Raw genomic sequence first — 57,671 nt, 5'->3', positions numbered from 1 at the left:
AACGCGTACTGCGGACGCCGACCCGCGTCGATGCGACGCTGGTTGTCCTCCAACAGCGCCGTGAGCACCGCCTCCACCGTGAGGTCCTCGGCGCACAGCTCCTTGCTCCGAGCGCGCTCGATGATGACCTCCGTGCGCAGCCCGGCTTCGGCGTCGCTGAGGATTTCGAACACCACCTCGGGCAGCGGCGGGAAGCGCTTGCGCTTTCCACCCCGCTCCTCGTCCTCGTCCCTCCGGCGCTTGCGCTCGCTGCCTCTGCCCGCCGCACGCACATTGTCCGTGCGCGGCTCCGGATGCCGCTCCGCTGGACGCAGCGGCGGCAAGTCCTCTTCCGGATTCGGCTCGATTACGCCAGTCTGCGCCAGGGCCTCCACATCCTCGGGAATCGACCAATCCACCAGCGCGAAGGTGTCCTTCGCGGTCACAATCACCTTGCGGTCCCTCGTGCGACGCGCCATGGCGGCGAGACGCGAGAGCATCGTCACCTCAGGCGTCTTGCCGACGTGGGAGAGCAGGCTTTGTTGGATGGACTTCTCGGTGATTTCAAGGAAGTGGAGGGGACGACCTTCGCTCTCCAGGATTCGGAGCGCGGCCTCGTAAAATGTCATCGAGTATTCCCCAAGAATTCCGAACGGTTACAAAAATGTAGGTCCGTATGGGCGGCGGATGCTAGCCATCGGTAAACTGGCTTGTCAACGAACCGAAGATGACCCGCATACGCATCGGACAGCGTTGGAAACGCGAACCCTCGGCCTCCCCGCTGGATTCCATCGCACTGGAACTGGATGGAGTGGACCTGCTGTCCGGCGCGGTGGAGGAGTCCTTAGCAGAAGTCGTTCCCGCTTTGGTGCGCGCCGTGGCCTCCTTGCATACAGGGGGGCGTGGGCTGGCCCAGGTTTCCCTGGCGGAGGCCCACCTGGAGCTGGTGCTCCGGAGGGTCGGCGCGGAGGTGGAGCTCCTCGTGGCGAGCCTCGCCCGCCCCGCCCGGCTGATGCGCCCCCCCGTGCGGGTGGACGCCGAGGAGCTGACGGAGGCGGTCCGGGGCACCGGCGCGCGATTCCTGTCGGACGTCACCCGGGTGGCGCCCCGAGCAGTGTCCGGGCCCCTGGCCCAGGCCCTGGCGGAGCCCCTGAAACAGCTCGGTCGCCCGGCGAGGCCCCCGGAGGAAGAGCCCGCCCGCCCGTCGGTGAAGCGGGTGGAGCCGCCTGAAACACCCGGTTTCGGCTTCGAGCTGAAGGACGCCGGCGCGCGAGCCAGTCGCGAGGGCGGCAAGCGGGGCGCATCCGGAACCCTGGCCTCCCTGTTGGGCGCTGGTGAGGTGTGGCTGGCGCTGCCCGGCCGGCCGGACGCGTGGAAGGTGCAGGCCCCGCCGTTCCTCACCGTGCTGGAGCTGTCGCGGCAGGCGGTGGAGCTGACCCGGGCGGTGGAGCTGGGGGAGGCGCGCTTCGAATTGGAGCCCGCGGGCGCCCGGACTCCACTGTTTCTGGACCTTCAAACGGGCAAGGCCCGGACGGGGCGCACCGGAGCGCCCTTCGCGCTCACCGGCGGCACCCTGGCCACCGCCCTCTTCCACCTGGGTGAGGCGCTCGCCGCCGCGTTCGCGGAGGAAGACCGCGCACAGGTGAGCAACCCCTATCTGGTGGAGCTGGCGGACCGGTGCCGGGAGGGCCTGTCCCACCTGCGCGGCGCGGTGGAGCCCCCGGAGCAGACCGGCGCGGCCCGCGAGAAGCGGACGAGGACGGCGGAGAGCGTGTCGAAGCCACTCAAGGTGCCCGGTCGACTGCGGCGGCTGCGGTTCGACCGCTTGTGGGAACAGCGCGGGCTGGAGGACGCGGAGGAGTCCCGCCTGTTGCTGGGGCGTCATGGGCCCGTGTGCTGCGCGCCCCAGGCGGCGGTGGCCTTCTCGCGCAAGGACGGCTCGCGACTGTGGAAGCGGGCGGCGGCGCTGGGCGTGGCCGCGTCGGCGGATGGGCACGCGGTGGCGGCGGACCTGTCGCGCGTGTACGGCTTCACGGGCCGGGGCACGGGTGCGCGCTGGCTACATGACCACGACGGCATCCCCCTGGGGCCGTTGCTGCTGCGCAAGGATGGGCTGCTGCTCACCCTCTCCGAGGACCGCACCGTGGTGGCCTTCGCGGAGGCGACCGGACGCGAGGTGTGGCGGCTGGCGCCTCCCCGCACGCAGCGAAGCTGGCTGACGACACAGGGACACCGGGCCCTGGTGACGACGGACTCCGGCTACGTCTACGGGTTGGATTTGGAGGACGGCCAGGTGCGCTACCGCATGCGCGCGCCCATGCCCTTCCATGGCGCCCCCGTGCCGTGGGGACGGCGCTTCCTGGCGCTGCTGGGACGCGGCTCGCACTGGGCCCTGCTGCTGGCGGACGCGCACACGGGCGAGGCGGCGTGGACGCACGAGCCCAACCTCACCCACCCCTCCGCGCCGCTGCCCGTGGGCTCGCGGGTGTTCATCGCGGGAGAGCGCGAGCGCGAGGGCATGTTGCTGTGCCTGGACGCCAAGGGACAGCGGGTGTGGGAACGGCCGCTGAACCTGGGGCCGGGCCCCTATGCGCTGTCACCCCTGCCGCGCGCGGTGGTGGTGACGAGCGCCTCTGGCGCGGCGGCACGGGTGGCCGCGTCGGGCACGGTGGACTGGCGCGTGGGGGCCGCGGGAGAGCCCCTCATCGGCGCGCTGCCGGCACGCACCGCGCGAGGCGTCACGCTCTTGGCCGGCGAGAAGGTGCGCGCGGTGGACCCTCGCGGGGGCCAGGTGCTGGCGGAGGTCCGCGCCGGGCTGGGGCTCGTCGCGCTCCAGGCGGACGTGCGCCTCAACCTCTACTTCCTGGACGACACCGGCACGCTGTCCGCGTACCGGCTCGGCTCCCACTTCACCGTCGTGGAGTGAGGGCGCGAAGTCCCACCGCGCCCCCTCCTCCCCAAGGCCGCTAGTTCGCGGCGGCCTTCTTGCTCGGGTCGATCTCGTCCTCGGGGCGCTCTTCCTGCGTGGCGCCTTCCCACGTCTCGCCCGCACCCAGCTTCCACTCGGAGGGCACGTCCAGCTTCCACACGTAGGAGGCCGTGGCGTCACCGCCCGAGGCCGCGCGCGAGGAGATGTTGATGGTCATGTCCATCTTCGCCACCTCGATGGGCATCAGGTCCAGGTCGTAGTGGCCCAGCACCATCTGCGGAGGGAACTCCGCGATGAAGCGCTCCGGGTGGTCGACCTTCATCGACGGGTCGCTCCCGCGCATCTCGCCCAGGAGCTTCCCCTTCGCGTCGGTCAGCTTCCACACCGTGTCGAACGAGGCGCTGGTGATCATCTTCCGCACCTTGCCCTCGTCCTTCAGCGTCCGCTGCGCGCCCCACAGCGCGAGCTGCAAGCGCACCTGGGGCTTGCCCATCACCATGATGACGTCCGAGGACACGACATCCAGCCGCATGCCCTTGTCCGTGGCCGTCCACACCGGGCGGTAGCGCCCCTCGCGCAGACTGTCGAAGACCTTGCGCGTGTAGTCGTAGAACGCCTTGCGATCTCCGGCGCGCTCGTCCTTGCCGCTGTCGGCGCGCTTCTCCAGCTCCTGCAGGTAGTTGTCGAAGTTCTTGTTGCCGTTGAACGCCTTCAGGTGGTCGTCCACCTGCTCAAAGTAGCTCTTGAAGAAGGGCTTCAACTCCTCGCGATACGCGTTGTCGTCAGGGTTGACCCGTATCCAGGAGACGCGCTCCAGATAGTCGGCGTGGATGCGCTGGATGTCCGCCTCACGCTGCGCCTCCTTGGTGCGGGCACTGGCGCTGCGGTAGCTCATGATGGCGCCCAGCAGCACACCAGCGACGAGGACAATGACTCCGAAATAGCGCTTCAAGCGGCAGTCTCCTGTGCGGTGGAGCAGGCAGTGATATGAAAATTCCCCAACGTGATCCAGGCCACCGGCACCCACCTGTTCAACTCGCTGCTTCCTCTGGAGGAGGGAGAGCTGTTGCGCAACCCCCAGGTGGCTTGGGAGGCCTACGGGGAACCGTGCGACGGCAAAGCGGTGGTGCTGCTGCACGACTTATCTCACTCGCACCGGGCGCTCGGGCCCGTGGAGGACTCCGCGTACCAGTCGTCGGGATGGGCGCGGGAGGTGGTGGGGCCGGGGCGGCCGTTGGACCCGGGCATCATGCCCATCGTCGTCCCGGGGCTCCTGGGCAGTCCCTTCGGGAGCACGTCACCGGCGACGGTGGACGTGGAGACGGGCGAGCGGCTGGGGCTCAACCTGCCGCCGCTCACCGTGCTCGACATGGCGCGCGGGGTGTCCGCGCTCTTGAGGGCCCGCGGGCTGAACCGCGTCCGGGGCCTGGTGGGCGTGGGGCTGGGAGGCCAGGTAGCGCTGCGACTGGCGGCCCTGTTCCCGGAGCTGTCGGACTCGGTGGTCGTCATCGGCGCGGCGCGGGCGCTGCCCGAGGGCGTGCGCGAGAAGCTGGGGCTGGCGTGGCAGTTGCTCCGCGCGGACCCGGACTTCCGCGAGGGCCTGTACGAGCCGGACGCCCAGCCTCGCAAGACGATGCGGCGGCTGCGGCTGGACTTCCAGAAGCTGCTGTACGGACGGGAGTACCTGTCCCGCACCTTCCCTGACGTCGACACGGCGAAAGCCGCCCTGGACGCGGAGGCGGAGGACTTCGCCGACCGCTTCGATGCCACGTCGTGGGCGACGCTGTGCTCGGCCTACGCGGGCTGCGACGTGGCGGACTGCTTCTCGCAGATTCGCGCGCGGGTGCTGCTGCTGGCGGGGAGCTCGGACGTGCTGGCGCCGGTGAACCGGGTGCGGGACACGTACCATCTGCTGAGCGCCGCGGGCGTGAGCGCGCGGATGGTGGAGCTGCCCGGCCCCGGAGACCATGGGGCCCTGCTGACGGAGCCGGAGCGACTGCACGCGCCGCTGGGGGATTTCCTCCGGCGCGTGGGCTGAAGACGGCCCTCCGCTACTCGCGGGGCTGCGGCGCGGAGAGCTTCCCGCGCAACGCGCCCACCAGCATGCTGATGGCGATCTCGTTGTTGCCGCCGTGCGGAATGATGATGTCCGCGAAGTGCTTGGACGGCTCCACGAAGCCCATGTGCATGGGGCGCACGTGGCGCAGGTACTGGCTGACGACGTGGTCGAAGTCGCGGCCCCGGTCCTTGATGTCGCGGGTGAGGCGCCGGAGGATGCGCAGGTCATCGTCCGCGTCGACGTAGATCTTCACGTCCATCTCGTCGCGCACTTCCTTCATGTGCAGGACGAGGATGCCCTCGATGAGGATGATGTCCCCCGGGTCCACGCCCATGGTGCGGGGCTGACGCGACGAGGTGACGAAGTCATAGACGGGCTTCTGGATGGGGCGTCCGGCCTTCAGCTCCCGGAGGTGCTTGACCAGCAGGTCCGTGTCGAACGCGTCCGGGTGGTCGAAGTTCACCTCCCGGCGGTCCGCGATGGGGAGGTCCTTCAGGTCCCGGTAGTACGAGTCCTGATCGATGAAGGCCACGCGGCAGTCGGCAAGCGCCTCACGGACCTTTCGGGCGACGGTGGTCTTGCCGGACGCGGTGCCACCCGCGATGCCGATAACCAGGGGTGACGACGTCATTGCGGCGCGACCTACCCTACCGGACGGGCAGGTGCAAGGGTTCGGTCCACTCCGGGGGTGTCACCCAGGCGGATCAGCCGGTGATGGAGCCCCTCCGCCAGCAGGGCCGGGGGCACCGACTCCACCGCCCGGGGCCGGGCGGACAGCTCCCGGAGCAGCTCCGCCAGCCCCCGCGACACGCTCAACAGCTCATGTCCCGGGGACTTGCGTCGCACCGCGAAGGTCCACGGCGAGGCTCCCGGGCGCCGCGCCACCTGCGCCAGGGCCTCCAGCCCGGACAGCTCCAGCTCCCCACATGCCCACGCACGGGAGGTGAGGTGCCGGCGCACGGCCCGAGCCGCGAAGAGCAGCTCGGACAGGTCCGCCGGAAAGCTCCCGGGCCGGACCTCGTCCACCATGCCCACCTGCCCCGCCCCCGGTGCGGGCACCGCCTTCATGAACGCGGTGGGCGCCATCATCTCCAGGCTCAGCGCGGCGGAAGCCCCGTCATCGGGCCGCTCGCGCAGCCGCCGCATCGCCCAGGTGGAGAAGGATTGCGCCAGCGAGCGCCCTCCCCCCTCGAAGAGGTTCCGGTACTCGCGCGAGCTGGTGAAGGCGACCAGGTCCTCGCGTGTTCCCGCCAGCAGCAGGCGCGACAGCGGCCAGTCCTTGTCCAGCAGCTCCGCCACCACGGCCAGCCGGAAGTCCTGGTCCGCCAGCGTGCCCTCGGGGTCCTCCGTCGCGCCCGTGGGGACCAGGCCGTGGCCCGCCTCGAACAGCTCCCAGGGGCGGCTGTCACCCGTCAGCGGGGTTGGCGTGCGAGCCTCGGGAGCGCGCAGGCGCAGCGGAGGCCGCTCTCCCGAAGGAATCATCGCGCGCAGGCGACGCAGTGACACCTGCGCCACCTCGGCGGGGTGACCATCGCCCTCGAAGGTGACGGCGCGCAGGGAAGGACAACGCGGTAGCAAGGACTCCAACAGTTTGAACAGCTCCTCGCGCACCGGCTGCGTGTGGTCATCGACGTAGAAGCCGCGAGCCCCGCGGCGCGTCACCACACCGCCCGCGATGTGGATTTCGACGACCTGCTCCAGGGGGAACCCATCCAATCCGGCTTCCAGCGGGAGACCGGACGCAAGCTGATGACTGAAGAGGTGCCCCAGGTCGAGCAGCAGCGGCAGGCCCGTACGCGCGTGCAGCTTCGCGAGGAAGTCGAGCACGTGCCACTCGCCCCGCCGCGCCAGCACCGCGGGGTTCTCCAGCACCAGGGGCATGGAGAGGTGGGCCTGGACATGGAGCGCATGCGCCACGCAGTCGCTGAGCCCCGCCTCGTTGAAGGGAGGCGTGATGTAGAGGTATCCCGGAAACGGCTGGCCCCCCACGTGCCACCAGCCCACGTCGTTGCCCACCCACGGGCTGCCCACGGCGCGCGCGTGCGCGTCCAGGTCCTTCAGCACGGAGACAGGCTCCAGCTCCGGCCCCCAGAGATTCAGGTGCACGGGGTGAAAGAGCACGGGCACGTCCGAGCGGCGGCTCCACATCTCGGGGAACAGCGACGCCTGGGCGCGCGCTTCGTCCAGGGACAGGGGCGCGCTGTACTCGACGAAGTCGAAGAGGCCCGGTGACGCGTCGAGCAGCCGGTAGGGCTGCGGGATGTCCGCCGCGCTCAGGTTGCTGCTCAGCCCCAGGCCCCGCCAGGGCAACGTCCATGCGTCCGAAACAGCCTGCGTCATGCGGCGGACCCTAGACCACCGCTCATCCTTTGTGTTCGGGGTTCATGGGCTGCCGAGCAAGCCACGCCAACCATCCGAGCGGCGCACCGCCGGGGTTCTCTCGCGCATAGGCGTAGAACCGCTCCAGGAAGGCCCGGCGCTCGGCGATGTACGGGGCCTTGCGACTGGTGGGGTCCGCCTCCTTGCGAAGGTCATAGCCACCGAGCCGCGTCTGGCGCGTGAGCAGCGCGTCCAGCGAGAGCCTCTCGGCATTGCGCAGCATGTCCAGCAGGCACATGAACGTGGCGGTGCGCCCCTTGCCTCCCCGACAGTGCAGGTGCACGTGCGCCCCCTCGTCCAGCGAACGCACCTTCTGGATGAAGCGCTCCACCGTCTCGTCGCGAGGCCGCGTGTGGTCGGTGACGGGCAGTCGCACGTAGCGCTCCGGCGGAAGCTCGAAGGCCCGCGCCTCGTCGCGGACGTCGCGGCACTCCCACTCCGTGGAGACCAGGGGCTCACGGCGCTTCACCGTGCCGGCATCCCCCACCCTCGCCGTCCGCGACCGCGCGAGCAGCCACAGCCGGCCGGCCTCCAGCGCCAGCGCCTCCTCGTCGGAAAGGCCCGCCGCGCCCCAGTTGGACTCGGCGTACCAGCTCACCGCGACGCCGTTCAGGAAGCCATGTGACTCCTGGCGCAGGTCGAACACGTGCAGCGCTTCAGCGCTCACGCCCTCGAGTCGCCGCACCAGGTCGCGAAAGCCCGCCACGGAGAGCTGGGCACTCCCCGAGCACCGCAGCTCCGAGAGACCGTGCGTGTCCAACCCCGCCATATCCGGCGGCCGCGTCGTCGTGCGCAGCAGGCGCGCCTCGTCGCCCCCGTCGTCGAGCACGAGCACCGCGGACGTCGCATCGGGAGCAAGAGGAGGTATGCGCATGGGCCTATCAGACGTGCCCTTCATCCGTGATGGGAGGAAGCCCCAGATTCGGGCCGGCAATCGCCAAGACAGGCCCGGCATTCCCCTGGGTGAGCTTATCGAACATCGAGCGGATTCTCTGAACCTCCTCGTCGCGCTTCCTCTTCTCCTCCTCGTCGGTCGTCTTGTCGGAGGAATGCGTGACCAGCCATTTGTTGAAGAGCTTCTTCATCTGGGGGTCGCCCAGGTAGTTCTGCACGCCAATCGCGGCGGCGATATCCGACTGGAGGGTCAACCGTTGTGCGGGCTGGAGGCGGGGCGCCTGTTCCTGGTGCAGCATGAGTGCGCCCATCGACCCATCCAACAGGGGCCGGGGCACGGACTCGCCCCGGACCAGACGCTGCCACGCCGCGTACTCGCGAAGGACCTCCTGGTTCTTGTCACCGGCCCACACATCCACCTCGGTTCCCGTACGGTCCACGTCGCCCGTCGTGCTCCACCGGGGAATGACCGAGCCCGGGCAGGCCGCGAGCACCTGCTCACGCGCCTGGGCCGTCGCAACCTTGAGCTCCCGGCCAAGGTTCGCGCCCGTCTTCTTGTAGAGGTCGACGCAGTCCTGCCAGAACGACCGCACCTGCGTCTGTCCACCCGGTGAACGGTTCAACACGGCATTCCACACGTCGTCCCCATCGACGCGCGGAATGGCGCTCAAATCACGGACCGTCGCGTCGGCGTGCGAGCCCTGGAAGGTCTCGAACATCGTGTGGAAGCCACTCACCCGCTTGTCGTAATACAAGCGCCAGAGCACGGCGTAGCCGGCGGAGATGACGAGCCCCAAGGGGATGTTGGCGAGCGCGGGCACCGTCGGCACGAGCGCGAGCCACGCCAGGATGCGCCCCTGGTTGTGGCCCGACGTGCCCGCGTAGAGCGGCGCGAGCATGAGTCTCGACGAGACGACGTTGGGACAGAACTCGTTGCGACTCCACCCCGTCGCGAACGGAAAGGGATTGGCCGCCGGGTTTCCGTATCCGGGGTCGTGTGGCGTCGCGCTCTGATGGACACGCATCGACACCGGCCACCCGCCGCATCCCGCGACGTTGCCGGGGAGTCCTCCCAGCGTGGCATGGTCGAACTCCACCCGGATGTGAGCGCTGTGCGCCTTGCCACCCGGCAGGATGCGCGCCAGGTCGCTGATCATCACCTGGTACCTCGCCACCGGTGGCAACATCCGCCAACGGCGGTACTCTTTGCCGCCGTCGAGCCCCTGGAAGTCAGCGATGTGTTGCGCGTTCGCGCGGGCACGCGTCACCGGGGAGTCGTTCAGGCAGTCATGCAGCGCTCCAAGCACGCGAGTCGCCACCTGGAGCGCGGTCAGGGCCTGACCCGGGCCCGACCTCTCCAGCGCGATGCCTCGAAGATAGTACGGCAGGTATTCCCACATCGCGGGAGTGGCCGTGGGCGCGGCGACCGCGGCGGCCACCGCGTCGAGCATCTGCAACTGGAGCGCGGCCAGTCCCCTGCTGCGCAGCAGTGACAACACCGAGATCTTCTCGATGGTTCGCGAGGGCCAGGAGGTGACTTCGCCGACGATGGCGCGGGCCGCTTCCGTCACGTTGCGATAGATCTGGATGCGATCCCTGCGACCCGCGACATTCAGCTCACTGAAGAAGGGCAGGTTCGCCAGGTTGTTCAGCGTCGCCTGATTGAGCCCGTGTTTGCTCCACAGCCGGTTGTATTGCTCGTCCACGGTGGAGCGGTGCGCATCGCGACTGCCCAGGTTGCCCGACAGCGGGCTCAGCCAGACCTTGAGCAGCTTCAGGTACTGCTTCTGGACCGCCTCGGTGACGAACGCCCCCGCGTTGATGGAGAAATCCAGCCCCCAGACGGTGGTGGCGCGTGCGACGAGCGCGCGGCACACGGGGTCCGCCGCCGCCACGGTGAGCAGCCGCCTTCCGAACACCTGGGGATCCGCGTCGATGGAGTACCAGGGGACGACGCGGGTGGCGTTGTTCAGCTTGGGATAGGTCCCGGTGTAGTTCGCGATGAGGATGGCCGGATTGGCCGTGGTGATGGCGGTGTCATTACCGTCGGCGGTGTTTCTCAAGAAGATCATCATGGCGGCGTCACCCTTTTGACGTCGCCTTGAGCAAGGAGCGTACCGACACGGGAGCATGTCCCGTGCGGGCAAGGGTCCCTGACGACCGCGCCCCTGGCGTTCCAACGTGACGCGACTGCGTCTGACGGGAACGCGCGGAACCTTTCGCGCCCGCCTGCTGTCGGAGGTTCCGGCGATTCCAAGACACGGAGGCAGCAAATGAGGCGGAACCCCAGGGCCGTCATGGGTGTCGTGTGCGCACTCGCGGTGGGCAGCATGATGTTCGCGTGCCGTTCGAGCGAGGAGGGCGCCAACGCCCCGGCGAAGGCACAGGGCGACACTGACGGAGCCCCCGTCTTCGCCGACAAGGCAGGGCTGATCGTGACGCCCGAGCCCTCGAAGCAAGCGCCTGAGCCCGCGTCCGCATCGGCCCCAGCACCAGCACCCTCCTCGGCCCCGCCCTCCGCCAAGCGCAGCCACCTCAATTCGCAAGGTCTTGGCGTGTTCGGCACCGGCGCGGGCGGCGGCGGCCTGGGGAGCAGGCTGGGCCCGGCCATTGGCTCCATGGGAACGGGCTCCATCGGAACGAAGGGCCGCGGCGGAAGCAGCTCGAACTACGGCTCCGCCAAGGCCCCGTCGGGCTCCAACGGCCCACACCGAGTGCACCCCATGGCCGTCCTGGCCGGGAAACTGAACACGACGCCCGAGGAAGATCCTGCCGCCGCACAGCGCGCGGAGGCCGCACTCGACACGGTGGTGAATCCCTTCGTGACGACGCAGGAAGACCGGCTCTCCACCTTCGCGGTGGACGTGGACACGGCCTCGTACACGATGACGCGACGGGCGCTGATGGAAGGCTCGCTTCCACCGCGTGACGCCGTGCGCGTGGAGGAGCTGCTCAACTACTTCCGCTACACGTATCCGGACCCTCGGCCGAGCGACGGCCCCTTCGCCGTGCACATGGACGCCGCGCCGTCACCCTTCACCCCGAAGCGACACCTGCTGCGCGTGGGAGTCCAGGGCAAGCGACTGAGCATCTCCGAGCGGAAGCCCGCGCACCTCACCTTCCTCGTGGACGTCTCCGGGTCGATGAGCTCACCGGACCGCCTGCCGCTGGCCCAGCGCGCCCTGCGCATGCTGGTGGACAACCTGCGTGACGGCGACACGGTGGCGCTCGTCACCTACGCGGGGAACGTGCGCCGGGTGCTCGGCCCCACGGGCATGGAGCGCAAGGCCCTCATCCACTCCGCCATCGAGGACCTCACCGCCGGAGGCTCCACCGCGATGGGCTCGGGCATCGAGCTCGCGTACCAGGAAGCGATGAAGACCCTGGATGGGACCTCCTTCTCGCGCGTCATCATCCTCTCGGACGGCGACGCCAACGTGGGCAGGACGTCGCACGAGGACATCCTGAAGACCATCCAGGGCCACGTGAAGGAAGGCATCACCCTCACCACCGTGGGCTTCGGCATGGGGAACTACAAGGACACCACGATGGAGCAGCTCGCGAACAAGGGGAACGGCAACTACTTCTACGTGGACTCACTGATGGCCGCGCGCCGCATCTTCCAGGAGCAGCTCGGCGGCACGCTGGAGGTCATCGCGCAGGACGTGAAGCTCCAGGTGGACTTCGACCCCGCGCAGGTCGCCCGCTATCGGCTCGTGGGCTACGAGAACCGGAACATCGCGGACCGCGACTTTCGCGACGACAGGGTGGACGCGGGCGAGCTGGGCTCCGGCCACACCGTCACCGCGCTGTACGAACTGGAGCTGAAGCCCGGCGCGGGCGAGGCACTGGCCACCGTGCGCGTGCGCGCGAAGCAGCCGCGCGCGGTGAACGCCACCGAGCGCGCGTACCCCTTCCAGGCCCACGCACTCGCGAGCACGTTCAAGGAGGCCAGCGTCGATCTGCGCTTCGCGACGGCGGTGATGGGCGCGGCGGAGCTGCTGCGCAAGAGCCCACACGCGGAGCACTGGAGCCTGGAGACGATGCGCGACATCGCACGCGCGGCGTCACCCGCGGGCAACGCGGAGCGCGAGGAGTTCCTCACGCTGCTGGAGAAGGCCCGGCCGCTGCTGCGCGGTGTCGCCGCGCGCTGAACAGAAGCGGATGGATTCCGGCACCCCTCGTTTCCAGGCGGGGCTCGTGGGGTAGACTCGCGGGTCCACCCCTACCCTGGAGCCCCTCCATGCACTCCGCGACGCAGGCAGAGATCGACGAGTCCCATGCGCAGTTTCGAGGCGCGTGGAGGAGGATGGCGCTAGCGGGACGCGCGGGTGAGGTTGTCGAGCGTCCCGAAATCTACATCGCCGCGAGCCACGTCTCGTGGGCCCTGATGAACGCGTCCTTCCTGCGCGCCCCCGCGGAGACGGAGCAGGCCCTGGCGACGTCCGTCGCCTCCGCGGCGCGCTACTTCTCCACGGGCAAGCACGCGTGGACGTTCGTCGTATCCGACGACTGGCTCGCGCCCCAGGTGCGTGAGCGGGCCGAGTCCATCCTCGCCTGGTACAAGCTCAAGCCGCTCGCGGTCATCACCGGCATGGTGGCGGACGGGCTCGCGGAGCCCACGCACCCCCTGCCCTCTCTCGAGTTCCGCCCCGTGCAAGACACCTGGGGCCGACAGGCCGTGGCGGACATCAACGCCCAGTCATACGACGCATCTCGCGAGACGGGCCGTGAGGCGTTCGACGTGGAGGCCCTCTACGGGCCGGACTCCCGAGGCTTCGTGGCCTGCCGAGGCGACGCCCCCGCCAGCAGCACCGTGGTGATGCGCGTGGACGACGTCGCATACATCGCGCTCGTCGCGACGTCGCCCGAGCACCGCCGGGTCGGCGCGGCCGAAGTCGTCATGCGACGCGCGCTTCAGGAGGCTCGCGACGCCTGGGGCATCCAGCGCACCGTGCTCCACGCCACCGAGGCAGGCCTGCCGCTCTACCTCCGCATGGGTTATCGGCCCGTGACGCGCTTCCGCGTCTACAAGGCCCCGCCTCCCGGGACGACCTGAAGCCGCGACTCACTCCGCCGACTCGACCGTCTCCGCGGAGATGACGCCCTGTTCGATGGCGAGCGCCCGCAGCCGCGCCTTCACGCGCTGGAACTGCTGGCGCAGCGCCGCGGCCCGCCGGTTCAGCGCCTCGCGCGTCAGCGGCTCGTCGGACTCCACCATGACACGCGCGATCTCCGTCCAGGGCTGACGCTGGTCCACGCGCAGCATCAACAACATCCGCTCCTGCGGCTCCAGTTGTTCCCGCAGCGCGCGGAAGCGCTCCTTCACGGCGGTGCGCTGCCAGGGGTGCGTGTCCGTGCGGTGCCGCTGGGGCTCGTTCGCCGCGGGCTCGCTCACCGGCTGTTCCCGCAGCGACGGCGAGTGGAGCTGGTGGTAGCAGGCATTGCGCGCCAGCCGGTATGCCCATGTCCGGAAGGAGCTCTCCCAACGAAAGCCCGGCAACCCCTTGACCAGGTTCTCGCTGAACAGCCCGAACGCGTCCTTCGCCAGCTCGGGGTGATGCAGTACGGACGCCATCAATCGTCGCAGCTCTGGCCCATACGTGCGCATGGCCAGCTCCACCGCCTTGCCGTACTCGCCGCGAGTGCAGAGCACGTGGAGCACCTCCTCCGCCTGCTCACGGGGCACCGCCACCTCCGCGCCCGAGACTCCCCCTGGCTCGACGTTCATGGACATCATCACGTCACGCTCCTGCTGTGGACCTGCCGGGAGGAGTCACCCCCTCGGTCCTGTGACGACGTCGTCTCACGGCCCAGGCGCGGGCTCCTCCGCTTGAAGGTCCCGCAGGGGAGGAAGCTCCAGGAGCGGATGGCCCAGCCTTCTCTCCCGCACCAGCCGTCCGTACCCCAGCGCCCCCTGCGCCTCCGCGACGCGCAACGCGTGCGCCCGAGCGAGCAGGGCCTCGTCCTCGCGCCCCATCATGGACAGCGCCTCCGCTTCCAGGCCCCGCAGCACCACCTCGTAGGAGCGCTCGCCCGTCGACCCCGCCTCCCCCAACGCCTCGTGCAGCGAGTCGAGCGCCTGGCGCTTCTGCCCAAGGAGCAGCTGGATTTCAGCCAGCATCCCCAGGTTGTGGGGCAGCCCCGCCTTGAAGCCAGAGCGTCGCCAGTGCCCGAGCGCCGCCTGCATCAGCGCCAGTCCTTCACGCGCATTGCCCAGGAGCGCCTGCGCCCAGGCGCGGATGAGCGTGGACCAGCCCAACCACAGCCGGAAGTGGTGCTCGCGGGAGAGCGCGATGTTCCTGTCACACAGCTCCAGGGCCTCGCGCGGCTCGCGGCGAAGCTGGGCCGCCAGGGCCGCGTACAACAACGCGAACGCGGAGGTGTTCGCATGGCCGATGTCCATCGCCAGCCGCAGCCCCTGTCGCGCGTGCTCGCGGGAAGCGTCGGGGGCGTCCATCACCGCGTGCAGCACCGCCGCGTAGGCCAGCGCCGCCACGCGCGGATTGACCCAGTGCTTCACGGCCAGCATCTGATGCCGCTCCAGCTCGAAGTCCGAGAACGTCAGCGCCAGCTCCACATTCTCCAGCGCTGAAGCCAGCCGCCCCCACGTGAAGAAGTCCGTGGCTCGCATCCGGTAACCCAGGGCCAGCAACTCTCGCTGCCCATGCCGTTTGCCCAGACGCACCAGTCGCTCCGCGACCTCATGGGCCTCGTCCCAGTGCGCCCGCGCGAAGGCGTGCGCGAAGGCCACCCAGTGCGGCGGTTCCAGTCGCGGCAGGTCATCCTCCAGCTCGCGCATCAGGAAGCGGACCCGCGCATGGACGGACTCGACCTCCGGCGACGAGTACCCCTGCACCTGGACCAGTGACAGCGCGAGGCCGAGCAGCAGCCGCAGCTCCTCGCCATCCAGCGTGCGCGACGGGCGCTGCGCGCGAAGCAGCGACAGGGCCTGCCGCAAGTGGCTGATGGCCTCCACGTTGGCCATGCGCCGGCTCGCCATCTCTCCGGCTCGCGCCCACCACCGGATGGCCGCCTCGGCCTGACCCGACTCGGTGTAGTGCCACGCCAACAGCTCCGGCTGGGCCTCGGTCACCTCCGGGAACTGCTCCGCCAGCACGCGGGCCACGCGACGGTGATACTGCCGCCGCGCCTTCCGCGGCAGCGAATCCGCCGCCGCGTCCTGGATGAGCGCGTGTCGGAATCCGTAGCTCGGCTCCACTGTCTCGGCTGGCTGCAACAGCCCCTCGGCCACCAGGCCTGAGAGATCCGCGCGAAGCGAGGTCTCCGTCCGCCCCGACAGCGCCGACAGCAGCGCATGGGAGAAGCTGCGCCCCACCACCGCGCAGACCTGCGCCAGCTCCTTCTGCGAACCGGGCAGCCTGTCCAACCGTGTGAGGAGCAGCTCGCGCAGCGACACGGGCACCTCCACCGATGCGGACTCGCCCCCTCGGGGCTCCTCCACCACCCGACGCGTCAGCTCCTCGGTGAAGAGGGGGATGCCGTCGGTGCGGCGCACCAGTTGGGCGACGAGCTCCGACGAGAGCGGCCTGTCCCCCGCGGCCTTCCGCACCAGCTCGCCCGCAACCGGGGGCGGCAGCCGCTCGAGGGCCAGGCGTTGGACCCTCGCATCGTCGCCCCAGGGCGGAGGCAGCGCGACACGCGACGTGAGCAACATGCAGACGCGCAGCTCCGGCAGCCGCTCCAGAAGGAAGCCCAGCAATTGCAACGAGGACGGGTCCGCCCAGTGCAGGTCCTCGACCTCGAGCAACACCGGGCGTTGCTCGGCCAGTCGCGCCAGCAGGTGCGCCAGTGCATCCAGCGTCTCCTGCTTGAGGCGCTCGGGGGCGTAGCGCAGGTGCGGCGCGCCCTCGTCACCTGAGAGCCCCACCAGCCCCGACAACAACTGCGTGCGCCCAGCGCCCAACCCGAGCACGCCCAGGCCCGCCTCCAGCTTCGCCCGGTGCTCCTTCGGCGTGCCCTCGGCGTCGAGTTGGAGCATGCGGCGCAACAAGTCGATGACCGGCGCGAACGCACTGGTGGTCGACTGGGGCCAGCACTGGCCCCGGAGCAGGTGGGCCATGAAGGGCGGCACGCGCTCACGCACCTCGCGCACCAGCCGGGACTTGCCGATGCCCGCCTCTCCCGTGACGAGCACGCACGACCCTCGGCCCGCGCGCGCCTCCTCCCACTGTTCCAGGAGGAACTGGAGCTCTCCCTTGCGTCCCACCAGCGGAGTGAGGGAGCGCGACACGAGTCCCCGGTCGAAACGACTGGTGACGCGCCGAGGCTGCACCAGCCGATACGGCGTCATATCCCGCACGCCCGACAGCCCGGTGAATCGCAGCGGCGGCATGGCTTGCGTCACGAAGGCCCCGCGCGTCAGCGCATCCGTCGAGTCGCTGATCCACACCGTCCCCGGCGTGGCCTGTCGCGCCAGCCATGCCGCCACGCGGGGCGCCTCTCCCTGGATGGAAGCATCGTCCAGCACCACCGTGTCCGTGTGCACGCCCACCGTCACGGTCAGCTTCCGCTCCGGGAGCGATGCCAGGGACTCCTGGAGCGTCGGAGCCACGGTGGCGGCGAGTCGCAGCGCTGCGCGCAGGGCACGCTCGGAATCGTCCTCTCTCGCCACGGGGTGACCGAAGCAACCCAGTACCTCCTCACCGACGCACAGCACGACCGTGCCCCCCTGCTGCCTCAGCACCTCCGAGCAGCTCCGGTGGAAGGCGGCCTCCAACTCGCCCAGGTCCTCCGCATCCAGCCGCCCGGCCAGCCCGGCCAGGTCCGCGAGGCGACAGGCGACCAGCGTCACCTGTCTTCGCTGCGGGGCCCGGACTCGCCTCGGCTCACGTCGCGGCGCCAGGCCCTCCTCCACCTCGCGCAGCCGCTCGCGCAACTCCGTTGCCGAGCGGAGCCGGGCCTCGGGCGCCTTGGCCAGCAGCTCGGCCAGGAGCCCCTCCACCGGCTCCGGCACCTCGGGCTCTCGATCACGCACCGACGGCACCGGGCCCTGCGACGTCACCCGCTCACGAATCGATTCGGGCGCGCCCAGGAAGGGTGGCTCACCGGCGAGCATCTCGTAGAGCAGCACGCCAGCGGCCCATAAATCCGTCCGGGAATCCTGCGCCTCGCCGCGCCATTGCTCGGGCGCCATGTACGGCGGCGTGCCGGCGGTGGAGAGCGTCACGTCAGGCGCGGCGCTCGCGGCCACCAGCCAGGACAAGCCGAAGTCGAGGATCTTCACCACGCCCGAGCGCGTGATGAACACGTTGCTCGGCTTGAGGTCGCGGTGGACGATGTGCCGCTCGTGCGCGTGAGCCAGCCCCGAGGCCACCGCGTCCAGGATCTCCATCGCTCGCCGGTGCCCCGGACGACCGCGCCGCAACAGGGAGGACAGGGACTCGCCCTCCAGGCACTCCATGACCAGGAAGGGAACCGGCGGCTCCGTCGGCCCGCTGCTCCAGAGGTCCACGTTGAAGATGCGGACGATGTGCTCGTGGTCCAACTGCGCGATGGCCCGCCCCTCCTGACGGAGCAGGGAGATCATCGGCGCCTCCGCGATGGATTCGTGCGGGACGAGGAACTTCAGGGCCACGGGCCGCTGGAGCTCCGTGTCGAGCGCACGGAAGACCTGCCCCATGGCGCCGCCCCCCAGCTCCTCCAGCACCTCGTAGCGCTTCCCGTCCCGGTCGCCGACGCGCATTCCAGGGACAGGCAGCCGAGGGGGCACGGACGCCCGGGCCACCTCCCGGAGAAAGGCGTCGTCGAAGTCCCCGTCCTCGATTGCGTCCGGCCCGTGCTCCAGCACGGAATCAGTACATCGCTCCTCGTCCTGGCCGCTCTCAGGCATCACCGAGTCCCCCGGATGTCTCCGCGCGCGTTGTCCTCCCCTGCCCCCCAACTCCAGGCGTGCCACGCGGCTCCTGCCTGCCCATGAACCGTCGGGTGGGACAAGCGGGCGCAGCCCCTGGTCCCACTCTGGTTCCCACCCGCCCGGGCCAGCGTCACCTCATCGGAAGCAGCCCACGCAACGGGGAAGGTGTGAATGCACCATGGCACATCGACCGTCATCACCCGCGTCCTCCAAGGCAAGCGCGAGGCACTGGATGACTTGCTGAGCTCGGCCGCCAACGCGCGGCGTGAGCTCTTCGCGGGAGTGTCCGGCCTGCACTTCGCGCGCTGGGCCCTCATCGACCTGGGGCCTCGGACCTCGGGAATGGGCCCCGCCGACCCCAGGCTCATCTTCGGCGCGGATGCAGTCCTCGACACGCGAACCACGAAGCCGGACGCGCTGGACCGCGAGTTGCTCCATGCCCTGGTCCGCTGGCTGACGACGCTCCACGAGCGCGGCGCCGACGCCGCCCACCTGTTCGACGCCATCTACCGGAACTGCGCGGGTTATCCCGAGGCGGGACTGGCCGAGCCCGAGGCCGTGGAGGACTACCTCGTGGGCCACCGCGCGCCCGCCGTCACCCGGCACGTGGACTTCGCCTACCGCTTCCAATCTCCCGAGGACCTGCGGGCCTCCGTGGACGCCCTGCGCGCGGTGAACGCGCACCTGGACACGCGGGCACCGTTGCTCGCGGAGACGCCCTGGCGGGGACGCCCGCGGGACATGCCGGACCTGCACCACGAACTGAGGGATGTCGCACGGGCCGCCGCGACGAACCTGGATGACCCCGGCTGGCGGGAGCGCCTGGCCACCGCGCGCGAATCGGCGGCGGTGTCCACGCTGGGCTACGCCTTCTATCGCTACGCCTGGGCGCTTCCCGGCATCTATCTGCTCAAGCTGAGGATGTGGCTGGGCGCGAGGAATCGGCCCGAGAGCGCGACCTCCTCGCAGGCGCATGCTTCGGAGTCCGCGCCCCCCATCCCTCCCATGAGCGACGCCATGGTGCAGAACCCCATGGTGCATGTCGCGCGCATCGTCGATGACCCGGGCGCGCTGGCCCTGGCGAGACTGGCGCTTCGCAGCGTGAACCTGCGCCTGCGACGGTACGTGGTGGGCCTCAACCACGTTCAGACCATCCACTGCGCGCGCTGGCTGGTGTACAGCGACGAGGACGGTCGGGGCCCGCACCACCTCATCTTCTTCAGCAACTACGACGACACCTGGGAGTCGTACATCGACGCGTTCGTCGACCACGCGGACGTGCGTGGCTTCCTGGAGCTCATCTGGAGTCGGACCGAAGGGTTCCCCGCGAAGTCGCGGGGCATCGACCCGACAATGCCCAAGCCGCGTCTGCCCGTGGAGCCGTTCAAGGCCTGGCTGCGCGCGCACGAGGTCCCCACGCGAGTCTGGTACAGCGCCGCGCTCGACGGGACTCCACGCCAACGTCACTCCGTCCTGCTGCTGCACAACGCGCTCCGCCTGCGTGAACTGCTCATGCGCGAGCGAATGGACCAACCCGTGAAGGGCAGAGGCGCTCGCCGCGCCCTGGCCGCGTTCCTGTCCAGGGGCGCGTGCGACCCCGGCCGTCCGCTGCTGCGCCCCATGGCCCTCGCCATCCACTCGATGTCCGCGCTGCTCGCCTCGCTTCGACACGGGCGGCGAGAGCCCCGGAGGAAACACCATGAGAACTTCCGAGCCGAGCCTTCCCACGTCACCCCCATGGAGCACGCCCCCGCCTGAGCTTTCGACGCAGGTGGACCTTCATGATGTGCAGGGCGTGCTGCTGCATGGCTACCGGCACATGGGGGAACTCACCCTGCTCTTCCTTCGCATCGACGACGCTGACGGCTGTCGAAGGTGGCTGCGTGAGCTGACGAGCGATGGGACGCTGACCCAGGCGGACCGCACCGAGCACCCGAGCGACTCCACGCGTGACAAGACGCGCGTCAACGTGGCGCTGTCCCATGCAGGGCTCGTGTCGCTCGAAGTGCAGGAAGACGTCCTCGACTCCTTTCCCCATGAGCTGCGCGAAGGCATGGCCCTCAGGGCCCGGGAGCACCTGCGCGACGTGGAGGAGAATGACCCGGACCGCTGGACGCTCGGTGGGACGCGGCACGAAGGCGCGCTGCATGTCCTGCTGCTACTCTATGCGTCGGACGCCGCGAACATGGAGCCGCTGCTTCGTGAACACCGCGAGCGGGCACAGCGCCACGGGCTGCGCGAAGTCTTCGCCCAGCGAGGCCAGCGACGCGCTCGCGAGGGAGATCCTCCGGGGTATTTCCGCGACCACTTCGGCTTCCTGGATGGCGTGTCGCAACCTCGTCTGGAGGGACTCGATGGCCCCACGACGCACCCTCGCGACTACGACCGGCCCGTGAAGCGCGGGGAGTTCCTCCTGGGCCACGCCAATGAGTACGGCGAGTGGCCCTTGTCACCGCACGTCGCGGAGCACCTGCCTGGCGCCAGCGCACTGCCTCCCGTCCCGGGCCTTCCGGGCCGAAGGGACCTGGGACACAACGGGACCTTCCTCGTCCTGCGCAAGCTGGAGCAGGACGTGCCGGCCTTCGAGTCCTTCCTGGACGAGCAGGCCTCGCTCGCGCCGGAAGGAAGCCCCGAGGAGCGACGGGAGTGGGTGGCCTCGAAGCTGGTGGGGCGAAAGCGCGACGGTGCTCCTCTCGCCGCGCCGCGACGACATCGATTGCTGCGCAGACTGCTTCCCTTCCTGTTCCAGAAGGACGGCACACCCGCGCGCGCGAGCGGCACTGGACGGCCCCAGCCCGACAACGACTTCCTCTATGCGCGGGATGATCCTCACGGGTACGGCTGCCCCATCACCGCTCACACGCGGCGATGCAACCCTCGGGACGCACTGCCTCCCTCGCCTCACGTGTCGAGCGACGTCACGCGGCGCCATCGACTCCTGCGGCGCGGATTCAACTACGAGGACCCGGAGGGCAAGGGACTCCTGTTCATCGCCCTCAACGCGCACGTGGGCCGTCAGTTCGAACTTGTCCAGCGAAGCTGGGTGCACTTCGAACAGCTCGGAGGCATTGAGGGCGTTGAGGACCCACTCGCCGGAGACGGCGGCGGACGCCTGGTCATCCCCGCGGAGCCAGTCCGGCAATGCGCGACATCTCTGCGAAAATTCGTGACTACCCGGGGAGGCGGGTACTTTTTTCTGCCGAGCCTGAAAGCGCTCTCGTTCCTGGGCATGAAAGAGCGCGCGGCGGATGACGGAAGAGGGGCCCCCCGCTCGTGAAACCGCGTGGCTGTGGCAGACTTGTTCCTCAGGGGGTTCGACGGATCCATGAGGCGCGGCAGCACACGGGAGTCCGCAAATGGCGACGTGGAATGACCTCATCCAGGCGACGCCCCGGCAGGTGGGCGGCAAGTTCCAGGATGAAGGTTCGGTGGCGCTGCTGGAGGCGCTGCTGGGGACGGAGGGGGAGCAGTTGGTCCTCTTGGGCCATCTGCATCGGGAACCGCATCTGCTGAGGGAGGGGGCTTTTCACCAAGGCCGGCTCCACCTGGAGACAGCGACGCGGCCCGAGTGCACCCGCGAGGCGCAGCTCGAGCTGCTCAAGTCCGCGAGTCACTGCTTCACGGAGGCGCTGGGCGCCGAGCGGGACACCGCGCGCGTCTCGTTGATCTCCCTGCACCTGGGGGTCTGCCGGTTGCTGCTGGGCAGTCCGAAGGACGCCAGGGAGTGGGCGGCGATGGCGAACCAGGCGGCGGTGGAGACGCTGAAGGACATCCTCACGGAGGCGACGGGTGAGCAGGGCTTCACGCGCAACCGCTACCTCGGGGGCGTGCTGAACTTCGTCATCTTCTTCACCAGCTCGGCGACGTTGGGCGCGGGCTACCTCGTCTGGGACCGAGTGATGAGCAAGCGGGCCGACAAGGTGCTGCGCCGGGCGCTGGCGCGCATGGAGCCGCTGGCTGGCTACATCGACTCGATTCGGGAGATGCGGCTGCGGCTGGGCGAGGCGGCCTCCAACGTGCCGCGCTACGTGGTGACGCACGCCGTGGACGACAGCCAATGCCTGTCACGCATCACCATCCGCGCCCTGGTGGGTGAAGGCGAGTCCGTGGACTTCAACGGACGAGAGACACGGCGGGTGTCGCGCACGGGGTCTGAGCGGATCACCACGGTCATCCGCTGAGCGTCGGGCGTCGCATGCATCGGTTGTGATGTGAACCGGTGCGACAGAACGAAGCATGGAACGTTGGAGAGGTACGGGACGTACCAATCCTACCCGCTCGAGGAATCTCCATGCCCGCTCACCGCGCTCCCCTCCTTTCCGCTTTTTTGCTCGTCGCGATCTCCGGCTGTGTCCCTGGCCTCGCGACCTCCAACCCGACCTACTTCACCGGAGGGAAATGGAGCGCGCTGGACAAACCCTACGCGCTCACACCGCTGCTCGCGTGTGCCGAGTCGGCGGACAACAACGACAAGGTCATCCAAAACATCGAGGACTACGTCGCACCGGCGCTCTGGAGCGCCTACGGCCAGGACGTCTCCACCGCGAAGGTGAAGCGCTTGAAGGGGGACAGCGAGTGGTGCGAGGCCCTCCCGAACATCGCCACCGACAAGTTCACCGTCCCGCCGAGGATGAAGCAGGACCTTGCCCGGTACGTGAAGGAGGCCGGCGCCAAGGGCATCATCATCCCGGTCGCGACCCTCTATCGCTCCCCCATCCAACGGGAACTCCGGACCGAGGACGGGACGCCGTTCGCGAGCGTGGATACGGATCGCTTCACCGCCGACGGCACCGCGCTCTTCTATGTGCACTACATCAACGAGAGCGGAGAGCTGCTCCACACCGAGCGCGCGGGCAGCGGCGGCGACGGAGACTTCAATGATCGGCTCAAGTACATGCGTGACAGCGCGGCGGCGGTCGCCAAGAGGCTGACGCAGGGAGCGCCGCCGGTCGACTTCCAATAGCGCCCGGCCCGGTCAACGCCACGGCATCGTCCATGAGCCGTGCCGAGACCATCATAGACAAGCGCTCAAGGCAGACCACTCCTGCCGCACCGTGCGAACTGTTCGACGTGCTGCTGGAGTTCGCCATCTCGCGCGGCATCTCGGCCAGGGCGAATAGCCAGACACTCGCGCGCGGGGACGCGTTCGTCAGCGAGAGTTCCTTGGATTGAAACGACGGGCCGAGCATGGTGTTCCTCATCCACGAGGACACCGCACCCGGCCCCACGGCGAATCCCCCTTCGCGCGCTCGACTACGGCGCGGGAGTGGACACCACGCACAGATGATACGAACCCGAGCGAACGCCACCCTTGAGGTCTCGCGCCGTCATCGTGACGCTGCAGTTGTTGCAAGCGCCCGTGGGGACCGCCGACGGCGTGAAGTTCGACGACTGGCCCGTGGGCGAAGAGAAGGTCCCCGCGCAGGACGCCGTCCACTGATACAGCACCGTCCCCAGGTCCGGATCATGAACATTGGCGCTCACCGCCGTGCTCTGGCCCAGCACCACCCTGCCCTCGCTCGCGGTCACCAAGAGGATGAGCGGCGGCGTGTTGAAGCTCACCTGGATGGTGACACTGCCGCCCACCTCCAGTTCCTCCGTGACCTCCACTGTCACTCGCGCCCGGCTGATGCCGTTGCGCTGATCTCTCACCGTCAGCGTCAGCGTGACGGTCTGCGCGGATGAGGGCGCCGTCCACGTGGGGTTCGCGATGGTCGCGCTGCTCAGCGTTCCCGCGGAAGCGCTCCAGGAATACGACACCAGGTCGTTCGGTACCGGGTCATGCGCCGTCGCGCCCAGGGTGAGCTGCCCACCGGCCTCCACCGTCGTGCCTGACACCGTCACCGAGTCGATGATGGGCGCATCGTTGTCCGTGTAGTGCCCCAACGTCATGTCATGGAGCGTGACGGCCACGAGCGCCGTCTCGCCTTCCACGATGGTGACCTCCGTCGCCTGTCCCTGGTACTGGAGCGCGTTGTTCGAGGCGTAGGCGGAGACCACGACGACCCGATTCGTCCCAGCGGGGATGCCAGCGATGGTGCCGCCCCAGGTGCTGCCCGTCTTCACCAGGTCCTGCTGGATGTCGGAAATGCCCAGACCGGAGATGACCACCTGGATGCGAGTGACGCTGGACTCGCTCGCCGCGAACTCCTGCGTCCCGATGACCATCTGTACCGCCCCCGCGCCCGCGGGTAACTCCTCACCACAGCCAGCGACGAGCGCCAGCAACAACCCGACGACGGGAAGACGCTTCAAAAGGTGCATGACTGTTCCCCTCTCGCGCGAAAGCGAAGATTCGCTGATGTGGCGCGAGGACTTCGGGGCCCATCAAATACAAGACAACCCATACATCCAACTGGGGCAGGTCCGACACCTTCGCGCAGGGTTTGCGCACTTCCAGTAACTCAGAACGCTGCATTTCCCAAGACACCGAGCGGGTCATTCCAGAGGCCCCTGAGTGCCCGAGCCGGCACCTCCCGGTGTTTCACGCGCCCGGCAAACCACGGGATTCCTGTCCGTGGACATACACACAGGGAGTGCGCCGGCACCCACCCTCGTGCTAGAGACATCGGCCGAACCGTCCACCTGGGAGTCTCTCTCCATGACCTCGGCTGTCCGAAACGTCCTCGCCCTCGCCCTGTTCTTCGCCTCCACGTCCGCCGTCGCCATCGAGCAGTGGGCCGACGGCCGCGCGGTGCTCCACTCCTGTGTCTACGCCAGCTCCTATGAGGCGGAGATCCGGATGTCGTACCGGAACTACACGCTGCCCTGGGGCACGTCCGTGTATCTCATCCACGGCTGGGGCGGGCTCGACAACGGCGTCGCCATCGAGTGGGACAACACGCAGACGGTCGCCGCCCCCGCGTCCGCCCCGTGGACGTGGACCGTGACGGTCCGGAACACCATCTCCAACCGCACCACCCCCAAGTGGTACGAGCACTTCGACTACGTCTGGAAGGTCGTCCTCCCGAACGGGACCGAGTTCTACGAGAAGGGCAACGGCTCCACCCACGGCTATTACTCCGCCAACCTCCTGGACATCACCAACCGCCCCTGCACGTCGAACGGCACGTTCATCGGCACTCCGTTCGCGCTGACCATCACTTCCATCGAGAAGTGGTAGTCCGTCTGGCCTCGACGCGACACCTCCGGGCACGGCTGCTGTTGTGGGCCGCCGTGCTCGGCTGTACCTCGAAGCCCCCGCCGTATGCGCTGGATTGCGCGCTGCCCACCGGGGACGTCGAGTCCCTCTGCACCCGCCTCGTCGAGCATCAGCAAGTCAATCGGCTCGAACTCACGGGCGCGCGCGAGCTGGTGGTCACCGCCCTGTCCGCGACGCGCACCACCACGCGCCTGGTGGTGGATGCGACGCTCCAAGGCGGCTTTCGCAACCCCGCGGACCAGAACCTTTATCTGTTCCTGGGCGAGCCCACCGACGGCGCCCCCACGACGTATTCGCTGACGGCGGACCCGCAGTACGCCGCGGACCTGGGCTACCTGGTGCGCACCGCGCTGGAGCTGCCCCATCGACTGGACGTGCGCGTGGGCCTGATGGCGCCGCGCACGCAGGGCTATACGCCCCAGGTCTACGTGCGCGACACGGTCCGCGCGGACGCTGTGGGCCCCGACGCGGAGGTGCTCGTGCAGGTGGATGGCGCCCGGGTCCACGTGGAGGTGCCCCTGGAGCGCTACTACGCCCTCAAGGGTGTTCCCGTTCCTGACGCCCTCTCCGTCACCCTCGCCACCGCCCGCGACTACGTGGGCTTCGTGGACCACCTCACCGTCCCCTCCGTGGCCCCGGGTGACATGAGACTCGCCGCGACTCGCACCACGGAGCCCGTGCTCTACCCTTCGCTCAACGCGCGCGCCCACCGTTTCAAAGCTGTGACATTGCGCCGGGACGAGGCCGTCACCAGCGTCGAGCTGGAGATGGCTGCCCCCATCACCGACTGGGCCCAGACAAACCTCCAGTTCTTCTTCATCCCCCTGCCACCCACCGCACCACGCCAGGTCCTCCAGGACGCCGCGCACGCGGTGGACCTGCCCTATGCCTGGTCCTGGTATTGCGCCGTGTATTCCCCCCGCCGCGTCTTTTGCCGAGCCTCCGGGGGGCTCGACTTCTCCTACGACACCGCCTACGCCGAGCGCACCGAGCTGCCCACGCTCACCGGCGTCCGCTTCCGCGAGACGGCCCCGGGCCGCTACATCCTGGAGTCCCCCAACACCTCCGTGGGCGCGGGCCCCGAGGGCTTCGCGGTGATGCTCGCTGCGGGGCGAGATGGCTTCGCCCCCACCGCGTTCTACGGCAAGCCTCCACCCGCCAGATGACAGACAATCTCTCGAGCTGAGTCCAAGCCACGTCCCCGGTATCCATGAAGCAAACACTCACCTCGCGCCCTGTCCTGTTCGCCGCGCTCGCCCTGGCGGCGCTTTACGGGGCGGTGCTCATCGTGACCCGGCTGGATGTCTTCAGCATCGACGTCGCCGGACATCTCGCCAGTGGAATGGCGGTGCGCCGAGGGTACTTCCACCAGTTCAACGACAGCGCCTTCCTGGGCTACGTCCAGAACCTCTTCTACCCGCCGCTCGAGGACCTGCTGTTGGGGGCGCTGCTCTGGCTTCCACTGGAGCCCATCACCACGTTCAAGCTGTTCCTGTCACTGCTGGTGGCGGGCTACTTCGCGGGCGTGGGCGCCCTGGCGCTCCGCTTCGAGCGGCCAGCAGTCCGCTGGCTGTTCGTCCTCGCCTCGGTGCTGCTCTTCTACACGCACAAGGCGGAGGGCTTCGCACAGGGCCTCTGCTTCCTGGACCTGTTCCGGGTGGGCATCACCAGTCAGTTCCTCGGCGCGGTGTTCTTCTTCGCGGTGACCGCCGAGCTGTACGGCACACCGCGACCACTGAGGCTGGCGTTGCTCCTGGCCGGAGTGGTCCTGTCACACCTCATCATGGGCCTGGCCTCGGGAGTGCTCGTGCTCCTGTCGCTACCTCGGATTGTCCGGGTGCCTCGACTCATGGGGGCGCTGGTGCTCGGCGCGGGACTGAGCGCGTTCTTCTGGCTGCCCTTCCTCTCCTACCGGGGGTTGATGGTCAGCAACCGCGTCATGGTGGAACAGACGGGCTGGAGCGTCGCGCTCGCGTGCCTGCCCGTGGCGCTGTTCGGCTGGACACGCGGCATGCGCCTGCTCGCGGCCAGCACCGTGACGCTGCTCCTGCCCTCCCTCTTCGCGCGTGTCTTCGAGGACGCCGCGTGGCTGCCCTCGCTCCACTACTACCGCTTCGACATCTGCGGCCTCGTGCTCGTCCCCGCCGTCGCGGCGGCGGTGCTGGACGCCCTGCCCGCGACGACGCCCCCGTGGAGAACCCGGCTGGTGCGCGGCGCCGCGCTCGTGGCCCTGTCGCTCGTGACGTGGCTCTTTCCGCTGCGGTCGGGCCTCACGCTGCCGGACAGGCTCGCGCAAGGAACTCGCTTCGAGCGGGAGGCCGCGCCCATTCCGGATGAGCGCTTCGGACGCCACTTCGTCCTGGAATACCGACGGGCCTTCGACTTCGCGGTGGAGAGCTACCTGGGGGCGATGGACGAGGAGTTCAAAGGTCCCAAGGGCCTCTTCTGGGAGAGCAACACCGCCAACCACCTGGTCAGCTCGTACATGGCCACGCTCGTGGGGCGGCCCGTCATCCTCGACCACTTCTACTTCGGCAGCTTCACGTGCCCCTTCCAGCAGTGCGTGCTGGACCACTTCCTCGCGGACTTCAACGTCACCCGCTTCTCGGTGGACGCGCGGGTGCTGGCCGCGCGCCCCGTGGAGCCGGGCACTCCACTGGAGGCCATCACCGCCCGCGCCGCCTGCTACACGCGGACGCTGGAGTTGGGTGGAACCTCGCGCTTCCGGCTCGTGCCCGAGCCCTCGTTCTCGGTGAATGGCGCGCCCTTCCGCACCCTGCGAGTCGAACCTCGAGCAGACATCCCGGGCGGCCCCGCCCTCAACTCCGCCGTGGAAGTGTTTGCTCCGTCCGAGCTGATGCCCTTTGAGCGAGAGGAGCGGTTCTTCTACAACGCTTATTTCCATCCCATCGGCCCCGCCTGCGAGGCGCGCATCCACCTGCGACAGACGCTCGTGGGCGACGCGGAATGGCAGCCGTTGCACGACGCGCTCGCCCACGCGGGGCCCTCTGTGAACCTGCCGCCCGAGCCCGTCTCGTTGCACAAGGAAGGGCGAGGAACCTATCGCCTGGAGCTTCCCGAGGGAGGCCCGCGACTCTTCAAGGTGAAGCTGGCGTGGTTTCCCGGCATGCGGCTGGTGAATGAGCAGGGCATCGAGCAGCCCCTCTTTCGCGCATACCCGCATCTGCTCGGCCTGGGACAAGGAACGCTTCGACTGGAGTACCGGCGACCGCCCATCCTCTGGGCGGGCTATGTCATCAGCGCGATGTCCTGGGCGCTGCTCATGACCCTGGCGCTCATGGCGCGGAGACAGTCCAGACACCCGTCCGCCTGACGCCCCGCGACGGCACACAAAGACTCGCAACGCTTTCACGGGGTTTAACGACTTTGCACTGATGATATTGTTGAAGCGCGGTCCTTCACCCGAATCACGTTCCAGGAGACGCGCATGGCGACGAACTTCATGGCAGCGACGATGCTCGGAGCTGGGTTGTTCTTGATGGCCTGTGGTGGACCCGCCGACATCGAGGACCCCGGTGCGGACTCGCTGACCACGCAGGGCGCGGCCCTGTCGGCCTCGCTCGCCTGCTCCCAGGACTTCAGCGGCGTCACCTGCACGGCGACCGTCACGGACGGCATTCCGCCGTTCACCTACTCCTGGACCCAGCAGCACTTCCTGTACGCGACGAACAGGACCTACACGTCCGGGCCCACCGCGGGCGGCGCCACCCGAAGCTTCTCGTGTCCCGGGCCTGATGGAACCGGAACGTTCCGCTACGACTTGAGGGCCAGGGTGACGGTGACGGACTCCACGGGAGCTTCGGTGGGCACCGGCTACGGCCCGTACTTCTCCTGCTCCTGAGCCGTTCCGTCACACCCCGCCCCACACCTGGAGTCCGGGCTCTTTCAGGTTTTGCAGGGACTGAGCGTCAGACCCCACCGCCATAGTTCCAGGAGGAGGGAGATGGTGACGGCTCAAGCGTTGTTGGTGTTCGTTCCGGTGGTGCTCGCGCTCGTAGCGGCGGTGGCCATCCGGCGCCCGCGGCGGCGGACGCGGCGACTCAAGGTTCGCGAAGGGTACCCGCCGTACCCTTCGCCCACGGTGACTGGGTGAGCCGGGGCTCGGACTGACGCCCCGGCTCGGCCCGGACGAGCCCCTCCCCCGAGGTCGCTCGTCCCTTTCCGTCAATTCAGAAGTCCTTGATGCGGTCGACCAGGTCCTCGTGTTCGACGAACTGGTTGACGTTGCCCTGGATGTCCGAGACGCGCTGGTTGCGCGCGTGCTCCGCGGTGTCCACGACGTCCAGGTCATTCCACTCGCGCAGCACGGCCTCTTCCGCATCCGGGATGGGCTTGCTGTAGGTGGAGGAGAAATAGAACATCGCGCGCGCGACGTTGCCCTTGTGCGAGTCGGGCGGCTCGAACACCGTGCGCCCCTGAGCGTCGGTTCCAAACTTCGCGCCGTTCTCACTCCACTTCACGTTGACCACCTCGCCGAAGGGCCAGTTGCCCCGCTTCGCGTTGGTCTTGCTGTCAGTGGGGAACAGGTGGTGCAGGTCGCTCTTCGCGACGCCCGTGGCGCCCTTCGACTGGGGCCAGGTGTGCTCCACGTTCATGTCGGAGTTCTTGGGCAGCTTGCCGCCCTCGATTTCCCGGCCGGTGTACACGCACGCCACCTTGCCGTTCACCACATCGAGCTCGCCGAAGATGACCTTGCGCGCCTCGGTGTAGCTCTTCACGTGCTTGCCGGAGGACGACTCCTTGATGGCGCGAAGCAGCGCGGCGTCCCGGAGCCCCTCGAAGGGATCACTCCCCTCTGACGGCGCCGGCGGGGTGGGCGCCTCCGTCCTGGCCGGGCTCTTCTTCGCGGCGGGCGCCTGCTCGAACGTATCCTTGAGGCCCAGGGCGGCGACGTTCCGCGCCTGGGGCGACGACACGTCTTGAGAGGGACGGGTCCCCACGCCAGCAGTGGATGAATTGACGAGCAGACGAGTCAGCGGGCGGGGGGAACCGACAACGGTCATGCCGGGGTTATCGACCGACCCATCCGGCAGTTGCGTTCCGTGACGACAAAAAATACGACTGTGACGGCAAGTCCCTGAGGAGGGGTGGCGGAGCTACACTCCGAGTCTCGCCCTCCCATTTCCGGGTGTCCCTTGGCCGAGCGTCCCACCATCCTCGTCGTCGATGATGATCCGCACCTGCGGGACATCGTCCGCTTCGCGTTGGAGCAAGGAGGCTTCCGGGTGGAGGAGGCCGCGGATGGACGGGCGGCGGTGGCGCAGGTCCAGCGTGCGCCCCCCGCGCTCATCGTCCTGGACATCATGATGCCGGAGATGGACGGGCTGGCGGTGTGCCGCGAGGTCCGCCGCGCGCACGAGTTGCCCATCGTCTTCCTCTCCTCGCGCGACGACGAGGTAGACCGCATCCTCGGCCTGGAGCTGGGCGGCGACGACTACCTCACCAAGCCCTTCAGTCCGCGCGAGCTGGTGGCGCGCGTGAAGGCGGTGCTGCGCCGCGCCCGGCCCGCTCCTGAAGCCGCCGCCACCTCGACGGCGCCCCAGCCGCTCTCGCGGGGGCCCTTGAAGCTGGACGAGGAGCGCTTTCGCGCCTGGTGGGGCGAGCAGGAGGTGGTGCTCACCGTGACGGAGTTCCACCTGCTCGCGGCGCTGCTGCGCGTGCCCGGCAAGGTGTTCACCCGCGACGAGGTGATGACCCGCGTCTATGACGACGGCGTGGTGAGTGACCGCACCATCGACAGCCACGTGCGTCGGGTGCGCCAGAAGTTCGCCGGAGTCGGCGCAGAAGTCATCGAGACGGTGCATGGCCTTGGCTATCGGCTCGCCATCCCCTAGGCCCCGCGCCAGGCCCCGGCTGTGGATGGTCTTCGCCTCGGTGGGGTTGGCGGGCTTCGTGCTCACGCTGGGCGGACTGTCCTTCGTGCGCGTCTACGACAACCAGCTCATCCGACAGACGGAGACGGAGCTGCTCACGCAGGGCGCCGTGGTCGCCGAGGTCTACCGGTCCATGCTGGCCGAGCAGGTGGGGACGCTCGACTACGGAAAGCCTCGCACCGCGAAGTGGCCCTTCCCCATTCCGAGCGACGACCAACTGCGGCCCGTCCTCCCTTCCCTCCGGGCCTCGGACGAGCCCTTGCCGCCGGACGACCGTCCACCCCTCTCGCGCGTGCCAGGAGAACCCCTGGCCCAGGACGTGGGTCAGCGACTGCGGCCTCTGTTGGAGAACGTGAGGGCGGCCACGCTCGCGGGCATCCGCGTCGTCGACGTCAGGGGCGTGGTGGTGTCCAGCAGCAGCGCCGAGTTGATTGGCGCGACGCTGGGTGACCGGCTCGAAGTGCAGGAGGCGCTTCACGGCGTCCCCACCAGCGTGCTGCGTCGCCGCCACGCAGAGCCCGAGGACACCCCCCTCGCCTCCCTCAGTCGAGACACCGGCATCCGCGTCTTCGTGGCCCTGCCCGTCCTCCACGGTGAGCGCGTCTGGGGCGCGGTGGTGCTGGCGCGCACGCCCATGACGTTCGCCAAGGCCACGTATGCGGACCGATGGAACCTGACGGCCACGGGGCTGGTGCTGCTGGGCGCGGTGGCGCTGATGTCGCTCGCCGCCGCCGCGCTGCTGGGCCGTCCCGTGCGTGCGCTGGTGAGGCAGACGCGCGCCATCGCCGCCAGCGCGCCCGAGGGCTTCGAGCCCGTGGCCCGCCCCGTCGTCGCGGAGCTGGCCGAGCTGTCCGAATCCCTGGCCGGCATGGCCACCGCCCTGCGCGACAGGAACCAGTACATCCGCTCCTTCGCCGCCAACGTGTCGCACGAGTTCAAGACGCCGCTGGCCTCCATCCAGGGCGCGGTGGAGCTGCTGCGCGACAGCGCCGAGGTGATGACGCCAGAGCAGCGCGCGCGCTTCCTCTCCAACATCGACGCCGATGCGAAGCGCCTCACCCGGCTCGTGCAACGGCTGATGGAGCTGGCCCGCGCGGACTCGATGACGGCCCGCCCCGCGCAGGTGGAGCTGGCGCCCTTGCTGACGGCGCTCTCCACCCGGGCAGGCGCGGAGGGACTCGCGCGCGTCGACGTGGGGCCCGTGCCGGAGGGGCTCACCGTGAGCCTGCCCGCCGAGGTGATGGATGACGTGCTCTGGCAGCTCGTCACCAACGCGAGACAGCACGGGGGCGAGGACGTCCAGGTGTCTCTGTCCGTGGAGACGAACACCGAGGGGTCCGTTCGAGTCGTCGTGCGAGACACCGGCCGAGGCATCTCCGAGGCGAACCGGGCGCTCATCTTCGACGCCTTCTTCACCACGGCGCGTGAGCGCGGCGGCACGGGCCTGGGCCTCACCATCTCCCAGTCGATGCTGCGAGCGTTCGGCGCGGGGCTGGAGCTGCTCCCGGCCCGCCCCGCGGAGTCGGGCGCGGCCTTCGCCGTGGCGGCGCCCCTGGTTCGTCGCTAGGTTGGGCAGGCCCATGAAAACCGTGGATGAATGGAAGGCGATGCTTCGCGCCGCGATGAAAGAGGCGCTTCGCGCTCGGAACGCACCTGCCTCGGCGGTGCTTCGTGAAGTGCTGGCGGCCCTCGACAACGCGGAAGCTCCCGACGTGAGCGGCGCTCCAGCGGCCGTGGATGGCGCCTTCGCGGGAAGTGCCGGTGGCCTGGGGAGTGGTGAAGTGGCCCGACTGGCCCTGACGCCGGAAGCCGTGAACGCCGTCATCGAACGCGAGGTTCAAGAACGGCGGGACGCGGTGGCCCTCTACGTCAGCCTCGGCAGACACGACGAGGCCAACGCGTTGACGGCCCAACTGGACGTGCTCCTGGAGCTTCAGCGGAAGTAGCTGTTGGAGATGTCCACCGAGTAGCCCAGCTCGAGCGTGGGCGAGGACGCGGCCACCAGGTACTGACGGAAGTGCAGCACCTTGCCCGGCAGGGGCGCGCTCTCCGCCACGGCGGCGGCCTCATCCACCTGCTCCAGGCTTCCACCCTCGCGGCGGTAGTTGAACACCGCGGGGAAGTGCGCGCGGGCCCGCAGCTCCGCCACCGGCCACGAGACGCGGGGCAGCGCCAGCTTCAGCCGACCGGACAGGTGGAAGACGCCCAGCTCCCGCGCCAGCACCACTTCCAGCGCGCCGCCCGTCTCACCCAGCCGCGCCGGAGCGACCTTCAGCTTCAGCACGCCGTCCGTTGCCTCCTCCACCGGCACGGGCACGGCGTTGAGGGTGACACGCTCCAGCTTGTGCCCTTCCGGCACCGTCAACTCCAGCGGCTGCTCGCGGTCCAGGCTCAGCGTGTAGCTGACGCGCAGCGAGGCACGCCCCTCCAGGGTGGACACCCACGTCGCGGTGGCCTCGGCGATGCGAGGCTCCATCGGCGGGCGCACCTGCGGCTTCATCGACTGCGACACCAGCGAGGCCGCGCGCCACCCCACCCGCAGCACGCCCTGCACGGGATAGACGGCATAGCCCTCCCCCGAGGTCGGCAGCGGCTCCATCAGCGTGAAGACAGACGTGTCGGCCTCCAGTTCGAGCGGCACCGGAGAGGCCTGCGGTCCGAAGCGAAGCTGCGCGCGGCGCTCCGGCCCCGTGCCCGACGAGCGCACCGTGAGGCCCACCTCGAAGTCGTGACGCCCCGCCTTGCGCGTGAGCAGGCACAGAAAGCCGTCCACGACTCCCACCGTGGCGTCCTCCAGCGTGGGCAGCGCGGTGGGGTACGTGTCCGCGTCGAGCTGGAGCAGGCGCACCTGCGTCCAACGTCCGTCCGCGAGCACCTCCACCTGGAAGGTCGCTTCCACCTGGAGGGCGTCCGTCGACAGCCGGCCCTTGAGCTCACTCTTCACCAGGGCCTCGGTGGGAGGCGCGGGCACATCCGCCTGGCGCTGCGTGTAGAGGGGAATGAGCTGATCCAACGGCACGGTGGCGGTGCCCGAGGGAGAAGTCGAGGCCGCGGTGGCGCCCGTGGCCAGGGCCTCCGGGGCGAGCAGCATGAATCCGACGAGGAGAGAAAGGGTCCGCATGGTGGGCTCAGCTCGCTTCCGGGGTGACAGGGGTGGCGGCGGCCTCGCGAGGGGCGGCGCCGGGCTGGGACAAGTCGGAGAGGAAGGCCCGCACGCTGGCGCGGGTGGAGAGGACCATCAGTCCGAGCAGGCCGGCGAGAATCTCCAGCGTGTAGATGAGGCCGGTGTAGCCCTCCAGGATGACTGCGCCGGTGGGCACCAGCAGCGTGGCCGCCCAGAGGCCCGCGAGCACCGCCATGCGCTCCTTGGGGAACAGCCAGCGGGCATAGGCCACCACCGCCGCGCCCAGTCCCAGCGCGCTGAGGACGTAGGCCCCATAGAAGTTCATGAAGGCGGCCAGGTACGCGAGGAGCACGAAGAAGAAGCCGTACACGGCGGCCAGCAGATACGCCTCATGCAGCGCGAGCTGTCGCTTGTGCCGCATGCCCAGCGCCGCGAGCAGCGCCACCAGGGCGAGGAACGGCACCCACGCGCGGCTCGCCATGCGGGACACCATGGAGTCGAACGTCTTCTCCGAGGGCAGGATGACGCCCAGGTTGACGCCGGACTCCAGCGACTGGAAGGCCCAGTCCAGTGTCACGGTGTCGCTGCCCGTCTGCACGGACGAGGCGGACAGCACGCCCCCCGGATAGTCGTAGTTGTCGCCCCCCTCCACGGCGAAGTGCAGGCGGACGTCGCGCGCGGAGAGCGCCGGGTCCAACTTGTAGATGAAGGAGTCGAGCCCTCGGGCGCGGTAGCGGATGACGAAGCGGGCCGTGGCGCCCTTCGCGATGCGTCCCGTCCACACCAGCCGGTTGCCGGAATCACCCAGGTCCAGGCTGGCCTCCTGGCCGTCCACGAGGAACTGGAGCTCCGACAGCAGCACCTGCGACTTGTCCATCTCCATGGGGAAGATGAACGCCACGTCGATGTCGTGGCCCTCGCGGTTGACCACCGCGTACTCCGCGCCCAGGTTGAAGTCGAAGCCGGAGAAGTAGCGCAGGCCGCGCTTGCGGTAGTTCATCTTCGCCAGCACCTCCACGTGCTGACGGTCGAAGGCGAGCGGCTTCAGCTCGGTGAAGATGGTGCCGCTGTGCACGAAGCGCAGCGAGGGCGCGGGTTGGACGACGGGGGCACCCCACCGGTCCTCCACGCCCGCCGCCAGCTCCGAGTTGGCGAAGTCCGCCCGGTCCGCCACCTGGCCGGCGATCACCGCCGTGGCGAAGATGACGATGAAGAGACTGCCGAAGACGTGGTGGGCGACGAGCCACCGGAAGGCCCTTCGGATGGGGCCGTCGGACGTCCGCTGCGGACGCGGCGCGGAAACAGGGATGTTCATGGGCCCAGACTGGCCCCCCGGTGTGCAACCCGGATGGCCAGCCCGTGCGCTTCATGAGGAATGTTCGTGCGGAATTTGTGCAAGCCCGGGGAGATTCCCCCCGGGCCCGGGTTTCACATCAGTGCACCGCGAGGTTGCGCACGTCGAACGCGCGGGTGAGGCAGGACTGGTTCGCGGTGGAGTCCAGGTGCTGCGCGCGATCCCGAATCTCGAAGAAGCTGCGCACCGTGCCGTCCACCGGGTCCGCCACGTTGAAGGGCGTGAGCGGGTTCACCATGCCCGTGGAGAGGAAGGCCGACAGCGCGCCCGTCTCGCCAATGTGCGTGAAGGGCGTGTTCGTCTCACGCGCGTGACAGCCGTTGCACGTGTTGAACGAGAACTTGTGCCGCGCGGTGTTGTTCACGATGCCGGTGGCCCGCCAGAACGTGCTGGACGGCGTTGGGACGCGCGGGTTTGCGCCCAGGAAGTTCACGCTCGCGAAGGTGGCCGGCACGCCGTAGGTGTTGGCGAGGATGGCCGCCTGGTTGGTGTTCACGAAGTCGCGGAAGATGGTGGTGTTGTTGCGCGCGTCTCCCGGCGTCAACGCCACCGTGGTCTCCGACAGGAAGTTCGGCGTCGCACCCGTGTCGAACAGGTGGAACTCCCGCAGCTCCCAGGGCGAGGCGAGCATGAAGTCGTTGGTGCGAATCTGGTTGATGGCGTTGCCGTTGGGCTTGGTGGGCGCCGCGCCGGCGACGACGACCTGCTCCGTGAGCGCCTGCAGCGCCGCGTTGTAGGCCGGGCTGCCCAGCACCATCAGCGGGTTCGACAGCTGCATCCACTGCTGCGCCCAGCTCTTCACGTTGAGGCAGCCGGAGATGGGCACGCCGTACTCGAAGATGACCAGCAGCGGCCGGATGACGCAGCCCGCGCTCTTGTCCACCGCGGCGAAGACGAAGCGCAGCTCACCGCCACCGCTGGAGCCGCCGTAGCCCACCGGGCCATTGCCCTTGCCCAGGTCCAACCGGTTGAAGATGGCCACCAGCTTGAACGCCGACTTCGTCATGTCGAGCGTGCCGGCGATCTTCGGCCACGGGTTCAGGATGCGCGGCACCACCTGCGTGCGCGCCGGGACGGTCCACCCGTTGAGCGTCTGGTTCGCGTTCCACTGCAGCAACCACTGCTCGGTGAGGGCCGACGGCGTCACGAACGTGCTCGCCATCTCCGTCATCAGGTGGTTGAACGTCCACACCCCGTTCGGGTTGCCAGAGTTCGAGCACGGGTCATACGTCCGCGTCGGGTCGTTGATGACGTTCGGATGGGTGATGATGAGGGATTTGGCCGGCCTGACGTCGGCGAGCAGGCCCACGGGCGTCACCGGGATGGGCACGCGCGGACGGAAGACGTCCGACGACAGCGCCACCACCCGGCGCTCCTCCACCAGCTCGCGGTTGTTGAAGACGGCGAACGTCAGCGGCTCGTTGGGCTGCCGGTTCTGCGCCGCGGTGATGCGGTCCTGCGTCTTGCGGTGCAGCTCGAGGTCGACCTCGGCGAAGCCGGAGAACACACCGTCTCCGGCCTGCTCGTCACCCTCCGTGCCTTGATCTCTCAGCACCACGGGCTTGCCCGTGTCGGACACCACGGGGACCTCCGTGAAGAGGCCTTGCTGACTCTGGGCGAGCCGCACTCGGACCAGGCTGCGGGTCGCGGTGCCCAGGACGTCGTCCTGCGCCACCACGTCGAGCGACTGGATGATGGGCGCGGGCTTGTTGGTGGGCGTCGGCTCGGCCACCGCCGCCTGGGGCCGCTCCTCCAGGGGAGCCGGGCTCTCCAGCGCCTCACCACCACAACCCGTCATGCACAATGCGATTGCGAGCACACCGGACCCAGCCCACTTCAGGCCCAGGGCCTTCTTCGGGGACCACTTCTTCATGGATGTCGCCTCCAGGGGATTTACGGCGACCCCTCCAAGTGCACCCCGCAGGCCAGGACCAGCACCCCGAGAGAAGCCCACACACACCAGAGGGATGTGTCTCTTGAGGCAACAACCGTCACTCGGACTGTGACTTTCCGCGCTACAGCGCCTCTCCTTTCCCGAGAGGGCCCAAAGTTGTACGGCAGCCCAGAAACCGGCTCAAATCCAGGAAATGGAGAGAGTCGAGGAGATCTACCAGGGCTTCGTGGTTGATCATCAGCTCGAGCGCGCGGGCCTCTTCGAACTGCTCCGCGAGCGGTTCGTGGCCGTGGACACCGTGCTGTACCCGGGGTGCTTCGTGCACATCACCCCGTCGTTCTTCTTCCAGCACGTCGTCTACGTGGACCGGAACGACCTGGCGCAGGGCTTCTTCGCCAACAAGGACGGCGTGCTGCGGAAGATCTCCTCCCGGCAGCAGTACGCCCAGAAGGCCCACGTGCGCTTCGTCTCGCAGGACTACCTGCAGCCCATCCCCGCGCTCGAGGAGAGCTTCGACCTGCTGCTGGCGCTGTATGCCGGAGGAATCTCCCGTGCCTGCGGCAAGTACCTGAAGGTCGGCGGGCTGCTGGTGACGAACGACCACCACGGCGACGCGGCGGAGGCCGCGGCCGAGGAGAACCTGGAGCTGGTCGCCGTGGTGAAGGAGCTGCGGGGGAAGTACACCTTCAGCGACCAGGAACTCGCCGCGTACCTGGTCCCAAAGCTACCGCCCCGGGGCCCCGCCGCGCTCGACGACGCGGGCGGCTCCCACTGGGCCCGGCCCGCCGACTACTACGTGTTCCGCAAGACGCGCCCGGGCGCGGCGTCGCTGGAGACCGGGCGCTTCTCGGCACCGCACTGAGGCCCCTCGTTACTGAGCCTCCAACCGGAACTGCTGGCAGTCGTTGTTGGACCAGGTCCACTGCTGGATGACGGTGCCGTTGGCGCTCGTCCCGCAGCTCGTGACATCCAGCACCTTGCCGCTGTGTCGGGCCTCGATGCGATGGAACCCGCCGGAGGTCTCCACCGTGCGGAACTGCTGGTTTCCACCGTTGGACCAGGTCCACTGCTGGAGCCCCGCGCCATCCGCGGTGCTCACGTCGCGCACGTCCAGCACCTTGCCGCTGTACTGGGACACGATGCGGACGTAGCCGCTGTCGGTGGGCTCCAGCACCCACTGCTGGCTGGCGCCCGTGTGGCACGCCCACTGGTGAATCGTCGCGCCGTCCGCGGTGCTGGGACCGTTGATGTCCAGGCAGCGGCCGGAGGACTTGTTGACGATGCGGTAGCGGGTGGCGCCACCGCCGCCCTGCGCGGCGTTGAAGATGGCGAGCAGCAGCGACGTGTCATTGCGCGTGTCCTGGGTCAGCTCCCAGATCATCACCCCGCCGCCCTGCTGGAGCCCCAGCCGCGTCTTCGCCTGGATGGTGGCAATGCCGTTGTAATAGACGTCGCCCACGTTGTCCTTGTACGGCGCCTGCGAGTCGCGCGCGACGAGGTCCGCGTAGCCGACATACGACGACGGCGAGCGCCCGTAGAACGGCACGCCCAGCACGGCCTTCGACGCCGGCAGGCCCCGCCCCTTCCAGTAGTTGAGCGACTGGACGGCGTAGTCGTACGTCGAATGCGGCTGCCCGCCGTCGTACGCCATGATGTTGAGGAAGTCGAAGTCGGCGAACGTCGAGGCGGGGATGCCCTCGCCGTAGTAGCCGTTGGCCACCACCGCGGCCGTGAGCAGCTTGCCGCGCGAGCGCATCGCCGCGCCCAGCTCCCGGATGAGCGCCGCGTAGTTCTGCGCGGAAGCGCCCGGGTCCGGGTACTCCCAGTCGATGTCCACGCCGTCCAGCCCCGCCGCGTTGACGTAGTTGACCAGGTTGTTCACGAAGGCCGTGCGAGTGCCCGCGTTCGCCGCGAGCGACTCGAAGCCACTGTCATTGCCGTCGTTCCACCCGCCCACGGCGATGAGCACCTTCACGCCTCGCGCGTGCGCCGCCGTGACGAGCGAGCGAAGCCGTGCGTCCGTCCCGCTCGGCCCCGTGAGCCCACCCTGCGCGGTGGGCACCACGAAGGCGTAGTTGATATGCGTGAGCCTGTCGTAGGGGATGGTGTTGACGTCGCCCGCCCACGTCGGGAAGTAGCCGACGACGCGGGTCGCCAGCGCCGCGCCCTCTTGCCGGCCCAGCGGCTCTTCTCCGGAAGAGGCGGCGTCCGGCGGCCCGGAACAGGCCAGCACCACGGCCGCCAGCGCGGATTGCACCACCAGGGCTCTCAACGGCAACACCATGCGCGACATGCGGACTCCATGAGGTGAGCCCCCGTCCCCGACATGGGGACGGATGGGTCGCGCACCTGTAGCGTCGCCCTAAACCCGCAACAACAGCTTTTCCAGAAAACGAAGAAAGACTATCCAGTCCTGTCGGACAGTTGAGAGGACCCTGAACGCGCTTGCGCCGGGGTCCGCATTTTCGGCGCGGGCTGGACGGGCGCCGCTCAACGCGCGGCGAGGTTGACGGGCAGCGGCTTCACCCGGAGCTGCTTCGAGGCGAGGAACTCCGTGTTGAAGACCTTGGAGGCGTAGCGGCTGCCGTGGTCGCACAGGAACGTCACGATGCGCAGGCCCGAGCCGGGGTGCTGGCGGGCAATCTCATACGCGGCGCGCACGTTGAGAGCGGCCGACGTGCCCACCACGAGCGCGTCCTCGCGGGCCAGGTGGTAGAGGGTGTCGAGCATGTCCTCGTCCCCCAGGCGCATCGCCTCGTCCACGCGCGCGGCCTTGAAGTTGGCGGTGAGCCGCATGATGCCGATGCCCTCGGTGATGGAGGAGCCCGACGACTCCAGCTTCCCGTCGCGCACGAAGCAGTAGAGGCCGGAGCCCGGCGGATCCACGAGCACCACGCGCAGCGCGGGGTTCTTCTCCTTGAGGAAACGGCTGACGCCGGACATCGTCCCGCCGCTGCCCACGGAGACGACGAGCACGTCCACGCGGCCCTCGCACTGCTCCCAGATTTCGGGCCCCGTCGTCTCGTAGTGGAAGTCGCCGTTGGCCGTGTTCTCGAACTGGTTGGCCCAGAACCAGCCGTGCTGCTCGGACAGCGCGCGCGCCTGGTGGAAGAAGTGGCCGGGGTTGGCGAAGGGCACGGGCGGCACCTTGCGGACCTCCACGCCCATGGCCTCCAGCAGCTCGTACTTCTCGCGCGCCTGGTTGTCCGGCATCGTCACCACGACGCGGTAGCCGCGCTCGCGGCCCAGGAGCCCCAGGCCGATGCCGGTGTTGCCCGCGGTGCCCTCGACGATGGTGCCGCCCGGATGGAGAAGTCCCTCCTCCTCCGCGCGGCGAATCATCCCCTTGGCGGCGCGGTCCTTGATGCTGCCGCCAGGGTTCATGAACTCCGCCTTGCCCAGAATCTCGCAGCCGGTGATGCGGCTGAGAGAACCGATGCGAAGCAGCGGAGTGTTTCCCACCGAGTCCCACAGCGAGCCGATGCGTGGCGCCATCCCCCTCCCCTAATGGAGTCCGGGGAGGGAGGCAACCGACGACGGACCGGGGCCCGCTACTCGTTGCGCATCGCCTCGACGGGGTCCAGCTTCGCGGCGCGGGCGGCCGGGTAGATTCCGAACAGCAGCCCTACCCCGCAGCTCATCGACAGGGCCAGGCCCACCGCCCAGGGCGGCACGGACATGGGGAAACCCACCATCCAGTCGCCCAGGAAGACGAGCCCGAAGCCCAGGCCCACGCCCAGGCCACCGCCAAAGAGCGCCAGCAGCACGGCCTCCGTGGCGAACTGCCCGAGGATGCGCCGCCGCTTGGCCCCCAGCGCCTTGCGCACGCCAATCTCCCGCGTCCGCTCCATCACCGACACCAGCATGATGTTCAGGATGCCGATGCCGCCCACCACCAGCGACAGCAGGCACACGCCGATGCCGGCGATGGTGATGACCTGGGAGAGCTGGTTGAAGGACGCCGTCACCGACTCGTTGGTGTGGATTTCGAAGTCGTTGGGCTGGTCCGGGTCCACGTTGCGCCGACGCCGCATCAGCGTCGTCACCTCGTCCTGCGCCTTGCGGAACAGGCTCGGGTCCTTCGCCTGGATGTCGATGTCCAGCGAGCGCTCCTTGCCGTAGAGCTGCTGGAACACGCGCAGGGGGATGAGGGCCTGGTTGTCCATGCTCACCATGCCCAGGAAGCTGCCGCGCCGCTGGAGCACGCCAATCACCCGGAACGGCCGGTTCTGGATGCGCACCTCGAAGCCCACCGGGTCGATGCCGGGGAAGAGCAGGTCCGCCACGTCAACGCCCAGCAGCACCACGTTGCGGCCGTCCATGCCCTCCACTTCGTTGAAGTAGCGGCCGGACTGCACAGAGACACCGCTCGTCATCGGGTACGTCGTGGACGCGCCGATGATGCGCACTGACGGCCGCGTCTCCGCGCTCACCGTCGACACCTTCTGCCCGCCCTGGTCGTCCGACGGGGCCACCACGCCCACCGACGGACAGAACATCTCGATGGCGCGCACGTCCTCCAGGCCCATGTCCGGGCGCTTGGCGAACTTCGCCCAGTTGAAGCGGCCAAAGCCGCCCGCGGGCCACTTGGTGAGCTGGAAGGTGTGCGCCCCCAGCCGGCCCAGGTCGCGGTTCACCTTGGTGCGCAGGCCCTCGATGAGGCCCATCATCGTGATGACCGTGGCCACGCCGATGACGATGCCCAACAGCGTCAGCAGGGAGCGCAGCGGGTTGCCCAGGAAGGTCCCCAGGGCCAGCCGCAGATTGTCCAGGAAGGCTCGCATCGACTCACTCGTACCGAAGGGCTTCCACGGGGTCCAGGTTCGCCGCGCGCGCCGCCGGCCAGATGCCGAACAGCAGGCCCACCAGCGCGGCGAAGAACACCCCACCCAGCACCGTGGACGTCTGCACGTCCGCCGCCAGCGGCGTTATCAGCGACACCACCTTGGCGGTGCCCAATCCCACCGTCGTTCCCAGCAGGCCTCCCACCGCGGACACGCTGGCCGCCTCCATGAGGAACTGGACGACGATGGTGCGCTTGCGCGCTCCCAGCGCGCGCCGCACGCCAATCTCCCGCGTCCGCTCGCGCACCGACACCAGCATGATGTTCATGATGCCGATGCCGCCCACCAACAAGGTGATGAGCCCCACGCCCACCGCCACGCCGTACAGCGCGCCGGTCAGCTGCGCGTAGGTCTGCGCCATCGCCTCCGGCTTGTTGATGTTGAAGTCGTCGGGCTGACCCGGCTCCGTGCCGCGCAGGCGCCGCAGGATGCCGATGAGCTGGTCCTCCGCCATGCGCACCTGGGACGCGTCCGCCACCGCCATGGCGATCTCGAACGGCCGGCCCTTGCCGAAGTTGCTGTAGAACGTCTTGAAGGGGATGAGCACGAGCAGGTCCATGCTCTCGTTGACCACCTTCCCCTTCCGACTGAGCGTTCCCACCACCTGGAAGGAGCGGTTGTCCACGCGGATGCTCCGTCCCACCGGGCTGATGCCGGGGAACAGCCGCTCCGCCACGTCCGCGCCCAGCACCGCCACCGGACGCGTCACCTCTTCATCCGACTCCGTGATGAAGCGGCCCCCGGTGATGTCGAAGCCCGCGATGCCCAGGTACTCGTGGTTGACGCCCTGGATGCGCACCGACGACATCTGCTCGCCGCCGTACGACACGTCCGACAGCCGCGAGACGGACGGGGACATCGCGGTGATGAACGGCGCCATGGCGCGCAGCCGGGGCAGCTGCTCCAGGGTGAAGTTCTTGCGATTGCGGTACTTCCACCAATCGCCCTTGATCATCCACGGGAACTTGGAGACGTAGAGCGTGTTGGCGCCGAAGCTCGCGAGCTGTCGGTGGAAGGACGTGTTGAGCCCCTGGATGATGCCGACGATGGCCAGCAGCGTGGCCACGCCGATGCCGATGCCCAGCGTCGTCAGCACCGTGCGCAGGCGGTTGGCGCGCAGGGAGAACACGGCGATGCGCGCCCCCTCCAGGACGTCCACCCGCAGGCTCGTCGCGTTCTTCATACGCCTGCCACCATCGGGCCGGCGACGCCCATGGCCACTTCACGCCCGGGACCGTCGGCGACAATCTCTCCGTCGCTCAGGCGGATGGCCCGGGGGCAGCGCGCCGCCAGCTTGGGCTCGTGCGTGACGAGCACCAGCGTGTGGCCCGCCTGGTGGAGCTGCTCGAACAGCCGGACGATCTCCTCGCCCGTGGCCGAGTCCAGGTTGCCCGTGGGCTCGTCCGCCAGGAGCATGGAGGGCTCCGACACCAGCGCGCGGGCAATGGCCACGCGCTGACGCTGACCACCCGACAGCTCGTTGGGCCGGTGGTGCATGCGGTGCGTGAGCTGAACCTTGTCCAGCGCCGCCTTCGCCCGCTCCCGCCGCTCCTTGGCCGCCATGCCCCGGTACACCAGGGGCAGCTCCACGTTCGCCAGCGCCGTCTCCTTCGGCAGCAGCTGGAACGTCTGGAAGATGAAGCCGATCTCCACGTTGCGGATGACGGCGAGTTCGTCGTCGCTCATGCGCGACACGTCCTTGCCGTTGAGCATGTAGCGGCCGCTGGTGGGCGTATCCAGGCAGCCCAGCACGTTCATCATCGTGCTCTTGCCAGAACCGGACTGGCCGATGATGGCCACCCACTCCCCTCGGCTGATGCCGAAGGTGACGCCTCGCAGCGCGCGCACCTCCTCGCCACCGACATGGAAGACGCGGGTGATGTCGTCCACCTGGATGAGCCGGCCTGTGCCGGCGCCGCTGCCGTCACTCACGACTTCTGACCGCCCTTCGCGCCAGGACCCTCGCCCGGTTCGGGCGCCTGGACATTGTCCCCGTGGTTCAGCTCCTTCGACAGCGTGCGGTAGGGCCCTTCCACCACGCGGTCCCCATCGCTCAGCCCGGAGAGGATCTCCAGCTCCGTGTCGGAGGCGATGCCCGTCTGCACCCGCCGCACCTGCGCCTTGTTCGCCGCGTCCACCACGAACACCACCTTGGCGAGCGTCTCGGTGCGCTTGGCCTTCAGCGCGCCGCCCTCCACTGACTCCTTGAAGTCCGGCAGCGAGCGCTCCGCGCGCACCGTCACCGCCTGGATGGGCACCAGGATGACGTCATCGTGCGTCTCCGCGGAGATACGAGCCTCCGCGCTCATGCCCGGCAGCACGCCCGGCGGCCGCATGTCCAGCGCCACCGTGACAGGGAAGCTCGTCACCTCCGCCTCCGTGCCCGGGTTCTTGATGAGCGCCTTCTGGGCGATCTCCACCACCGAGCCCTGGAACGTCTGCCCCTCCAGCGCGTCCAGCGTCACGTCCGCGGGCTGGCCCGGCTTCAGGTGCACCACCTCGTGCTCACCCACCTCGAACTTCACCTCCATGGCGCTCAGCGCGGCGATGGTCATCACCACGTCCTCGGCCAGCTCCGAGCCACGCACGCGCTCACCCACCTCGCGCGACAGCTCGATGACGTTGCCGTCGATGGGCGACGACAGCGTCGTCCTCGACAGGTCCGCCTGCGCCTGCTCGACGATGGCGATGTTGCGCGCCAGCTGCTGGCGGGCGGACGCGAGCCGCGCCTCCGCCGTGTTCTTGCTCGCCTTCGCGATATCCAGCTCCGCGCCGGACGCCAGGCCCTTGGTCACCAGGCCCTCCACCCGTCCCAGCTCCGACGTGGTGCGGCTGACCTCCACCTCCGCCACCTGGGAGTCGGCGCGCGCGGCGTTCTGCGACGCCATCGCCTGCTTCATCGCGGCCTCGTAGATGCGCTTGTCGATGCGCCCGAGCACCTGGCCCTTCTTCACCGGCTCGCCATCCTTGACGAGCAGCTCCACCAGGTCTCCGGAGAGGCTGGAGGAGATCTTCACCGTGGTCGCAGCCTGCACCTTTCCCGCACCGGTGATGGTGCGGGTGATGGTGCCCTTGCGAGCCTTGGCGATCTGCACTTCCTGGGACGGCGGCGGACGCTCCTTCAGTCCTCCAGCCGTGATGGCAGCGGCACCCAGGAACAGCGCACCGGCAATCGCACCCTTCCACCACTTCATTTCGTCTCTCCCGGGCTCAGGGCGCCCATGGCCCGCAACAAACTGAAGCGGGCGATTTCGACATCAATCCTGTTTTCCAACAAGCTCAGCTCCGCTTGCGTGAGGTTCAGCTGCGCGTCGCGGACTTCCAGCGTGGAGCCCGCACCGGCCTTGAAGCGCTCCTCCGCCAGCCGGAGACCCTGGAAGGCGGCCTCCTTGTTCTCGGCGGACAGCCGGGCGGCGACCATCTGCGCCTCCAGCGACTGGTGGGCGGCGCGCACCTGGCCCTCGATCTCCCGGGCCGACTGCGCCAGCGTGAGCTGCGCCTTGCGGATGCCGGCCTCGGCGCGCCGCGTCTGGGCGGGGGTGATGAACCCGTTGAAGACGTTCCACTCGAGGTTGATGCTGCCCAGGAAGTTGTTCTGCAGGCGAGGCTCGGTGAAGACCTGCTCCGCGTCCGGGCCCTGGCGGGTGTAGAGGCCACGGGCCGACAGCACGGGCAGGTAGTCCGCCCGGGCGATGGAGCGCTGCAGCTCCGCCGAGCGCACCTGAAGCTGGAGCGCCTTGAGCAGCGGGCGCCGCTCGCGGGCGGAGTCGATGGCCTGCTCGATGGTGGGCGCGGGCGCGGGCTCCGAGGTGAGCACGCCCGGATCCACCGCCTCCAGGGGCTCGGTGCCGGGACGGGTCAACCACACGGCCAGCTGCGTCTGGTCCGTCACCAACGTGGTGAGGGACTGGACGAAGGTGATGCGGTCATTGCCCAGGTTCACCAGCGCGGAGATCTCCTCGACCTTGCCCACGCGTCCGGCCTGGAACAGGGAGCGCGCGCGGTCCAGCTGCTCCTCGCTGCGCTTGACGGTGGCCTCCAGCACCTGGCGGGTGGCCTGGGAGCGGAAGAGCGTGAAGAACCGCCGGATGGCCTCCAGCTCGGAGGTGTCCGCCTCTTCCTGCGCCTGGCTCGTCTGCGCATCGCGCAGCACGCCGCTCTGCTCCAGCTGCTTCCAGCGCGCCCTGTCGTAGATGACCTGATTGAGGATGAAGCCCAGGTCGTAGTCGCCCGTGCTGGTCGGCTTCGACTCGACGGGGATCTGCACGAACTCGCCCGGGTTGTTCGGGTCCGGCACCAGGTTGAAGGACTTGCGGCGACCGAACCAGTTCTTGCCGACCGACGCGTTGACGGAGAGCTGCGGCAGGAGCGCCGAGCGCGTCACGCGCACGTCTTCACTGGCGATGTCCAGGTCGAGCAGCGCCTGGAGCGCGGTGGTGCTCTGGCGGCCCTGGGTGCGGACCTCGTCCAGGGTGAGGCGCGTGGGCGCGGGAGCGGCGGAGAGCAGCACGGCGACGAGGAGCGCGTTCATCGGCCACCTCCCGCCATCTCCGCTCCGGGAAGGCCCACCATCAACACCCCCGCGAACATCACGTAGAGCACCAGTGCCAGGATCAGCGCGCGGCCGCGGGGCATACCGGTGGCGGCGGCGAAGCCCAGGCCCAACAGGCCCGTGCTCCAGAGGTTGAAGAAGTCCACGGTGGACGCCACGCGCGCCATCTTCGGGCTGAGGGTCCCCAGGAACGCGCCCAGGTGCGACGGCACCAGCTGCGCGACGCGAGCGACGCTGAGCGTGTGCTGCGCGGCGATGCAGAGCGTGAGGACCGCGTGGTACAGCGCGATGGGCAACAGCGCCAGCGCCGCCACGGACATCAGCTGCTCGAAGTGGGCAGGGCGATCAAACAGCCAGGACACCACCCAGAGGATGGCGGCCAGCAGCAGCGCCACCATCGGCATCACGAAGACGCCCTTGGCGATGCCTCCGACGAGCGCCTTGCGGGTCGTCGTCTGGATCTTGTCGGTCAGGTCGGCCTCGGAGATGGTCGCCATCTCCCCGGACGCCTGGAGTTCACGGATGACATCCGGGGTCGCGTCCCAGCGAAGGGAAAACAGCGTCCCGGAGGCGGACACACAAAGCGCGAGGATGAGCAGGGGCCAGACCCAACGGCGGGCTTCGACGGCGGCGGGCGTTCCCTCGACAGGGTCGATGAAGACGCGCACGGGTTGGACGAGTGAGGTCATAGAGTGAGTGGTCTCGGAGGGATGTACGGCGCTCCCCCTCAGGCAATTGCTCGGCCAGTCGAAAAATCGCGGCGGTGAACGGGCAGCCGGCCAACCGAATTCCATCCTCATGGAAGGTTGCGCGGCTTTCTACCTCAAGGATTCCGCAGACCTGTAGCAACCTGTTGCGGAAATTTTGCCGTCGGGATCGAGAGGGTGTATTCCGCTCGGCTGCACGCTTGCCGGAGCTCGAATGGTCGAAAGCACGGATCTGGCCCAGGTCCTCCAAGAAGCGAATGACATCGCCCGGAGCGTGGCCCAGAAGATTACTTCGGCCCACGTGCTGTTGGCGCTCTTCACGGTGGAGAACCGGGCGCAGCTCCTGCTGAAGGAGCGGGGCGTGGACGAGGATGCCCTCCTCCACCTGCTCACCGCGGCCCCGGCGGAGACGGACGGACAGGTTCGCGAGCTGCGCGAGAAAGCCCGGGAAATCGCCACGAGCTGCGGCTCGCAGGAAGCCGACTGCCTGCACCTGCTCATCGCGGTGACCCGGGTGCGCTGCGTCGCGCAAGAGCTGCTGGTGCAGACGGGGTTGGATCTGGCGACCCTGCGGACCACGGCGGTGTCCTACTTCGTGAGTGGGCGGATGCCTCGCAAGCTCCAGCCCGGTCGCACGCACGTCCTGGGCGCGCGCCCCGCCCCCAGCCGGCCGCTCGGTGCGCCCCCGTCTCCCCTGCCCGCCTCCGCCGTGGCGGTGAGCCTGCCGCGCTCGCTTCCGAGCGCGCCCCCGGCACCTCCCCCGCTGCCGACCCCGCCGCCACGCGTCACCACTCCCGCCCTCTCTCCGAGGGACCTCATCGACGTGGACGACGACGAGGCCCAGGCAGCGCCCCCGCCCAAGGCCGCTCCCCCTCCCGCCGCGCCCGCCCCGGTGGCCCGTGCGGTGCCGCCGCCAGCTTCGACGCCCCTCGCCGCCACGCCGGTGTCACGCCCCGCGCCGACGCCCGCGCCCGCTGCTCCGGCGGCCCGAGGCACGTCTCTGGCGTTGGACCCCAAGGCGTTTCCGATGTTGACGTCGCTGGGCCGCAACCTGAGCCAACTGGCCCGCGAGGGTCGGTTGGATCCAGTGGTGGGCCGCGCGCGGGAAATCGAAGAGGTCATCGACGTCCTGGGCAAGCGCCGCACCAACAACCCGTGCTTGCTGGGTGAAGCCGGCGTGGGGAAGACGGCGGTGGTGGAGGGCGTGGCGCAGCGGCTGTTGAGCTTGCGCGGGAGCCTGGCGGAGAAGGTGGTCGTCGAACTGGACATGGCCTCGCTGGTCGCGGGCACGCAGTTGCGGGGCTCCTTTTCCGAGAAGCTCAACACGCTGAAGGAAGAGGTCCGCCGCGCGGAAGGCCGCGTGATGGTCTTCATCGACGAGATTCACACGCTGGTGGGCGCGGGCTCCACGGGCGACGGCCCGCAGGACGCGGCCAACGAGCTGAAGACGGCCATGGCGCGGGGCGAGTTCCCCTGCATCGGCGCCACGACGCACGACGAGTACCGCAAGTTCATCAGCGCGGACCCGGCGCTGGAGCGGCGCTTCACGCCCGTCGTGGTGCACGAGCCGTCGGTGCCGGACACGGTGGAGATCCTGCGCGGCATCATCGGTCGCTACGAGGAGCACCACGCGCTGCGCTACCGGCCGGAGGCCCTGGAGGCCGCCGCGTCGCTGGCCAGTCGGTACGTGACGGACCGGTTCATGCCGGACAAAGCCATCTCCGTGGTGGACCTGGCGGGCAGCCGGTGCCACCGCGAGGGGCGGGACGTGGTGGAGGTCTCGGACGTGGCGCGGGTGGTGGCGAAGCTCGCGGGCGTGCCGGAGGAGCGGCTGTTGATGAACGACTCGTCGCGCCTGCTGCGGCTGGAGCAGGACCTGAGCGAGCGGGTCATCGGGCATGAAGAGGCGATTGCGCGCATCGCGCGGGTCATCCGCCGCAACTACGCGGGCTTCGCTTCGCGGCGGCCCATGGGCAGCTTCCTCTTCCTGGGCCCCACGGGCGTGGGCAAGACGGAGATGGCGCGCGGGCTGGCGGAGGTGCTGTTCGGCAATCGCGACGCGCTGGTGCGGCTGGACATGAGCGAGATGTCGGAGGCGCATGGGGTTTCGCGCCTCATCGGCTCTCCCGCGGGCTACGTGGGCTTCGGCGAAGGTGGCCAACTCACCGAGCCGGTGCGTCGGCGCCCTTCGTCCATCGTGGTGCTGGACGAAATCGAGAAGGCGCACCGCGAAGTGCAGATGCTGTTGCTCCAGGTGCTGGAAGAGGGACGGCTGACGGACGGCAAGGGTCGGCACATCGACTTCTCCAACACCGTCATCGTGATGACGACCAACCTGGGCGCGGAGGCCTTCTCTCGCACGGGTCGTCCGCTGGGCTTTGGCTCGGAGGGCTCGGCGACGACGAACGCGCTGGAGCTGGCGGCGTCCGCGGCGCGCAAGGCGCTGCCCCCGGAGCTGTGGAATCGCATCGACGAGCGACTTCCCTTCCGTCCGCTGGAGGAGGAAGAGGTCGCGCGAATCGCCACGCTGTTGCTGGAGGAGAGCAGCAAGCGGCTGTCCACCGAGCGCGGCATCGAATACGTCGCGGGCCAGGACGTGGTGGGCCACCTGTTGAAGTCGGGCGGCTTCGACCCGCAGCTCGGGGCGCGACCCATGCGGCAGATGGTGCAGCGGCTCGTGGAAGGACCGCTCGCCGAGCGCATCCTCTCGGGTGAATTCGGCGCGGGCGACAAGGTGCGCGTCGCGCTGCTCGCCGGTCAGCTCGCGTTCCAGCGGGTGCGATGAGCCCCCGCGTCTCACGGACGCGCGGTGGCAAGGAGACGGGGAAACCCGCTCCCGGGACAGGCACGAGTTCCTCTCGGAAACGTGCCGTCCGCGCATCACCTCGCGAAACGCGCCCGCCCCTCGTCATCGTCGGCACGGGGAGGCTGGGCGGTGCGCTGGGCCTCGCGCTGAGCGCCTCGGGATGGCCCGTGCGAATGCACTCGCGGAGCGATGAGGGACGCCTTCGCGCCGAAGCCCTCGGCCTGAAGCCCGCGACTCCCGAGGACTTGAGGCGCGCGCGCCTCGTCCTGCTCTGCGTCCCGGACGCGGAGGTGCCCCACGTCGCGGAGACATTCGCCACCACCCTGCCCCGCTCCGTCGCCCTCGTGCACACCGCGGGCGCGCTCTCCCTGGACGCGCTGGGCCCACCACGAGGTCGCGCGCTGGGCTCGTTCCACCCACTCTGCGCGGTGTCCTCCGCGCGCGACTCCCTCGCGGGACATACCGCCTCCATCAGCACCCGCTCGCGCGCGCTGAGAGACGTGCTCCGTCGCATGGCCGTCGACGTGGGACTGAACGCCATGGAAGTGCCAGAGGGACACCGCGCCGCCTACCACGCGGGTGCGGTGCTGAGCGCGGGCCTCATGGTGGCCCTGGCGGACGCGGCGGTCGCGGCGCTCGGTGCCGCGGGCATTCCACCGAAGGACGCCCTGCCGGCGCTGCTGCCCCTGATGCGCTCCGCCCTGCGCGGCGTGGAAGCCCGGGGCCTCGCGGGAGGCCTCACCGGACCCATCGTCCGGGGTGACGCGGGCGTGGTGGCCGCGCATCTCGCGGCGCTCCCCGACGACGTCACCCCCATCTACCGACTGCTGTCGCGGCGCGCCTTGAAGCTGGCCTCGGAGCGTCTCCGCCCCGAGTCGCGCGCCGCGCTGGAGAAGCGGCTCAGGTGATGATCAGCGAGCCCTGAAGGCCCTTGCGCACGGAGCCGAGCGCCCGCTCGGAAGCGGCCTCCGCCTCGGTGAGCCGGCGCAGGCACAGCTCGCCCTGACCCGACGCCACACCGCGCTGCAGGTCCGACAGCAGCGTGAGCGAGGCCTGGAGCATCTCCTTGCCCTGCGGCGTGTCGTTGACCGGCTTGCCAGCGGCCTTCGCCACGGCCTCGCCGAACGCCTTGATGGTGCCGCCGAGCTTGGCCGCGTCGAAGCTGGTCAGCAGCGGCTTGATGCGCGCGGGGTCGATGCGGATGAGTCGCAGCGCGCCCACCCGAGCGAAGCCCGGGTGCAGCAGCCCGATGTCGCTCATCTCGAACGCGCCCAGCAGACCCTCGTCCGGAGCGGGGTGCGCGTGCGGCACCACGTCCACGAACAGGGGCAGCGCATCCGCGCCCTGGCGGTACAGCTCCACCTCCTCGTCATCCAGCGGCGGGAAGGAGGTCGGCGCGCCGATGAAGAGCAGCGGCAGGACGATGTCGTGCCAGAAGTCCTCGGGCGCGGAGCCCGTGCCATTCACCGTGGCGAACAGGTGGACCATCAGCTCGGCCAGACGCGGGGCGCGCTCGGCCTGCTCGATGAGCGTCTTCGTCGGATCCAACCGCTGGAGGGACTGGACGATCTGCCCCTCGAACTGCTGGCGAGCCTCCGCCGGAAGGTCCTGCGCACGACCCAGCGCGTTGCGCACGTCGCGGGCGAGCACGTCCGGCTTGGTCTCCAGCGTCGTCGTCGCCTTCTTCGGGTCCACGACGACGAACTGGAGGAAGCCCGGATCGAACAGGCGCTGGTAGTCCACCGGCGTCAGCTTCGGCGCCTGACCGCCCAGGGCCTGGGCCGGGTTGGTGCCGAAGCGGGCCTGCCCCAGCGAGCGGCGGATGTCCGCCGCCAGGTCATCCAGCCGGCTCAGCTTGCTTTGACCCAGTGCGTCCATCGCCGCGCCAAAGGGCGACAGCATGATGATGGCCTCGGGAAAGCCCAGCGTGGCGCCTTCCGGAGAGTCGCGGTTGGGGAACCAGAACGCGTTGTGCTCCACGATGAGGCGCATGGCGAACGCGCCCGCCAGACCCAGGGCTACCGTCTGGTGCTCGGGCTTGTTCACCTGGAAGGGGCCACCCAGCACCTTCGCGACGGCCTTCTCCACGTCCGCCCAGGGAGTCTTGACCAGGTCAAGCGGCTTGCCCTCGGCCTGTTCGAGGGCCGCGGCGACCTGGAGCTGCGCCTGGTGGACATGCTGGGGGACAGGATGCGCCTGGGGTTCCGGTTGGGACATGAAGGAATCCGAAATCGAAAGGGAAGCGGTGGGCCTCCCCTTACCGTGAAAAACGCGTTCGTGGCTACGATTTGTGGCCAGTAGGATGGCCCGCATGCCTGCTTCCCGCTGGCGCCTGCGCTGGCATGCCGTAGCCGTCTGTCTCCTGCTGACATCCTGGGGGTGTGCTTTCGTCACACCTCGTTTTCCCCAAGACATCCAGACGTCGTTCGCGCGCGACCCGATGCGCAAGCTGACGACCGCGTCACTGGAGCTCTACTACCCGGAGCAGTTGCGAGGCCCCGCGCTGCGGATGGCGGCGCGGCTGGAGGGCTGCGTGGAGCAGTTGCGCGCGCAGACCTGGCGCAAGGAGCCGCGAGCGCGAGTCCTCGTCTACATGACGAGCGCGGACTTCAACAACGCGTACGTGGTGCCGGACTACGCGAGCATCCCGCAGCAGATGGTGGTGCCCGCGAACGTGACGCTGGAGCTGTTCCACCTCTTCGGGTTGGGCGAGGTGGATATCGGCGACGTGGCCTGCCACGAGGCCGTGCACTACGTGCAGCTCCAGCAGACGAACGGGCTCTGGGGCTTCCTCAACGACTTCACGGGCGGCCTGTTCCAACCCAACACCTTCACCGAGTCGTGGTTCCTGGAAGGCCTGGCCACGTACTACGAGGGCCGCTTCGGCAAGGACACGGGGCGTCCGCACAGTCCGGTGTGGCGGGGCTGGTTCGACTCGGTGGTGCAGGCCCGGGATGGGCGGATGGACCCGGGGTTCCTGTCACCCGAGAACCGGGCGTTGGACCCTTTCGGCGGCAACTACCTCACGGGCATGCACTTCGTGGAGTACCTGGCCACGAAGTACGGCGAGGCGAAGCTGTGGAAGCTGGTGGACAACCAGGGCACCACCGTCATTCCGCCCATCGCCGTGACGCTTCGATTCAAGGGTGTCTATGGAAAAGACATCGGCTCGCTGTTCGCCGAGTACACCAAGGACCTGCGTGAGCAGCTCATCGTGCGGGAGCGGCCGCAGTCGCAGCGCGTCTGGATTCCCGAAGCGGGGTACTTCTCGCGCCTCGCCTCGCATCCGTCTACCGGCGTGACGGCCCTGGTGAGCGTGGGGCGGGAACAGTACTCGCGATTGACGGTGCGTGAGCCGGATGGACATGTGCGGTTCGAGCGGCCGTTGGTGGAGTTGCTGCCCTTCCGCCGCTGGGTGCTGGGGTCGTCGACGCTGGTCAGCGGCATGTCCTTCAGCGCGGACGGTGCGTGGCTCTACCTGGTGATGGCGGACCTGAACGCGATGGGCGCATACGACGCGAAGCTGTGGCGCGTGGACGCTCGCACGGGTGAGGTGGTGCGCGTCTGGGATGACGTGAAGGGAATGGGCGGGAGCGTCACGCCAGATGGCGCGGCGTATGTCTATGTCCGCGTCGAAGGAGACACGGCGAACCTGAGGCGGTTGGAGCTGGAGTCGGGCAAGCAAGAACAGCTCACCCACTTCGACGCGAGCGCTCCGCTGGGCCCGCCCGCTGTGTCCCCGGATGGGACGCGGATGGTGTTCCCACTGAAAGGGAACCAGGGGTGGGATCTGGTCGTGCGTGAGGCGGATGGGAGCCTGCGTTGGCTGACGCGGGATGGCCTGTTCAACTACTCGCCGCGCTGGCTGGACGCGGACCGCATCGTGTTCCTGCGCGAGGACACCGGACGACTCCAGGCGCATGTGATGACGGTCTCCACGCGGGAGCTGGCGCGAATCACCGATGCACCGTTCCTGGTGATGGACGTGAGTCCCATGGGCACCGGTGAAGTGGCCTTCCTGAACAGGGATGGGGCCTCGTTCACCATCGACCGTGCCGCCGTGTCCGCGATGGCGGAGCGGGTGAACGCGGCGGTGTTGCCGTCCGGCATGCAGTCGCCCACGTCGTCTCCCGATGAAGCGCCTTCGCTTCGCGCCGAGCCGGGAGTGCCTCCCGCGAACGCGCCCGCTGGCTCCGGCACCGGGACACCTCCGCCATCCCTGGCGGACACGTCGCCGATGAGCCCGCCGCCTCTCACCGCGGCGCCCGCCGTCACGACTCCCGCGGAGCAGACGCCTCCGCCGCCCGCGCCCGAGGAGCTTTCGACCTTCCCCAGCACGGCGCCTCCCGGTGGACAGAACGCGGGGATGTCGCCCGAAGCACTCGCGGCCTTTCCTGGAGCGACCTCTTCCGAGAGCCCCGATGCGGGAGCATCGCGCGACACGCTCACGGCCATTCCCAGCACGACCCCCTCCAGCGCGCCAGATGCAGGAACGCTCGCGGCTCGCCCTGGCACCAGTGCCTTGGGTGAGCCGGATGCGGGAGCATCGCCCGACACGCTCACAAGCACCCGGGACGAGGGGACCTCTTCACCCGCCCAGGCGCAGGGACCCGCGACGTCCGAGCCGCCCCCCGGAGGTTTCACGCCCTTCCCTCCAGGTTCCACGGACACGCCAGTGGAACCCGCTCCAGTGGCTCCGCCGCTCGCGGGAGCCCTTCCGGTGGAGCCCATCGCATCCACAACGGGCAGTCTCGAAGCGCCTGTCGGCGCGCCGCCACCCGACCCAGGCAAGCCCGTGACGGTCCTCACCGATGAGCCCTACTCGACGCTGGAGGGCTTCCTCATCCCCGAGTTCCGCCTCCCCTACCTGTGGGTCGCGAGGGAGAGCGACGACTCGGACGACTTGTTGTTCAGCGGTGGGTTGTCGCTCGCGGGCCAGGACCGGCTCGGCTTCCACGCGTACGCGCTGAACTTCTCGTACAGCACGCAGGACCAAGAGCCCAACGTGTCGCTCGCATACGGCAACGCGCAGCTCGCCCCCTGGTACTTGCAGGCCTCCGTCGCGCGCGTGCGCGAGAACGAGCGCACCGACCTCCAGGCCCTGGCGTACGCGTCCCGCACGTTCTGGACGACACCAGTGACGATTGGCGTGCTGGCGCTGCATCGTGAGTACGACGCCGTCGGCCAGTTCCCTCGGCTCGTCACGCGGCTGATTGGACCCGAGGTCTCCATGTCGTACTTCGCGGGCGACGCCACGTCCTACGGTGGTCTCCAGCGTGGACTCGGAATCTCCGTGAGCGGCGCCGTCTATCCCGGAGCGTTCGCGCTGGACTCGACGGTGGGCGACGTCCGCCTGGGCCTGGACGGCTTCTTCGGCGGATTCTTCGGCGGGAAGGACAACCTCCAGCTCAGCGCCGTGGGGCGCTACCTGCCGGGTGCACCCGAAGGGCTGCTCGAAGTCGGTGGCTTCAGCGCTGGCCAGACCTGGTACAGCAGCCGGCGCTCGACGGAGACAAGTCGCCTCCCCCTCCAGCTCCAGCCGGGCATCGCGTTCAGCGAGTACGTGCGCGGCTACGAGGACATCACGATTCGCGCCAGGAACGCGCTGATTGGCGGCGCGACGTACCGGTATCGCATCATCGTCGACCACGGTTGGGCGTCCACGCTGTGGCTGCTGCCGTCGCTCTTCGTGCGCAACTTCGAGATGGACGTCTTCGCGACGCTGGCGCGGACGGACAACCGGGACAACCACGGCGCGTTTGGCGCGGCCATGTCCATCCAGTTCACCATGGGGCAGGCCGTGCCATTCTCCCTCTTCTACCAGTTCGCCCGTCGCTACGACGATGGGCTGGGAGACCTGCACCTGGTGGGAATCGGCCTCTAGGCCCTGCTACTTCCCGCGCCTCAGTCCATACAGCCCGGCGGCGCGGGCATGCGCCAGCACCCCGGACGGCACCAGGTCCGAGGGCTCCGTGCCCCGCGCCAGCAGCTCGCGAATCACGGTGGAGGACACCTCGGCCAGGGGCGGTCCCACCGTGTCCGGCGCCGGGTAGCCCGCGCGGTACAGCACGAGGACACGCGACATCTCCTGGATGCGGTGGAAGTCCTTCCAGTGAGGCAAATCCCGCAGGATGTCGCTGCCAATGATGAGGGACCAGCGCACGCTCGGGTGGCGCTCCACCAGCAACGCGAGCGTGTCCACCGTGCGGCCCGTCAACCCAGGCTCGCTCTCGATGCGCGTCGTCTTCAGCCAGCCCGACGTCTCGCGGCACATGGCGTCACACATGGCGACGCGGTGCTCGAACGCCTCCATCTGCTTGCCGAACGGGTGTTGCGCGGACGGCATCAACCACACCTCGTCCACGCCCTGCGTCGCGTGCACGTACGAGGCCGCCATCAGATGCCCCACGTGCGGCGGGTTGAACGAGCCTCCAAGGAGCGCGACCTGCACGTCAGGGCCTCACGTCACTTCAAGGTCAGCTTCGGGGACTTCTTGTCCAGGGCCAGCACTCGCGGCTCCAACACCACGTGCCCGTCCAGCCGGTACGCGGAGAAGCGCAAGTCGCGGTCCGCCTTCTCCAGCAGTGCGCACGTCTGCTCCGCGGCGCCCACCAGGCGTCCCGGCGTCAGGAAGTAGCGCGGGCCAATCTGAACAACTTTCGGCTCCGGGTCCTTGCCGTGGATGAAGACCATCGCGTTCAGCAGGTCCTCGCGCGTCAGGTCGTTCTTGTCGTGCACCACGCAGCACAGCGTATCGCCCAGCAGGTCCATCGCCTTGTTGTTGATGGTGGGGTCTCGATACTGAAGCGATTCGCGCTCCGGAACGCGCACGAAGCGCTCCATGACCAGTCGCCGGTTCTCCTCGGAGGCCACATCCGCGGGCGCCGCACCGCGCGCGGGCGTCCGAGGCAACGAGTCCTGGCTGCCGAGCCACTGGCTCACATCCGCCAGGAAGTCCGAGTCCGAGTACTCCCGGCCGCCCCGGCTCTTCTGCCGCCGCCAGAGCAGCCACTCGTCCAGGTCCGTGTAGCGCGCGCCCGTGAAGAGGAAACGGCGCGCGCCCAGGGAGCGCAGCAGCTCATAGGCCGCGTCGAAGGCTTGCAGGTCGCCGTGGCTGTCGGAGAAGACACCAATCACGTGGAAAGTCCCACGCTCAAGCGTACAGCAGGTAGGGCTCCCTTTGTCCGGCGAAGCGCTCCGTCTGGGTGGAGAATCCC

Annotated in this window: 46 protein-coding genes (2 of these 46 running past the window's edge); 21 read left to right on the top strand and 25 right to left on the bottom strand. The window is 69.0% G+C overall.

All coding sequences use genetic code 11. The annotated features are described in order from the left end of the window. Positions 1 to 608, bottom strand: partial view of an HTH domain-containing protein gene (locus HUA78_RS21425; RefSeq protein WP_254623824.1) — the start only. Its footprint begins 1,558 nt before the window's first position; the window shows 608 of its 2,166 coding nt (coding positions 1-608); its start codon is at positions 606 to 608; the stop codon falls past the left edge of the window. A gap of 98 nt (positions 609 to 706) precedes the next feature. On the opposite strand from HUA78_RS21425, the gene HUA78_RS21420 reads away from it, so the two are divergent. Continuing rightward, positions 707 to 2,905 carry a PQQ-binding-like beta-propeller repeat protein gene (locus HUA78_RS21420; protein WP_174464245.1) on the top strand — a complete coding sequence of 733 codons (2,199 nt, stop codon included), beginning with the start codon at positions 707 to 709 and terminating at the stop codon, positions 2,903 to 2,905. 40 nt (positions 2,906 to 2,945) lie between these two features. On the opposite strand, the gene HUA78_RS21415 is transcribed toward HUA78_RS21420, so the two are convergent. Further along, the gene (locus HUA78_RS21415) at positions 2,946 to 3,860 is read right to left on the bottom strand and encodes a hypothetical protein (RefSeq protein WP_174456665.1); all 915 of its coding nucleotides are present in this window, start codon (positions 3,858 to 3,860) and stop codon (positions 2,946 to 2,948) included. 51 nt (positions 3,861 to 3,911) lie between these two features. Here HUA78_RS21415 and HUA78_RS21410 point away from each other — a divergent pair, with 51 nt between their 5' ends. Continuing rightward, positions 3,912 to 4,946, top strand: coding sequence for an alpha/beta fold hydrolase (locus HUA78_RS21410; RefSeq protein WP_174456666.1), 1,035 nt, complete (start codon positions 3,912 to 3,914; stop codon positions 4,944 to 4,946). A gap of 13 nt (positions 4,947 to 4,959) precedes the next feature. Here HUA78_RS21410 and udk read toward each other — a convergent pair whose 3' ends face one another. From udk to HUA78_RS21390, 4 genes are read right to left on the bottom strand one after another with little or no spacing between them, the layout of a single operon-like run. Then, positions 4,960 to 5,598 (bottom strand): uridine kinase, encoded by a 639-nt coding sequence (udk, locus tag HUA78_RS21405; protein WP_141643739.1) that lies wholly within the window; start codon positions 5,596 to 5,598, stop codon positions 4,960 to 4,962. A gap of 11 nt (positions 5,599 to 5,609) precedes the next feature. Beyond that, complete coding sequence (locus HUA78_RS21400) at positions 5,610 to 7,307, bottom strand: DUF692 family multinuclear iron-containing protein (protein ID WP_174477040.1); 1,698 nt, start codon at positions 7,305 to 7,307, stop codon at positions 5,610 to 5,612. 22 nt (positions 7,308 to 7,329) lie between these two features. Beyond that, on the bottom strand, positions 7,330 to 8,220 hold the full coding sequence (locus tag HUA78_RS21395) for a protein tyrosine phosphatase (RefSeq protein ID WP_174477039.1): 891 nt from the start codon (positions 8,218 to 8,220) through the stop codon (positions 7,330 to 7,332). Positions 8,221 to 8,227: 7 nt separating this feature from the next. Continuing rightward, positions 8,228 to 10,315 (bottom strand): hypothetical protein, encoded by a 2,088-nt coding sequence (locus tag HUA78_RS21390; RefSeq protein ID WP_174477038.1) that lies wholly within the window; start codon positions 10,313 to 10,315, stop codon positions 8,228 to 8,230. Positions 10,316 to 10,513: 198 nt separating this feature from the next. On the opposite strand from HUA78_RS21390, the gene HUA78_RS21385 reads away from it, so the two are divergent. Then, positions 10,514 to 12,394 carry a von Willebrand factor type A domain-containing protein gene (locus HUA78_RS21385; protein WP_254623823.1) on the top strand — a complete coding sequence of 627 codons (1,881 nt, stop codon included), beginning with the start codon at positions 10,514 to 10,516 and terminating at the stop codon, positions 12,392 to 12,394. Positions 12,395 to 12,483: 89 nt separating this feature from the next. Further along, the gene (locus HUA78_RS21380; protein WP_174456670.1) at positions 12,484 to 13,299 is read left to right on the top strand and encodes a GNAT family N-acetyltransferase; all 816 of its coding nucleotides are present in this window, start codon (positions 12,484 to 12,486) and stop codon (positions 13,297 to 13,299) included. A 9-nt stretch (positions 13,300 to 13,308) separates the two neighbouring features. Here the strand turns inward: HUA78_RS21380 and HUA78_RS21375 are convergent, their stop codons facing one another. Together HUA78_RS21375 and HUA78_RS21370 are read right to left on the bottom strand one after the other, a co-directional pair. Beyond that, entirely contained in the window at positions 13,309 to 13,980 is a 672-nt protein-coding gene (locus HUA78_RS21375; RefSeq protein ID WP_254614888.1) for an RNA polymerase sigma factor, read from the bottom strand. Positions 13,981 to 14,046: 66 nt separating this feature from the next. Then, positions 14,047 to 18,093, bottom strand: coding sequence for a protein kinase (locus HUA78_RS21370; protein WP_174477037.1), 4,047 nt, complete (start codon positions 18,091 to 18,093; stop codon positions 14,047 to 14,049). 195 nt (positions 18,094 to 18,288) lie between these two features. Here HUA78_RS21370 and HUA78_RS21365 point away from each other — a divergent pair, with 195 nt between their 5' ends. From HUA78_RS21365 to HUA78_RS21345, 5 genes are all read left to right on the top strand, one after another. Further along, positions 18,289 to 19,875 carry a hypothetical protein gene (locus HUA78_RS21365; RefSeq protein WP_174477036.1) on the top strand — a complete coding sequence of 529 codons (1,587 nt, stop codon included), beginning with the start codon at positions 18,289 to 18,291 and terminating at the stop codon, positions 19,873 to 19,875. Continuing rightward, positions 19,817 to 21,394 carry a Dyp-type peroxidase domain-containing protein gene (locus HUA78_RS21360; RefSeq protein WP_174477035.1) on the top strand — a complete coding sequence of 526 codons (1,578 nt, stop codon included), beginning with the start codon at positions 19,817 to 19,819 and terminating at the stop codon, positions 21,392 to 21,394. Before HUA78_RS21365 ends, HUA78_RS21360 begins: the two co-directional genes overlap by 59 nt. Positions 21,395 to 21,473: 79 nt before the next feature. Then, positions 21,474 to 22,298, top strand: coding sequence for a hypothetical protein (locus HUA78_RS21355; protein ID WP_141643747.1), 825 nt, complete (start codon positions 21,474 to 21,476; stop codon positions 22,296 to 22,298). A 146-nt stretch (positions 22,299 to 22,444) separates the two neighbouring features. Then, positions 22,445 to 23,080, top strand: coding sequence for a hypothetical protein (locus HUA78_RS21350; RefSeq protein ID WP_174477034.1), 636 nt, complete (start codon positions 22,445 to 22,447; stop codon positions 23,078 to 23,080). Positions 23,081 to 23,112: 32 nt separating this feature from the next. Then, the gene (locus tag HUA78_RS21345; RefSeq protein WP_174477033.1) at positions 23,113 to 23,289 is read left to right on the top strand and encodes a hypothetical protein; all 177 of its coding nucleotides are present in this window, start codon (positions 23,113 to 23,115) and stop codon (positions 23,287 to 23,289) included. Between the two features lie 81 nt (positions 23,290 to 23,370). Here HUA78_RS21345 and HUA78_RS21340 read toward each other — a convergent pair whose 3' ends face one another. After that, entirely contained in the window at positions 23,371 to 24,381 is a 1,011-nt protein-coding gene (locus HUA78_RS21340; protein ID WP_174477032.1) for an Ig-like domain-containing protein, read from the bottom strand. Positions 24,382 to 24,718: 337 nt separating this feature from the next. Between HUA78_RS21340 and HUA78_RS21335 the strand changes: the two genes are divergently transcribed. The 5 genes from HUA78_RS21335 (at position 24,719) to HUA78_RS21315 (ending at position 29,393) form a co-directional block, all read left to right on the top strand. Continuing rightward, positions 24,719 to 25,240, top strand: coding sequence for a hypothetical protein (locus HUA78_RS21335; protein ID WP_174456676.1), 522 nt, complete (start codon positions 24,719 to 24,721; stop codon positions 25,238 to 25,240). Further along, on the top strand, positions 25,234 to 26,445 hold the full coding sequence (locus HUA78_RS21330) for a hypothetical protein (RefSeq protein ID WP_174477031.1): 1,212 nt from the start codon (positions 25,234 to 25,236) through the stop codon (positions 26,443 to 26,445). Before HUA78_RS21335 ends, HUA78_RS21330 begins: the two co-directional genes overlap by 7 nt. A 44-nt stretch (positions 26,446 to 26,489) precedes the next feature. Next, a complete protein-coding gene (locus HUA78_RS21325) occupies positions 26,490 to 28,613 on the top strand; it encodes a hypothetical protein (RefSeq protein ID WP_174477030.1) in 2,124 nt (707 codons plus the stop codon). A 114-nt stretch (positions 28,614 to 28,727) separates the two neighbouring features. Then, on the top strand, positions 28,728 to 29,141 hold the full coding sequence (locus tag HUA78_RS21320; protein WP_174477029.1) for a hypothetical protein: 414 nt from the start codon (positions 28,728 to 28,730) through the stop codon (positions 29,139 to 29,141). A gap of 102 nt (positions 29,142 to 29,243) precedes the next feature. Beyond that, the gene (locus HUA78_RS21315; protein WP_174462411.1) at positions 29,244 to 29,393 is read left to right on the top strand and encodes a hypothetical protein; all 150 of its coding nucleotides are present in this window, start codon (positions 29,244 to 29,246) and stop codon (positions 29,391 to 29,393) included. Positions 29,394 to 29,469: 76 nt separating this feature from the next. Here the strand turns inward: HUA78_RS21315 and HUA78_RS21310 are convergent, their stop codons facing one another. Beyond that, positions 29,470 to 30,240, bottom strand: a complete 771-nt coding sequence (locus tag HUA78_RS21310) for an endonuclease I family protein (RefSeq protein WP_371745624.1) — start codon at positions 30,238 to 30,240, stop codon at positions 29,470 to 29,472. Positions 30,241 to 30,435: 195 nt separating this feature from the next. Here HUA78_RS21310 and HUA78_RS21305 point away from each other — a divergent pair, with 195 nt between their 5' ends. Genes HUA78_RS21305 through HUA78_RS21295 form a run of 3 tightly spaced genes read left to right on the top strand, consistent with a single transcriptional unit; the run spans position 30,436 to position 33,119 of the window. Further along, positions 30,436 to 31,134, top strand: coding sequence for a response regulator transcription factor (locus tag HUA78_RS21305; RefSeq protein ID WP_174477027.1), 699 nt, complete (start codon positions 30,436 to 30,438; stop codon positions 31,132 to 31,134). After that, positions 31,103 to 32,740 carry a histidine kinase dimerization/phospho-acceptor domain-containing protein gene (locus HUA78_RS21300; protein WP_174465347.1) on the top strand — a complete coding sequence of 546 codons (1,638 nt, stop codon included), beginning with the start codon at positions 31,103 to 31,105 and terminating at the stop codon, positions 32,738 to 32,740. The genes HUA78_RS21305 and HUA78_RS21300 overlap by 32 nt, the downstream gene beginning before the upstream one ends. 13 nt (positions 32,741 to 32,753) lie before the next feature. Next, positions 32,754 to 33,119, top strand: a complete 366-nt coding sequence (locus tag HUA78_RS21295) for a GatB/YqeY domain-containing protein (protein WP_174477026.1) — start codon at positions 32,754 to 32,756, stop codon at positions 33,117 to 33,119. On the opposite strand, the gene HUA78_RS21290 is transcribed toward HUA78_RS21295, so the two are convergent. The 3 genes from HUA78_RS21290 to HUA78_RS21280 all read right to left on the bottom strand — a co-directional run bounded on the left by HUA78_RS21290 (position 33,107) and on the right by HUA78_RS21280 (position 37,524). Continuing rightward, entirely contained in the window at positions 33,107 to 34,294 is a 1,188-nt protein-coding gene (locus HUA78_RS21290) for a hypothetical protein (RefSeq protein WP_174477025.1), read from the bottom strand. The genes HUA78_RS21295 and HUA78_RS21290 overlap by 13 nt on opposite strands. 7 nt (positions 34,295 to 34,301) lie before the next feature. Continuing rightward, positions 34,302 to 35,612, bottom strand: coding sequence for a hypothetical protein (locus tag HUA78_RS21285; RefSeq protein ID WP_174456685.1), 1,311 nt, complete (start codon positions 35,610 to 35,612; stop codon positions 34,302 to 34,304). Positions 35,613 to 35,730: 118 nt separating this feature from the next. Further along, a complete protein-coding gene (locus tag HUA78_RS21280; protein WP_141643760.1) occupies positions 35,731 to 37,524 on the bottom strand; it encodes a choice-of-anchor X domain-containing protein in 1,794 nt (597 codons plus the stop codon). A 214-nt stretch (positions 37,525 to 37,738) separates the two neighbouring features. On the opposite strand from HUA78_RS21280, the gene HUA78_RS21275 reads away from it, so the two are divergent. Further along, a complete protein-coding gene (locus tag HUA78_RS21275) occupies positions 37,739 to 38,407 on the top strand; it encodes a hypothetical protein (protein ID WP_141643761.1) in 669 nt (222 codons plus the stop codon). A 9-nt stretch (positions 38,408 to 38,416) separates the two neighbouring features. Here the strand turns inward: HUA78_RS21275 and HUA78_RS21270 are convergent, their stop codons facing one another. The 8 genes from HUA78_RS21270 to HUA78_RS21235 all read right to left on the bottom strand — a co-directional run bounded on the left by HUA78_RS21270 (position 38,417) and on the right by HUA78_RS21235 (position 47,630). Further along, positions 38,417 to 39,838 carry an RICIN domain-containing protein gene (locus tag HUA78_RS21270; protein ID WP_174465344.1) on the bottom strand — a complete coding sequence of 474 codons (1,422 nt, stop codon included), beginning with the start codon at positions 39,836 to 39,838 and terminating at the stop codon, positions 38,417 to 38,419. Positions 39,839 to 40,035: 197 nt separating this feature from the next. Beyond that, positions 40,036 to 41,040: a cysteine synthase A gene (locus HUA78_RS21265; RefSeq protein ID WP_174456687.1), complete on the bottom strand. Its 1,005-nt coding sequence runs from the start codon at positions 41,038 to 41,040 to the stop codon at positions 40,036 to 40,038. Between the two features lie 56 nt (positions 41,041 to 41,096). Then, positions 41,097 to 42,329: an ABC transporter permease gene (locus HUA78_RS21260; RefSeq protein WP_141643764.1), complete on the bottom strand. Its 1,233-nt coding sequence runs from the start codon at positions 42,327 to 42,329 to the stop codon at positions 41,097 to 41,099. Between the two features lie 4 nt (positions 42,330 to 42,333). Further along, positions 42,334 to 43,572: an ABC transporter permease gene (locus tag HUA78_RS21255; protein ID WP_141643765.1), complete on the bottom strand. Its 1,239-nt coding sequence runs from the start codon at positions 43,570 to 43,572 to the stop codon at positions 42,334 to 42,336. After that, positions 43,569 to 44,321 (bottom strand): ABC transporter ATP-binding protein, encoded by a 753-nt coding sequence (locus HUA78_RS21250; RefSeq protein ID WP_141643766.1) that lies wholly within the window; start codon positions 44,319 to 44,321, stop codon positions 43,569 to 43,571. The genes HUA78_RS21255 and HUA78_RS21250 overlap by 4 nt, the downstream gene beginning before the upstream one ends. Further along, positions 44,318 to 45,583, bottom strand: coding sequence for an efflux RND transporter periplasmic adaptor subunit (locus HUA78_RS21245; RefSeq protein WP_141643767.1), 1,266 nt, complete (start codon positions 45,581 to 45,583; stop codon positions 44,318 to 44,320). The genes HUA78_RS21250 and HUA78_RS21245 overlap by 4 nt, the downstream gene beginning before the upstream one ends. After that, complete coding sequence (locus HUA78_RS21240; RefSeq protein WP_174465343.1) at positions 45,580 to 46,920, bottom strand: TolC family protein; 1,341 nt, start codon at positions 46,918 to 46,920, stop codon at positions 45,580 to 45,582. The genes HUA78_RS21245 and HUA78_RS21240 overlap by 4 nt, the downstream gene beginning before the upstream one ends. Then, positions 46,917 to 47,630: a YIP1 family protein gene (locus tag HUA78_RS21235; RefSeq protein ID WP_141643769.1), complete on the bottom strand. Its 714-nt coding sequence runs from the start codon at positions 47,628 to 47,630 to the stop codon at positions 46,917 to 46,919. Before HUA78_RS21235 ends, HUA78_RS21240 begins: the two co-directional genes overlap by 4 nt. 232 nt (positions 47,631 to 47,862) lie before the next feature. Here HUA78_RS21235 and HUA78_RS21230 point away from each other — a divergent pair, with 232 nt between their 5' ends. Together HUA78_RS21230 and HUA78_RS21225 are read left to right on the top strand one after the other, a co-directional pair. Then, positions 47,863 to 50,433 (top strand): AAA family ATPase, encoded by a 2,571-nt coding sequence (locus HUA78_RS21230; RefSeq protein ID WP_174477024.1) that lies wholly within the window; start codon positions 47,863 to 47,865, stop codon positions 50,431 to 50,433. Continuing rightward, positions 50,430 to 51,362, top strand: coding sequence for a Rossmann-like and DUF2520 domain-containing protein (locus tag HUA78_RS21225; RefSeq protein ID WP_174477023.1), 933 nt, complete (start codon positions 50,430 to 50,432; stop codon positions 51,360 to 51,362). The genes HUA78_RS21230 and HUA78_RS21225 overlap by 4 nt, the downstream gene beginning before the upstream one ends. On the opposite strand, the gene HUA78_RS21220 is transcribed toward HUA78_RS21225, so the two are convergent. Then, entirely contained in the window at positions 51,355 to 52,671 is a 1,317-nt protein-coding gene (locus tag HUA78_RS21220; RefSeq protein ID WP_174477022.1) for a hypothetical protein, read from the bottom strand. The genes HUA78_RS21225 and HUA78_RS21220 overlap by 8 nt on opposite strands. Positions 52,672 to 52,756: 85 nt before the next feature. Between HUA78_RS21220 and HUA78_RS21215 the strand changes: the two genes are divergently transcribed. Continuing rightward, a complete protein-coding gene (locus HUA78_RS21215; protein ID WP_174477021.1) occupies positions 52,757 to 56,338 on the top strand; it encodes a hypothetical protein in 3,582 nt (1,193 codons plus the stop codon). A gap of 6 nt (positions 56,339 to 56,344) precedes the next feature. On the opposite strand, the gene nadD is transcribed toward HUA78_RS21215, so the two are convergent. The 3 genes in view from nadD to HUA78_RS21200 are tightly spaced (at most 16 nt apart) and all read right to left on the bottom strand, a layout consistent with a single transcriptional unit that may run on beyond the window. Continuing rightward, positions 56,345 to 56,905: a nicotinate (nicotinamide) nucleotide adenylyltransferase gene (gene nadD, locus HUA78_RS21210; RefSeq protein ID WP_141645669.1), complete on the bottom strand. Its 561-nt coding sequence runs from the start codon at positions 56,903 to 56,905 to the stop codon at positions 56,345 to 56,347. Between the two features lie 14 nt (positions 56,906 to 56,919). Further along, positions 56,920 to 57,591 carry a hypothetical protein gene (locus tag HUA78_RS21205; protein WP_174456694.1) on the bottom strand — a complete coding sequence of 224 codons (672 nt, stop codon included), beginning with the start codon at positions 57,589 to 57,591 and terminating at the stop codon, positions 56,920 to 56,922. Positions 57,592 to 57,607: 16 nt separating this feature from the next. Next, positions 57,608 to 57,671: the 3' portion of a DUF1343 domain-containing protein gene (locus tag HUA78_RS21200; protein ID WP_174477020.1), read on the bottom strand. It continues 1,118 nt past the right edge of the window; only the last 64 of its 1,182 coding nucleotides appear in the window; its start codon lies beyond the right edge, outside the window; the stop codon is at positions 57,608 to 57,610.

The organism is Myxococcus sp. CA033, from assembly GCF_013336625.1.
Taxonomy (GTDB): Bacteria; Myxococcota; Myxococcia; order Myxococcales; family Myxococcaceae; genus Myxococcus; species Myxococcus llanfairpwllgwyngyllgogerychwyrndrobwllllantysiliogogogochensis.
This window is presented reverse-complemented; position numbering and strand designations above follow the sequence as displayed.

Coding starts and splice junctions, on each gene's coding strand:
- HUA78_RS21220 (WP_174477022.1), bottom strand. CDS start 52,671: ATGTCCCAACCGGAACCCCAGGCGCATCCTGTCCCCCAGCATGTCCAC.
- HUA78_RS21240 (WP_174465343.1), bottom strand. CDS start 46,920: ATGAACGCGCTCCTCGTCGCCGTGCTGCTCTCCGCCGCTCCCGCGCCC.
- HUA78_RS21365 (WP_174477036.1), top strand. CDS start 18,289: ATGCACCATGGCACATCGACCGTCATCACCCGCGTCCTCCAAGGCAAG.
- HUA78_RS21360 (WP_174477035.1), top strand. CDS start 19,817: ATGAGAACTTCCGAGCCGAGCCTTCCCACGTCACCCCCATGGAGCACG.
- HUA78_RS21225 (WP_174477023.1), top strand. CDS start 50,430: ATGAGCCCCCGCGTCTCACGGACGCGCGGTGGCAAGGAGACGGGGAAA.
- HUA78_RS21355 (WP_141643747.1), top strand. CDS start 21,474: ATGGCGACGTGGAATGACCTCATCCAGGCGACGCCCCGGCAGGTGGGC.
- HUA78_RS21370 (WP_174477037.1), bottom strand. CDS start 18,093: ATGCCTGAGAGCGGCCAGGACGAGGAGCGATGTACTGATTCCGTGCTG.
- HUA78_RS21270 (WP_174465344.1), bottom strand. CDS start 39,838: ATGTCGCGCATGGTGTTGCCGTTGAGAGCCCTGGTGGTGCAATCCGCG.
- HUA78_RS21395 (WP_174477039.1), bottom strand. CDS start 8,220: ATGCGCATACCTCCTCTTGCTCCCGATGCGACGTCCGCGGTGCTCGTG.
- HUA78_RS21325 (WP_174477030.1), top strand. CDS start 26,490: ATGAAGCAAACACTCACCTCGCGCCCTGTCCTGTTCGCCGCGCTCGCC.
- HUA78_RS21295 (WP_174477026.1), top strand. CDS start 32,754: ATGAAAACCGTGGATGAATGGAAGGCGATGCTTCGCGCCGCGATGAAA.
- HUA78_RS21385 (WP_254623823.1), top strand. CDS start 10,514: ATGAGGCGGAACCCCAGGGCCGTCATGGGTGTCGTGTGCGCACTCGCG.
- HUA78_RS21235 (WP_141643769.1), bottom strand. CDS start 47,630: ATGACCTCACTCGTCCAACCCGTGCGCGTCTTCATCGACCCTGTCGAG.
- HUA78_RS21300 (WP_174465347.1), top strand. CDS start 31,103: ATGGCCTTGGCTATCGGCTCGCCATCCCCTAGGCCCCGCGCCAGGCCC.
- HUA78_RS21345 (WP_174477033.1), top strand. CDS start 23,113: ATGAGCCGTGCCGAGACCATCATAGACAAGCGCTCAAGGCAGACCACT.
- HUA78_RS21420 (WP_174464245.1), top strand. CDS start 707: ATGACCCGCATACGCATCGGACAGCGTTGGAAACGCGAACCCTCGGCC.
- HUA78_RS21230 (WP_174477024.1), top strand. CDS start 47,863: ATGGTCGAAAGCACGGATCTGGCCCAGGTCCTCCAAGAAGCGAATGAC.
- HUA78_RS21335 (WP_174456676.1), top strand. CDS start 24,719: ATGACCTCGGCTGTCCGAAACGTCCTCGCCCTCGCCCTGTTCTTCGCC.
- HUA78_RS21215 (WP_174477021.1), top strand. CDS start 52,757: ATGGCCCGCATGCCTGCTTCCCGCTGGCGCCTGCGCTGGCATGCCGTA.
- HUA78_RS21320 (WP_174477029.1), top strand. CDS start 28,728: ATGGCGACGAACTTCATGGCAGCGACGATGCTCGGAGCTGGGTTGTTC.
- HUA78_RS21390 (WP_174477038.1), bottom strand. CDS start 10,315: ATGATGATCTTCTTGAGAAACACCGCCGACGGTAATGACACCGCCATC.
- HUA78_RS21340 (WP_174477032.1), bottom strand. CDS start 24,381: ATGCACCTTTTGAAGCGTCTTCCCGTCGTCGGGTTGTTGCTGGCGCTC.
- udk (WP_141643739.1), bottom strand. CDS start 5,598: ATGACGTCGTCACCCCTGGTTATCGGCATCGCGGGTGGCACCGCGTCC.
- HUA78_RS21315 (WP_174462411.1), top strand. CDS start 29,244: ATGGTGACGGCTCAAGCGTTGTTGGTGTTCGTTCCGGTGGTGCTCGCG.
- HUA78_RS21275 (WP_141643761.1), top strand. CDS start 37,739: ATGGAGAGAGTCGAGGAGATCTACCAGGGCTTCGTGGTTGATCATCAG.
- HUA78_RS21285 (WP_174456685.1), bottom strand. CDS start 35,612: ATGAACATCCCTGTTTCCGCGCCGCGTCCGCAGCGGACGTCCGACGGC.
- HUA78_RS21280 (WP_141643760.1), bottom strand. CDS start 37,524: ATGAAGAAGTGGTCCCCGAAGAAGGCCCTGGGCCTGAAGTGGGCTGGG.
- HUA78_RS21375 (WP_254614888.1), bottom strand. CDS start 13,980: ATGATGTCCATGAACGTCGAGCCAGGGGGAGTCTCGGGCGCGGAGGTG.
- HUA78_RS21265 (WP_174456687.1), bottom strand. CDS start 41,040: ATGGCGCCACGCATCGGCTCGCTGTGGGACTCGGTGGGAAACACTCCG.
- HUA78_RS21255 (WP_141643765.1), bottom strand. CDS start 43,572: ATGAAGAACGCGACGAGCCTGCGGGTGGACGTCCTGGAGGGGGCGCGC.
- HUA78_RS21400 (WP_174477040.1), bottom strand. CDS start 7,307: ATGACGCAGGCTGTTTCGGACGCATGGACGTTGCCCTGGCGGGGCCTG.
- HUA78_RS21380 (WP_174456670.1), top strand. CDS start 12,484: ATGCACTCCGCGACGCAGGCAGAGATCGACGAGTCCCATGCGCAGTTT.
- HUA78_RS21245 (WP_141643767.1), bottom strand. CDS start 45,583: ATGAAGTGGTGGAAGGGTGCGATTGCCGGTGCGCTGTTCCTGGGTGCC.
- HUA78_RS21290 (WP_174477025.1), bottom strand. CDS start 34,294: ATGCGGACCCTTTCTCTCCTCGTCGGATTCATGCTGCTCGCCCCGGAG.
- HUA78_RS21260 (WP_141643764.1), bottom strand. CDS start 42,329: ATGCGAGCCTTCCTGGACAATCTGCGGCTGGCCCTGGGGACCTTCCTG.